Source organism: Cycloclasticus sp. P1 (assembly GCF_000299965.1).
Classification (GTDB): Bacteria; Pseudomonadota; Gammaproteobacteria; order Methylococcales; family Cycloclasticaceae; genus Cycloclasticus; species Cycloclasticus pugetii.
Window position 1 is genome coordinate 230,687 of the sequence record NC_018697.1, and the last position, 57,671, is coordinate 288,357.

At 43.6% G+C, this 57,671-nt stretch carries 52 protein-coding genes, 2 tRNA genes and 3 rRNA genes (2 of these 57 running past the window's edge); 27 read left to right on the forward strand and 30 right to left on the reverse strand.

The genetic code is table 11. The features are described from left to right. On the reverse strand, window positions 1-153 hold the beginning of the coding sequence (locus Q91_RS01140) for a bile acid:sodium symporter family protein (RefSeq protein ID WP_015005040.1). It extends 753 nt beyond the left edge of the window; the window shows 153 of its 906 coding nt (coding positions 1-153); its start codon is at window positions 151-153; its stop codon lies beyond the left edge, outside the window. Window positions 154-164: 11 nt separating this feature from the next. Continuing rightward, complete coding sequence (gene uvrA / locus Q91_RS01145) at window positions 165-3,005, reverse strand: excinuclease ABC subunit UvrA (RefSeq protein WP_015005041.1); 2,841 nt, start codon at window positions 3,003-3,005, stop codon at window positions 165-167. Between the two features lie 68 nt (window positions 3,006-3,073). Here uvrA and Q91_RS01150 point away from each other — a divergent pair, with 68 nt between their 5' ends. Beyond that, window positions 3,074-4,471 carry an MFS transporter gene (locus Q91_RS01150; protein ID WP_015005042.1) on the forward strand — a complete coding sequence of 466 codons (1,398 nt, stop codon included), beginning with the start codon at window positions 3,074-3,076 and terminating at the stop codon, window positions 4,469-4,471. A gap of 50 nt (window positions 4,472-4,521) precedes the next feature. Then, window positions 4,522-4,986: a single-stranded DNA-binding protein gene (gene ssb, locus Q91_RS01155; protein ID WP_015005043.1), complete on the forward strand. Its 465-nt coding sequence runs from the start codon at window positions 4,522-4,524 to the stop codon at window positions 4,984-4,986. A gap of 191 nt (window positions 4,987-5,177) precedes the next feature. On the opposite strand, the gene Q91_RS01160 is transcribed toward ssb, so the two are convergent. Both Q91_RS01160 and Q91_RS01165 read right to left on the reverse strand, forming a co-directional pair. Then, a complete protein-coding gene (locus tag Q91_RS01160; RefSeq protein ID WP_015005044.1) occupies window positions 5,178-5,981 on the reverse strand; it encodes an SDR family oxidoreductase in 804 nt (267 codons plus the stop codon). Window positions 5,982-6,361: 380 nt separating this feature from the next. Next, window positions 6,362-6,778 (reverse strand): hypothetical protein, encoded by a 417-nt coding sequence (locus tag Q91_RS01165; protein WP_015005045.1) that lies wholly within the window; start codon window positions 6,776-6,778, stop codon window positions 6,362-6,364. A 151-nt stretch (window positions 6,779-6,929) separates the two neighbouring features. Between Q91_RS01165 and Q91_RS01170 the strand changes: the two genes are divergently transcribed. The 3 genes from Q91_RS01170 to Q91_RS01180 are packed head-to-tail and all read left to right on the forward strand — an operon-like array spanning window position 6,930 to window position 10,046. Then, entirely contained in the window at window positions 6,930-7,418 is a 489-nt protein-coding gene (locus Q91_RS01170) for a hypothetical protein (protein WP_015005046.1), read from the forward strand. Next, entirely contained in the window at window positions 7,411-8,016 is a 606-nt protein-coding gene (locus tag Q91_RS01175; protein ID WP_238538344.1) for a hypothetical protein, read from the forward strand. The genes Q91_RS01170 and Q91_RS01175 overlap by 8 nt, the downstream gene beginning before the upstream one ends. A 50-nt stretch (window positions 8,017-8,066) precedes the next feature. Continuing rightward, window positions 8,067-10,046, forward strand: coding sequence for a LysM peptidoglycan-binding domain-containing protein (locus Q91_RS01180; RefSeq protein ID WP_015005048.1), 1,980 nt, complete (start codon window positions 8,067-8,069; stop codon window positions 10,044-10,046). A gap of 6 nt (window positions 10,047-10,052) precedes the next feature. Here the strand turns inward: Q91_RS01180 and rnd are convergent, their stop codons facing one another. Then, window positions 10,053-11,204 (reverse strand): ribonuclease D, encoded by a 1,152-nt coding sequence (gene rnd / locus Q91_RS01185; protein WP_015005049.1) that lies wholly within the window; start codon window positions 11,202-11,204, stop codon window positions 10,053-10,055. 38 nt (window positions 11,205-11,242) lie between these two features. On the opposite strand from rnd, the gene Q91_RS01190 reads away from it, so the two are divergent. The 4 genes from Q91_RS01190 to Q91_RS01205 all read left to right on the forward strand — a co-directional run bounded on the left by Q91_RS01190 (window position 11,243) and on the right by Q91_RS01205 (window position 13,139). Beyond that, a complete protein-coding gene (locus Q91_RS01190; protein ID WP_015005050.1) occupies window positions 11,243-11,563 on the forward strand; it encodes a DUF2007 domain-containing protein in 321 nt (106 codons plus the stop codon). 12 nt (window positions 11,564-11,575) lie between these two features. After that, the gene (locus Q91_RS01195) at window positions 11,576-11,761 is read left to right on the forward strand and encodes a hypothetical protein (RefSeq protein WP_015005051.1); all 186 of its coding nucleotides are present in this window, start codon (window positions 11,576-11,578) and stop codon (window positions 11,759-11,761) included. Between the two features lie 215 nt (window positions 11,762-11,976). Continuing rightward, on the forward strand, window positions 11,977-12,483 hold the full coding sequence (gene yjgA, locus Q91_RS01200) for a ribosome biogenesis factor YjgA (RefSeq protein WP_015005052.1): 507 nt from the start codon (window positions 11,977-11,979) through the stop codon (window positions 12,481-12,483). A 59-nt stretch (window positions 12,484-12,542) separates the two neighbouring features. Beyond that, the gene (locus tag Q91_RS01205) at window positions 12,543-13,139 is read left to right on the forward strand and encodes a hypothetical protein (RefSeq protein WP_015005053.1); all 597 of its coding nucleotides are present in this window, start codon (window positions 12,543-12,545) and stop codon (window positions 13,137-13,139) included. 26 nt (window positions 13,140-13,165) lie between these two features. On the opposite strand, the gene Q91_RS01210 is transcribed toward Q91_RS01205, so the two are convergent. Together Q91_RS01210 and Q91_RS01215 are read right to left on the reverse strand one after the other, a co-directional pair. Beyond that, the gene (locus tag Q91_RS01210) at window positions 13,166-14,944 is read right to left on the reverse strand and encodes an SLC13 family permease (RefSeq protein WP_015005054.1); all 1,779 of its coding nucleotides are present in this window, start codon (window positions 14,942-14,944) and stop codon (window positions 13,166-13,168) included. Continuing rightward, window positions 14,934-15,422 carry a DnaJ domain-containing protein gene (locus Q91_RS01215; RefSeq protein WP_015005055.1) on the reverse strand — a complete coding sequence of 163 codons (489 nt, stop codon included), beginning with the start codon at window positions 15,420-15,422 and terminating at the stop codon, window positions 14,934-14,936. Before Q91_RS01215 ends, Q91_RS01210 begins: the two co-directional genes overlap by 11 nt. 75 nt (window positions 15,423-15,497) lie before the next feature. Here Q91_RS01215 and Q91_RS01220 point away from each other — a divergent pair, with 75 nt between their 5' ends. Beyond that, window positions 15,498-16,001, forward strand: a complete 504-nt coding sequence (locus tag Q91_RS01220) for a DUF5063 domain-containing protein (RefSeq protein ID WP_015005056.1) — start codon at window positions 15,498-15,500, stop codon at window positions 15,999-16,001. A 41-nt stretch (window positions 16,002-16,042) separates the two neighbouring features. Here Q91_RS01220 and Q91_RS01225 read toward each other — a convergent pair whose 3' ends face one another. Genes Q91_RS01225 through Q91_RS01235 form a run of 3 tightly spaced genes read right to left on the reverse strand, consistent with a single transcriptional unit; the run spans window position 16,043 to window position 18,581 of the window. Continuing rightward, window positions 16,043-16,810, reverse strand: coding sequence for a PepSY domain-containing protein (locus Q91_RS01225; RefSeq protein WP_015005057.1), 768 nt, complete (start codon window positions 16,808-16,810; stop codon window positions 16,043-16,045). Between the two features lie 3 nt (window positions 16,811-16,813). Next, window positions 16,814-17,317 carry an FMN-binding protein gene (locus Q91_RS01230; protein ID WP_015005058.1) on the reverse strand — a complete coding sequence of 168 codons (504 nt, stop codon included), beginning with the start codon at window positions 17,315-17,317 and terminating at the stop codon, window positions 16,814-16,816. Window positions 17,318-17,336: 19 nt separating this feature from the next. Beyond that, window positions 17,337-18,581: a porin gene (locus Q91_RS01235; protein WP_015005059.1), complete on the reverse strand. Its 1,245-nt coding sequence runs from the start codon at window positions 18,579-18,581 to the stop codon at window positions 17,337-17,339. Window positions 18,582-18,746: 165 nt separating this feature from the next. Here Q91_RS01235 and Q91_RS01240 point away from each other — a divergent pair, with 165 nt between their 5' ends. Beyond that, the gene (locus tag Q91_RS01240) at window positions 18,747-19,136 is read left to right on the forward strand and encodes an iron-sulfur cluster assembly accessory protein (protein ID WP_015005060.1); all 390 of its coding nucleotides are present in this window, start codon (window positions 18,747-18,749) and stop codon (window positions 19,134-19,136) included. Between the two features lie 272 nt (window positions 19,137-19,408). Here the strand turns inward: Q91_RS01240 and Q91_RS01245 are convergent, their stop codons facing one another. Genes Q91_RS01245 through Q91_RS01260 form a run of 4 tightly spaced genes read right to left on the reverse strand, consistent with a single transcriptional unit; the run spans window position 19,409 to window position 21,970 of the window. Continuing rightward, window positions 19,409-19,702 carry an oxidative damage protection protein gene (locus Q91_RS01245; protein WP_015005061.1) on the reverse strand — a complete coding sequence of 98 codons (294 nt, stop codon included), beginning with the start codon at window positions 19,700-19,702 and terminating at the stop codon, window positions 19,409-19,411. Between the two features lie 60 nt (window positions 19,703-19,762). After that, window positions 19,763-20,185 carry a protoporphyrinogen oxidase HemJ gene (hemJ, locus tag Q91_RS01250; RefSeq protein ID WP_016390441.1) on the reverse strand — a complete coding sequence of 141 codons (423 nt, stop codon included), beginning with the start codon at window positions 20,183-20,185 and terminating at the stop codon, window positions 19,763-19,765. Next, a complete protein-coding gene (locus Q91_RS01255; protein ID WP_020933160.1) occupies window positions 20,185-20,691 on the reverse strand; it encodes a TlpA disulfide reductase family protein in 507 nt (168 codons plus the stop codon). Before Q91_RS01255 ends, hemJ begins: the two co-directional genes overlap by 1 nt. Continuing rightward, the gene (locus tag Q91_RS01260) at window positions 20,678-21,970 is read right to left on the reverse strand and encodes a chloride channel protein (RefSeq protein WP_015005064.1); all 1,293 of its coding nucleotides are present in this window, start codon (window positions 21,968-21,970) and stop codon (window positions 20,678-20,680) included. The genes Q91_RS01255 and Q91_RS01260 overlap by 14 nt, the downstream gene beginning before the upstream one ends. Window positions 21,971-22,042: 72 nt before the next feature. On the opposite strand from Q91_RS01260, the gene argC reads away from it, so the two are divergent. The 4 genes from argC to erpA all read left to right on the forward strand — a co-directional run bounded on the left by argC (window position 22,043) and on the right by erpA (window position 24,730). After that, window positions 22,043-23,074 (forward strand): N-acetyl-gamma-glutamyl-phosphate reductase, encoded by a 1,032-nt coding sequence (gene argC, locus Q91_RS01265; protein WP_015005065.1) that lies wholly within the window; start codon window positions 22,043-22,045, stop codon window positions 23,072-23,074. A gap of 19 nt (window positions 23,075-23,093) precedes the next feature. Then, complete coding sequence (locus Q91_RS01270) at window positions 23,094-23,813, forward strand: DUF6776 family protein (RefSeq protein WP_015005066.1); 720 nt, start codon at window positions 23,094-23,096, stop codon at window positions 23,811-23,813. Window positions 23,814-23,893: 80 nt separating this feature from the next. Next, window positions 23,894-24,328: a polymer-forming cytoskeletal protein gene (locus Q91_RS01275; RefSeq protein ID WP_015005067.1), complete on the forward strand. Its 435-nt coding sequence runs from the start codon at window positions 23,894-23,896 to the stop codon at window positions 24,326-24,328. A gap of 54 nt (window positions 24,329-24,382) precedes the next feature. Continuing rightward, window positions 24,383-24,730, forward strand: coding sequence for an iron-sulfur cluster insertion protein ErpA (gene erpA / locus Q91_RS01280; protein WP_015005068.1), 348 nt, complete (start codon window positions 24,383-24,385; stop codon window positions 24,728-24,730). A gap of 36 nt (window positions 24,731-24,766) precedes the next feature. On the opposite strand, the gene Q91_RS01285 is transcribed toward erpA, so the two are convergent. Next, window positions 24,767-25,867: an anhydro-N-acetylmuramic acid kinase gene (locus Q91_RS01285; RefSeq protein WP_015005069.1), complete on the reverse strand. Its 1,101-nt coding sequence runs from the start codon at window positions 25,865-25,867 to the stop codon at window positions 24,767-24,769. Between the two features lie 6 nt (window positions 25,868-25,873). Further along, a complete protein-coding gene (locus tag Q91_RS01290) occupies window positions 25,874-27,292 on the reverse strand; it encodes an OapA family protein (RefSeq protein WP_015005070.1) in 1,419 nt (472 codons plus the stop codon). Window positions 27,293-27,537: 245 nt separating this feature from the next. On the opposite strand from Q91_RS01290, the gene tyrS reads away from it, so the two are divergent. From tyrS to rrf, 6 genes are all read left to right on the forward strand, one after another. Then, window positions 27,538-28,740 (forward strand): tyrosine--tRNA ligase, encoded by a 1,203-nt coding sequence (tyrS, locus tag Q91_RS01295; protein ID WP_015005071.1) that lies wholly within the window; start codon window positions 27,538-27,540, stop codon window positions 28,738-28,740. 380 nt (window positions 28,741-29,120) lie between these two features. Next, window positions 29,121-30,658: ribosomal RNA gene (locus Q91_RS01300) — 16S ribosomal RNA — on the forward strand. 58 nt (window positions 30,659-30,716) lie between these two features. After that, window positions 30,717-30,793 (forward strand) — tRNA-Ile (locus tag Q91_RS01305). 17 nt (window positions 30,794-30,810) lie between these two features. After that, window positions 30,811-30,886 (forward strand) — tRNA-Ala (locus Q91_RS01310). Between the two features lie 208 nt (window positions 30,887-31,094). Next, window positions 31,095-33,984: ribosomal RNA gene (locus Q91_RS01315) — 23S ribosomal RNA — on the forward strand. A 96-nt stretch (window positions 33,985-34,080) separates the two neighbouring features. After that, window positions 34,081-34,195 (forward strand): 5S ribosomal RNA (rrf, locus tag Q91_RS01320). The 16S, 23S and 5S rRNA genes sit together here with 2 tRNA genes alongside, the layout of an rRNA operon. A gap of 462 nt (window positions 34,196-34,657) precedes the next feature. Here rrf and prpF read toward each other — a convergent pair. From prpF to Q91_RS01350, 6 genes are all read right to left on the reverse strand, one after another. Beyond that, window positions 34,658-35,836, reverse strand: coding sequence for a 2-methylaconitate cis-trans isomerase PrpF (gene prpF / locus Q91_RS01325; protein ID WP_015005072.1), 1,179 nt, complete (start codon window positions 35,834-35,836; stop codon window positions 34,658-34,660). A 13-nt stretch (window positions 35,837-35,849) separates the two neighbouring features. Beyond that, window positions 35,850-38,444: a Fe/S-dependent 2-methylisocitrate dehydratase AcnD gene (gene acnD, locus Q91_RS01330; RefSeq protein WP_190274371.1), complete on the reverse strand. Its 2,595-nt coding sequence runs from the start codon at window positions 38,442-38,444 to the stop codon at window positions 35,850-35,852. Window positions 38,445-38,519: 75 nt separating this feature from the next. Beyond that, a complete protein-coding gene (prpC, locus tag Q91_RS01335) occupies window positions 38,520-39,647 on the reverse strand; it encodes a 2-methylcitrate synthase (protein WP_015005074.1) in 1,128 nt (375 codons plus the stop codon). Beyond that, on the reverse strand, window positions 39,647-40,531 hold the full coding sequence (gene prpB / locus Q91_RS01340; protein WP_015005075.1) for a methylisocitrate lyase: 885 nt from the start codon (window positions 40,529-40,531) through the stop codon (window positions 39,647-39,649). The genes prpC and prpB overlap by 1 nt, the downstream gene beginning before the upstream one ends. A gap of 30 nt (window positions 40,532-40,561) precedes the next feature. Continuing rightward, entirely contained in the window at window positions 40,562-42,460 is a 1,899-nt protein-coding gene (locus Q91_RS01345) for a propionyl-CoA synthetase (protein WP_015005076.1), read from the reverse strand. Between the two features lie 77 nt (window positions 42,461-42,537). Continuing rightward, window positions 42,538-43,479: an MBL fold metallo-hydrolase gene (locus Q91_RS01350; RefSeq protein ID WP_015005077.1), complete on the reverse strand. Its 942-nt coding sequence runs from the start codon at window positions 43,477-43,479 to the stop codon at window positions 42,538-42,540. Window positions 43,480-43,777: 298 nt separating this feature from the next. Between Q91_RS01350 and Q91_RS01355 the strand changes: the two genes are divergently transcribed. From Q91_RS01355 to Q91_RS01375, 5 genes are all read left to right on the forward strand, one after another. Continuing rightward, window positions 43,778-45,547, forward strand: coding sequence for an acyl-CoA dehydrogenase C-terminal domain-containing protein (locus tag Q91_RS01355; protein ID WP_015005078.1), 1,770 nt, complete (start codon window positions 43,778-43,780; stop codon window positions 45,545-45,547). Between the two features lie 111 nt (window positions 45,548-45,658). Then, entirely contained in the window at window positions 45,659-47,284 is a 1,626-nt protein-coding gene (locus tag Q91_RS01360) for an acyl-CoA synthetase (protein ID WP_015005079.1), read from the forward strand. A gap of 109 nt (window positions 47,285-47,393) precedes the next feature. After that, on the forward strand, window positions 47,394-47,579 hold the full coding sequence (locus Q91_RS01365; RefSeq protein WP_015005080.1) for a hypothetical protein: 186 nt from the start codon (window positions 47,394-47,396) through the stop codon (window positions 47,577-47,579). 84 nt (window positions 47,580-47,663) lie between these two features. Next, window positions 47,664-48,431, forward strand: a complete 768-nt coding sequence (locus Q91_RS01370; protein ID WP_015005081.1) for an OmpA family protein — start codon at window positions 47,664-47,666, stop codon at window positions 48,429-48,431. A gap of 163 nt (window positions 48,432-48,594) precedes the next feature. After that, a complete protein-coding gene (locus tag Q91_RS01375) occupies window positions 48,595-49,350 on the forward strand; it encodes an OmpA family protein (RefSeq protein ID WP_015005082.1) in 756 nt (251 codons plus the stop codon). Between the two features lie 310 nt (window positions 49,351-49,660). On the opposite strand, the gene Q91_RS01380 is transcribed toward Q91_RS01375, so the two are convergent. From Q91_RS01380 to Q91_RS01400, 5 genes are read right to left on the reverse strand one after another with little or no spacing between them, the layout of a single operon-like run. After that, window positions 49,661-50,632: a WD40 repeat domain-containing protein gene (locus Q91_RS01380; RefSeq protein ID WP_015005083.1), complete on the reverse strand. Its 972-nt coding sequence runs from the start codon at window positions 50,630-50,632 to the stop codon at window positions 49,661-49,663. Window positions 50,633-50,651: 19 nt separating this feature from the next. Continuing rightward, window positions 50,652-51,551, reverse strand: a complete 900-nt coding sequence (locus tag Q91_RS01385; protein WP_015005084.1) for an alpha/beta fold hydrolase — start codon at window positions 51,549-51,551, stop codon at window positions 50,652-50,654. A 4-nt stretch (window positions 51,552-51,555) separates the two neighbouring features. Then, window positions 51,556-52,935, reverse strand: a complete 1,380-nt coding sequence (gene cysG, locus Q91_RS01390) for a siroheme synthase CysG (protein ID WP_015005085.1) — start codon at window positions 52,933-52,935, stop codon at window positions 51,556-51,558. 3 nt (window positions 52,936-52,938) lie between these two features. Continuing rightward, complete coding sequence (locus tag Q91_RS01395) at window positions 52,939-53,505, reverse strand: DNA-3-methyladenine glycosylase I (protein ID WP_015005086.1); 567 nt, start codon at window positions 53,503-53,505, stop codon at window positions 52,939-52,941. Window positions 53,506-53,508: 3 nt separating this feature from the next. Further along, window positions 53,509-54,162 (reverse strand): HAD family phosphatase, encoded by a 654-nt coding sequence (locus Q91_RS01400; RefSeq protein WP_015005087.1) that lies wholly within the window; start codon window positions 54,160-54,162, stop codon window positions 53,509-53,511. Window positions 54,163-54,356: 194 nt separating this feature from the next. On the opposite strand from Q91_RS01400, the gene Q91_RS01405 reads away from it, so the two are divergent. Continuing rightward, a complete protein-coding gene (locus tag Q91_RS01405) occupies window positions 54,357-54,857 on the forward strand; it encodes an RNA pyrophosphohydrolase (protein ID WP_015005088.1) in 501 nt (166 codons plus the stop codon). Here the strand turns inward: Q91_RS01405 and Q91_RS01410 are convergent, their stop codons facing one another. The 3 genes from Q91_RS01410 to argE all read right to left on the reverse strand — a co-directional run. Beyond that, a complete protein-coding gene (locus Q91_RS01410) occupies window positions 54,858-55,616 on the reverse strand; it encodes a metallophosphoesterase (RefSeq protein WP_015005089.1) in 759 nt (252 codons plus the stop codon). A gap of 148 nt (window positions 55,617-55,764) precedes the next feature. After that, the gene (gene argA / locus Q91_RS01415; RefSeq protein ID WP_015005090.1) at window positions 55,765-57,318 is read right to left on the reverse strand and encodes an amino-acid N-acetyltransferase; all 1,554 of its coding nucleotides are present in this window, start codon (window positions 57,316-57,318) and stop codon (window positions 55,765-55,767) included. A 63-nt stretch (window positions 57,319-57,381) separates the two neighbouring features. Next, window positions 57,382-57,671, reverse strand: partial view of an acetylornithine deacetylase gene (gene argE / locus Q91_RS01420; protein ID WP_041230472.1) — the 3' end only. It continues 856 nt past the right edge of the window; 290 of the gene's 1,146 nt are visible here — the last part of the coding sequence; the start codon falls outside the window, past its right edge; its stop codon occupies window positions 57,382-57,384.

Sequence of the window (57,671 nt, forward strand, 5' to 3'; positions counted from 1 at the left end):
TGCTCTTAAGCTAATACCCATGCCAAACATTACCAAACCTAATAAGAAAAAGAGACTAGGTTTAAGGGGTATAAATAAGCTAGGGATTGCGTAGGCGACAATTGATAAAAGTATTGCCCAAACGGGGAAAAGCTTAGTGGCTTTGTTAATCAAGGTAATTCCTTCTAAGCCGATAGGCTATCGTTAGTCTTGTTTAGGAAATCTTTTAGGTAGTACCCTGTATGAGACTCATTACATTGAGTGACCGCTTCAGGTGTGCCTTGTGCAATCACTTGTCCGCCACCATCTCCCCCTTCAGGGCCGATATCAATGATCCAATCGGCTGTTTTTATAACATCTAGATTGTGTTCGATAACCACAAGGGTATTGCCGTGATCACGAAGCGTATGCAAAACGCTAAGTAACTGCTGTATATCAGCAAAGTGCAAACCGGTAGTCGGTTCGTCAAGAATGTAGAGAGTTTTTCCGGTATCACGTTTTGATAGTTCACGTGATAGTTTGACGCGTTGAGCCTCACCACCCGATAAAGTGACAGCGTTTTGCCCCAAGGTAATATAGCCAAGCCCGACATCCATCAACGTGCGGAGTTTTTTTGATACAACTGGAATCGCATCAAAAAAGCCACAAGCATCTTCCACCGTCATTGATAGCACCTCATGGATTGTTTTACCCTTGTAGCGTATTTCAAGCGTTTCTCGACCGTATCGCTGACCTTTACAGCTCTCACAATTGACGTAAACATCCGCAAGAAAGTGCATTTCTACTTTAATAACGCCATCGCCTTTGCAGGTCTCGCAGCGCCCACCTTTTACGTTAAAGCTAAATCGTCCAGGCGTATAGCCGCGTGACCGCGCCTCTGGGGTTGCTGCAAACAGTTCACGAATGGGGGTGAAGAGCCCAGTGTAGGTAGCCGGGTTTGAACGTGGTGTTCGCCCTATAGGGCTTTGATCGATATCAACGACCTTATCAATATGTTCTAGGCCATCAACACCGTCATTAGCGGCGATAGGTAAGGATGATTTATTCAGTACTTTTGCAACCGTTGGGTACAAGGTTTCGTTAATAAGCGTTGATTTACCCGAACCAGATACGCCAGTAACACAGGTAAATAAACCGATGGGAATATCAACACTGATGTTTTTTAGGTTATTAGCGCGTGCATTATTAATGCGCAGTGTTTTACTGGCATCCACGGGGTGACGTTGTTGGGGCACAGCGATATATTGCGCGCCTGATAAATATTGCCCGGTGATGGAAAGAGGGTCGTTGATGATTTCCTCAGGCGTGCCTTGAGCGATAACGTTACCACCATGAATACCTGCTTTAGGACCAATATCAACCACATGATCAGCTGCCAAAACGGCGTCTTCATCATGTTCAACTACAATCACGGTATTGCCTATATCACGCAAGTGAAATAGGGTGTTAATGAGACGTTGATTATCACGCTGGTGCAAACCAATGGATGGTTCGTCTAATACATACATAACGCCAACAAGCCCAGCACCAATTTGACTGGCTAGGCGTATTCGTTGGGCTTCACCACCCGATAAGGTGTCTGCGCTTCGGTCTAATGATAAGTAATCTAAACCGACATTAATTAAGAAATCGAGACGCGCCTTAATTTCTTTGACGATTTTTTTAGCAATTTCGCCACGGTGTCCAGCCAATTCTAAAGAGGAAAATAAGGCGCTAGATTGGCGAATAGACAGGTTTGTGATTGATGGTAAAGTGTGGGTGTCTACAAAAACATGGCGAGCGGCTTTATTTAAACGTTGGCCCTGACAGTCTGGGCAAGCCTTGCTTGATAAGTATTTGGCCAGTTCATCGCGTACGGTGTTTGAATCGGTTTCACGATAGCGTCGCTCCATACTATGAATGACCCCTTCGAAAGGGTGTGTGCGTTTAATGGATTCGCCTCGGCTGTTCAACGTTGTAAAGTTGATAGGCTCATCGCCACTGCCAAATAAAATGGCATGTTGGGTTTCTTCTGGGTATGAATTAAAGGGCTCTTCTGGATCAAATTGGTAATGCTTGGCTAGCGACATAACCATTTGATAGTAATACATATTGCGCTTGTCCCAGCCACGGATGGCGCCACCGGCAAGGCTAATATGAGGGCTATGTAACACTTGTTGAGCATCAATATATTGCGTAATACCTAAACCATCACAGCTTGAACAAGCCCCCTTTGGACTGTTAAAGGAAAAAGAGCGAGGCTCTAATTCACTAATGCTGTAGCCACAAGTTGGGCAGGCAAAACGCGATGAAAATAAAATTTCTTCATCGTCATCCATGCTGCTGATGACGGCGATACCTTCGGTGAGCTTTAACGCCGTTTCAAAAGATTCTGCCAATCTAACGGACAAATCATCGCGAATTTTAAAGCGGTCAATGATGACCTCAATGGTGTGCTTTTTCTTAAGCTCTAAAGGTGGGGCATCGTCTAATTCAACAATTTCACCATCAATTCTTGCGCGAATAAAACCTTGGTTACGTAGATCATTTAAGGTATTAAAGTGCTCACCCTTACGTTCCTGTACCACCGGTGCTAATAGCATCCAGCGTTTTTCTGGGTCTAAGGCGAGTACAGCATCGACCATTTGCGTGGTGGTTTGCGCTTCTAGTGATGTACCGTGATCGGGACATTGTGGAATACCTGTTCTAGCGAACAATAAGCGCAGGTAATCGTAAATTTCTGTAATGGTGCCGACTGTTGAACGTGGGTTGTGGGAGGTAGATTTTTGTTCAATAGAAATAGCTGGCGATAAGCCTTCAATATGGTCGACATCAGGTTTTTCCATTACCGATAAAAATTGTCGAGCATAAGCGGATAGCGATTCGACGTAACGACGTTGTCCCTCTGCATAAATCGTGTCAAAGGCTAAAGAAGACTTGCCAGAACCAGATAAACCTGTAATAACAATCAGCTTGTCTCGGGGCAGGTCGAGATCAATATCTTTTAAGTTGTGGGTTCTTGCGCCACGAATTTGAATGGTGTCCATTTACGTATCTAATTAAATTACCAAACCTGTTAATATACCCGTCTTTTTAAAGGCTAGGCAAAGTAATTATGGCTGATTCTTCAAGCCAACCATCAGTAATGAGTGAACAAGAGAAAAGAGCAAGCTTAGGATTGGCGGGCATTTTTTCAATGCGCATGCTCGGCTTGTTTATGATTTTACCTGTAATGTCCCTGTATACCGAGCACCTTAATGGAATAACACCGGTGCTATTGGGCTTGTCGATTAGTATTTATGGTTTAACGCAGGCGTTATTGCAAATTCCATTTGGCTTGATGTCTGACCGCTTTGGGCGTAAAAAAATTATTACGATTGGCTTATTACTGTTTGTAGCTGGTAGCGTTGTCGCTGCCTTATCAACAACGATATACGGCATTATTCTTGGCCGGGCTTTGCAGGGAAGTGGCGCTGTTGCTGCGGCAATTATGGCGTTGGCGGCCGATTTAACGTTGGAGCAAAATCGGACAAAAATAATGGCAACGATAGGCATCAGCATTGGTATCTCATTTGGTATTGCGATGGTACTGGGGCCATTGTTAGCATCGGTTGTTGGCTTGCAGGGTATTTTCTGGTTTACAGCGATTTTGGCCACGGTGGGTATATTTATCCTGCATAACGTTGTGCCAGACGCGAAAAAATTATCGGTGCATAAAGATGCAGAGCCTATTCCTGCTTTGATGGGTAAGGTGTTAAAAGATACGCAGCTATTACGTCTTGATTTTGGTATTTTTTGCTTACATTTAGTGATGACCGCTATGTTTGTTGTGCTTCCACTGGTTTTACGAGGGAAGCTGGGCATCGCTGCGGATCACCACTGGATGGTTTACTTGCCTGTGTTGGGGTTATCGGTAGTGGCAATGCTACCCTTTATTATCCTCGCAGAAAAAAAGCGTAAGATGAAAGTCGTTTTCGTTAGCGCTGTAGCGGCCTTGTCATTGGCTAGCCTCGGGTTGTATTTGTTCAGTGGTCATCTTTGGGGCATGCTGGGTTCTTTATTTGTATTTTTTACAGCATTTAATTTGTTAGAGGCGAGTTTGCCGTCATTGATTTCTAAAATAGCGTTTGCTGGCGGAAAAGGAACCGCGATGGGCGTTTATTCCAGCTCGCAATTTTTTGGCGCTTTTTGTGGTGGTTTAATGGGCGGGCTAGTATGGAATAATTATGGTTTAGCCTCCGTGTTTTTAGCCTGTGGCGGTATTTTATTTATTTGGTTTATAGTGGCGCTAAGCATGAAGGCCCCACGTCATATGAGTAGTTTGTTGAAACACGTGGAGATCGAAACGAGCGAGCAGGCACGGCAAATAACTGATAAGCTATTAGCGGTAAAAGGGGTGCTAGATGTTGGTATTTCAGTTGATGATTCAACGGCTTATTTAAAGGTCGATAATGAATTATTAGATGAGCTGGCACTAGAAGCAATCATCCCAACTAATCAAGCAACAGGCTGAGATTAAACTTTAAACCCGCCCCATTGAGGGCAAGAATAACGGAGCACAACATGGCAAGCAGAGGCGTAAATAAAGTAATTTTGGTGGGTAACTTGGGTAAAGACCCTGAGATTCGTTATATGCCGAGTGGTGGTGCGGTAGCCAATGTTACCGTGGCAACATCAGAATCATGGAAAGATAAAAATACAGGTGAACAAAAAGAACAAACAGAGTGGCATAGAGTAGTGTTTTTTAATCGTTTAGCTGAGGTGGTTGGTGAGTACCTTAAGAAGGGCTCAAAAATTTATGTAGAAGGTGCTTTGCAAACACGTAAATGGCAAGATCAAAGCGGACAAGACCGTTACACTACAGAAATTAAAGCCAGCACAATGCAAATGTTGGACAGCCGAGGCGGTGGTTCGGCTGAATTTTCGCCAGCAGGTGCAGCGCCGGCCTCGAAACCGAGTAATTTTGCATCAGCACCGGCACAACCTACAGCACCGATGGATGATTTTGATGATGACATTCCATTTTAGAGACCATCGAAGACTGCTTTGTACATAATAAATAAAAAAGCCCATAGTTAATGGGCTTTTTTATTGGCTGTTGTAAACAGCGGATTCGTTACTACAACATATACAATGGTTTTATGTTGTAGGTTTGAGCCTTGTCTGTTGTTACCGCGCTTTAGGTGAAAAATACCTAAAGCTAAGGGGAGCTGGAAAACTTAGCCCTTGTCGTTATCCGCTTGGGGTAAACAATCCATAATGGCTTGATGTTGCCCAGCAAGTGCCTTATCAATTAATCCAGGGAATAACCCATTCAAGCGGCCAAATAAGCGTTCTTGCCAACCCACAAAATGCCTAGCCTTACTGCTTTGTAGAAAGTCGGCAAACTCTGTTGCTACTTTTTCAGGTGTATCTATATTTGCCTTGATAGCCACATTAAGCGCTTGGGTGTTCTCGTCGTTGAACGGTGTATCAGTTCCGCGTGGTGCGAAATAGCGCACATCAACCGTGCCACCGTGAAGTTCTCGTCGGAGGGCTTCGGTAAAACCTTTTAGGCCGTATTTGCTGGCGCTGTATACAGTAAAGCCTGCAAAGGCCAAACTAGCAAAAGCAGAGCCGATATTAACAATTTGCGCAGACGGTTTAGCTTTTAATAACGGCAATAGCTGCTGTGTTAATAAAATAGTGCTGGTTAAGTTAATATGAATAACAGAAGAAATTTTTTCTTCGCTCATGGTTTCAAAGCCTGTAAATGCACTGATACCAGCATTATTAATCAGTATGTCAATACCACCTGCTCGTTGCTCACAATGTTCTTTAATGGCCTGTCGGCCTTCAGAAGATGAAATGTCAGCCGCCAAGACATCGTGTTGGCCTGATAGATTTTGTTTGACGGTTTCAAGCTTATCTTGATTTCGGCCTACTAAAATAAGTTGTGCGCCTAATTCGGATAATTCTTTGGCGATTGCTGCACCAATACCACTGCCAGCACCGGTTAATAAAATGACTTTATTGTTGTACACTTAGTTCTCCTTTTGTTCGGTTTTTAACGCAACGAAAAGATAATAAAAATTATTACGCCGTTAAGTAAGTATACCTTGATTTTTAAGGTGTGGTTGAACTGAGCAAGTCAAAATAGATAGACTTTGGAAGTAAGATGTCTGAGTGTTTTAAGTTGCTTTGTGCTATTTTGGAAATTAGCAATTATCGTGTGATAGAGGCGTTTTGCCGCTGATGCCAAAAACTCAGTAAGCGTAGACAGGGGGAAGTGTTAATTAAAAAGTGGAGTATTTGCTTGTTGTCTTTTATTTTCATAACAATAAAAAAGCCCCTATTAAGGGGCTTTTTTAATTAGCTAGGCCGTTATTAAGCCAGCTAATTTAGCTTTTCCAAGAAGGTTTGCTTATTCTTCAGCTGCGGCATCCGTCTTAGTTGCTTCATTTGCTTGAGACATTGCATCATTTGCCATTTCTTTAGCAGCGTCTACAGCATCAGTTGTTGTTTCTTTAACAGCATCAAGCATATCAGCGCCTGCTTCCTTCGTTGCATCCATTGCGTTTTCGGCACCTTCAGTTACATCAGTAGCTACTTCTTTTGCACTTTCCATTGCGCTAGATGTGGTCTCTTTAGTTGCATCAATGGCTGAGCCAGCGGCCTCTGATGTAGCATCTGCCGCATCTTTTGCCATATCACCTGCAGACTCAACGGCACTACTAGCGGCATCTTTTGCGCTGGAGGCGGCTTTTTCGGCTTCTTCACAACCGGTTAAGAATAAAAGGCTTGAAATCAGTGCGGCGATCAGTAAAGTTGAGTGTTTCATTGTTGTTCCTTCAGTTTGTTGAGGTAGTTAATGTCGTTCGACTAGATTATATAGTAACCAGTCAGTCATAATAAAGCTAGCAAGTGAGACAAACAGAGCGAAAAGCTTGTGTTTAAGAGCAGCAATAATTTAAAGGCGTTGAGTAAAGTATATGAATAAGAAACAGCCAGAGTGGCTAAGTCCAGAAGAGTATCAAATGATTGTCGGCCCCTCATTGAAGGTGGCGGCAGAGTTGGCAGCTAGTAGAGGCGATCCAACGCTTTTTAAAGATTTACCTTGTATGCTGGGTTTAATGCATTTGGTCAACCAGTTAAAAAATTACTATATAGATGAATGGGCTGTGTTGAGCGGGGTGTCGAGTGAAACGTCCTTGCAAAAGGCCCCAGAAGCTGCTTGTATGATGGTGTTAACAGAAGGCAATGTTGCAAAGGCTGAATTGAATATGATGATCAGCTCGCTTAATAGGGCGTACCAACAAGTGCTAGATGCGCAAATAATGGAGCAGGCAGATATGGATATAAAGCGGGCTTGGGAAGCGATAAAAACCAGTCAGCATGAGCAGTTTTTGGCCTTATTGGAACAAGCAGCAAAGAAATTTGTTATCGCACTAGATAGCTGGGAAAAAGTGAGGCGTGGTTAAACCGTTCTTAATGCTACTGCTGCCACTGGTACTGTTTGGTTGTGCCTCTACACCACCTAAGAACCAAGCAAACCTGTGTGCTATTTTCTATGAAAAAGATGATTGGTACCCGGCAACCTTAGCGGCACAAAAAAAATGGGGCACACCAATAGCTGTGCAAATGGCGATTATTCATCAAGAGTCTCGCTTTCAATCGAATGTTAAGCCTCCAAGAGATTGGTTTTTGGGTGTTGTTCCTTTACCTCGTTCATCCAGTGCGTATGGTTATGGTCAGGCGCAGGATTCAACTTGGGAGTGGTATATGAAGTCGACAGATAGTTACGGTGCAGACCGTGACGACTTTGCCGATGTCGCCGATTTTATTGGCTGGTACACCAATGTGTCGCAACGAAAGTTGGGGATATCAAAATGGGATGCCGAAAAACAATATCTTGCTTACCATGAAGGCCACGGCGGATACAGTCGTGGCACATATTTAGCAAAGGGGTGGTTGCGACGTGTTGCGAAAAAAGTGGGTGCTCAGGCGAAACGTTATTCAGTACAGTTAAAAGGCTGTGAGTCGACATTAGATTCTGGTTGGTCAATATGGCCGTTTTAAACATATCGAAAAGCCAAAGGGTGCGTCGCCTACTCGTAGTCGCAGGTCTTATGGCGGGGCTATTATCTAATACGTCATTGGCAAGAGACCAAGAGGCATTTCCATTACCGCATGTGCTAAAGCCAGATGTTAATTTTTGGTTAAAAGTTTACACAGAAGTGACGACTGATGAAGGTTTTATCCATGACAATCAGCGGTTGAATATCATTTATGAACGCTTATCTTTTACACCGGGCACAAGCTATAAAGAACGTCAACAATCCATTAAACAAAAGAAAAAGTACTACCAAGACATTTTACTCTACCTTGCGGCTAACCCAAGTAAACGACTAGATCAGGCGCGATATAGGCATATTAAAGCCTTGTGGCCAACAGGTACTACCGGCGAAGAGTTTAAAGAAGCGGCAAACCGGTTACGCTTTCAACTCGGGCAAGCAGATCGGTTTAAGCAGGGGTTGGTGAGGGCAGGGCGTTGGCAGCCGTATATTAAGGAAGAATTTCAAAAGCTTGATTTGCCGGATGAGTTGGCCGCTTTGCCGCATGTTGAGTCATCATTTCGTTCTGATGCTAGATCGCATGCTGGAGCTGCTGGTTTGTGGCAATTTACGCGTTCGACGGGGCGTCGGTTTATGCGTATTGATCACGTCGTTGATGAACGATTAGACCCCTTTCTGGCAACAAGGGCAGCGGGCTTGTTGTTAAAAGATAACCATAAAATTACGGGAACCTGGCCGCTAGCATTAACCGCTTATAACCACGGCGCTGCGGGTATGAGGCGCGCAGTGTCAGCGACGGGGGGAACTGATATTGCCAAAATAGTGCGTGAATATAAGGGCCGTACGTTTGGGTTTGCCTCACGAAATTTTTATAATGCGTTTGTCGCTGCACACGATATTGACCAGCAACCGTCAAAATATTTTGGGCAAGTGCAACGAGACCCCCCGATGGTGATTCAAGAGGTTAAGTTGCCATCCTATTACTCGGCGCAAGGCTTAATGACGGCATTTGGGATTAACAATAATATTTTTAAATCGTTGAACCCAGCGTTACAACCGACCGTTTGGTCAAACAATAAATATATTCCAAAGGGCTACAAGCTTCGGGTGCCGGTAGAGACGGGTGCTGCGTCGATTAAAGGGTTAATGGCCAGAATTCCTCCTAACGAGCAATCAATGAAACAAAAACCTGATGTTTCATATCGGGTGAAACGAGGTGATTCGCTCTCTAAAATTGCTGAACGCTTTAAGGTAAAAACCAGTCAGTTAGTGGCGATAAATGGGCTAAAGAGTCAACATAAGATTCGTGTTGGTCAGCTACTAAAGTTACCTAATATAGCGAAAAACCAATTAAAGGGCGCACACCCAGTAGCGCAGGATGCTATTTTTTATACCGTCAGAAAGGGTGATCGTTTATCAGCTATTGCAAGTAGGGTAGGCGTGTCTGAGGCGAATATTGTGTCTTTAAATAAATTAAAAAATAAGCATTATTTATATGTAGGACAAAAACTGCGGATACGAGCAAACCCAGATGTATTGTCAGTCGCTGCGAGTGCAAAGGCCCTTAACCCTAAAAACCATGTAGAAGAAAACAGTTTAAAAGCGGACCCGAGTAATTATCGAGTGGCCGATGATGGGTCTGTCGAAGTTCAAAGTAATGAGACGCTTGGGCATTTTTCCGAATGGTTGTCGTTAAAAACGACGGTCTTGAGAAAGCTTAATAAGATGAGTGCTCAATCTCGGCTAAGGATGGGCGATCGACTTAAGCTTGATTTCTCGCATGTAGACAGGCGTCAATTAGAAAGCAAGCGCTTGGCTTTTCATAAAAAAATACAGGATGACTTTTTTAAGCGGTTTAGCGTTGTTGAAACAGAAACATTACGGCTCAAAAACGGCAGTTCTGTTTGGTTATTAGCGCAACAACAAAATGTGCCGTTATGGTTGTTAAGGCAATACAATACGAAGGTCGACCTTAATCGTGTTAGCACTGGGACACGATTAACCATTCCTAAGGTTAAGAAAAAGCCAAAATAGTAGACCTTATGTTGAAGGTGAAATAACGAGTTCACCTGAAGTGACACTAAAGTTGTTATCGCCTTCCAGCGTAGCAAGGAGATCTTGGCCAACCATCTCATTGCGCCAATCACTCAATAACTCAAGATCGCGTTGACCATGGATCAACTGTAATAATTCTTTACGATTGGTGAGAGACGTGGCGTTGACGTTCGCGGCGGCGGCTTTCAATCTTACTTGAGCCATTAATAGATCGGCTAAGGCTTCTTGTTTTTCGGTGACTTTCTTAGGTTTTTGTTGAGCCGCAGTAGAGGCTGGTTTTTTGTCAATGGCATTGGCAATAATGTCGATAATTGCGCGCCCAAATTTATCGGTGAATTTGTCTGAAATGCCGCGAATAGACGATAGAGTGTGGAGATTGGTTGGCTTGAGTTTGGCCACCTCTATTAAAATATCATCTTTAATTATCCAGCCACGAGGGATGTCTTTTTGTTGTGCAAGGTCTTCACGCCATTCGGCTAATTTTTGTAACGCAGATAAGGCGCCACCTTTTAAACGTTTGGCTGCTCGGATCCTTTTCCATGCAAGTTCTGGTGGGTTGGAATACAGTGAAGGTTTGCATAAATCGGCAAAGGCTGGCGCCAACCAATTAAGTCGGTCTTTTTCCTTTAGTTGGTTTTCTAATAACGGGTATAGCTTGGCTAGATAAATCACATCGTCAGCTGCATAGGTGATTTGTTCTTCGCTTAACGGTCTACGTAGCCAGTCTGTACGTGAATGAGCTTTGCTTAATTGCACACCCAAAATATCATCCACTAATCGTGCATAGCCGGCTTGTTCTGGGTGGCCTAAAATGGGCGCGGCAATTTGAGTATCAAAAACAGGCGCTAATGGCTTGCCGCGTAAATCGTAGAAAATTTCTTGATCTTGACGTGCGGCATGGAAGACTTTGAGTATATTTTGGTTGTATAAAATATCCAATAAGGGCTTGATGTCACAGGCTATTGGGTCGATGATAGCGACTATATCGGCAGTGGCAATTTGAATTAACGCCAGTATTGAACGGTAGGTTTTTTCCCGTTGAAACTCAGTATCTATCGCCAACCAAGGTTCGTTTTTTATCGTGTTACAAAACTCAGAAAGCTGTTCATTGGTGTCGATATAGTGAGGTTTCGTCATAACAGTAAAGCGTGTAAAAAGAAGAGGCAGTGTAAACGATGATTAAAGTTTTTACAGCGCAAAATTTTATCGAGGTTGCTTTTTGGAGAAACTACCTCGAACAACACGGGATTGCCTGCCAAATCAAAAATGAGTTTTTAGGGGCCGCTGCCGGAGAGTTACCACCGACAGAGTGTTGGCCAGAGCTTTGGATAAATGATGAACGTGACGAACAATTAGCGCAAAAGTATTTGGCCAGTGATCCACTGGGTGAGCAAGATTTACCTGCATGGAGATGTTCGTTTTGTGGAGAAGAAAGTGACGGACAGTTTTCACATTGTTGGAATTGTGAGAAAGAAAAACCTATCGAGACAAATTAAGGCGGTTAAAAGATGAATATGGCATTGTGGGAGCAATTAGCGTTGGGCGCGGTAGCGTTATTGGTTATTTTTTGGTTTAGACCGGGTATTAAAGCGGCGCTTAAACAAAGTGAAGAGGCGGAAAAGGACTGGGCTGGTATTTTGTTACCCATAGCGGCTGTTATTTTATTTGTTATTTTTTTAGTGCTGACCAGCTAAGGGTGAAAATGTTCGATGTTTGATCGAGTAGTTAGCCGTTATTAGGTCTGTTAAGGGACATGCAGATGGCTTTGTATATAACAAGGCATAAGTAGATGCCTCAAATAAGAATAGGTTTTTATGCTTGGCTTGAACACAATAAAACCGAGTGTATTAAACCAATACACGGTTAATTTGTTAGCATGTCGTTATTATTAGATCAGGTTATATAGTTAATGAATCAAGAAGAAGCAAGAGCAGCAGAACTCATCAGTAAAACTCAAATTAAACGAGAAGCGGATGATTTGGTGGCGCTAGGGAAAAGGATTGCGGATTTGTCGCAAGATCAATTCGATGGCATGCCATTAACGGATGACTTAAGACAAGCCATTGTTGTGGCCAGAAAATTATCTAAAGGCGGGGCGATAAAACGGCAATTTAAGTATATTGGAAAATTGTTACGCAGTACCGATGTTGAAGGGATTAACCAAGCCATTGAACGACAGCTCGATAAAGACAGAGCGGCGACAGCTCGCTTACATATGATGGAGCAATGGCGAGATAAGTTAGTCGAGCAAGGAGATGCAGCGTTGAGCGAATTCTTAGTGAATTACCCACAGGCGGATCGCCAACACATTAGGCAGCTTCAACGAAAAGCGAATCAAGAATTGGAAAAACAAAAGCCGCCAGCTGCTGCACGGAAAATATTTCAATATATAAAGGAACTGTCGGTTAATGATTAAGAAGCTGTTCAGTTAAGTTCGCTTATAGTGTCCAGATGTTTATAAATAAGGAGAGGGTTATGTTAACTAAAAGATCAACAATGGGTGTTTTGGTGTTGCTTTTTTTATTCTCGATTACAGCCGTGCATGCGGCTAAACCAGAGGGCGAGTTTGTAGGCAAGGCCGAACACAGTGAATCCTTTTGGGAGCGCTGGTTTGGTCGCTCTGAGAAGCTGGATAAAAAGGAGCTCGACGACACGCTAGGCAGTAAAAAAGAAAAACAGAAGCAAAATAAAGATAAAGAAAAAACGAAACATTATTTTACTGAGTCAGAACGTTCTTATATAAAAGATTATTATCGCCGTGATGGTGATGATAAAGCCGATAAAAAGTATAAAAAAAATAAGGACAAACAGGTACCTTATGGTTTGCAAAAGAAATTAGATCGTGGTGGTCAGTTGCCTCCAGGTTGGGAGGCAAAAGTAGCCCGCGGAGAAGTGTTGGATAGCGATATTTTACGATACTCAGAACGTATCCCGCATGAGTTGGCCAGACGACTGCCTACGATACGTGATGGTGAAGAAGTCCGTCGAGTAGGTAATAAAGTGGTACGGGTTTTAGAAGGAAACGGTACAGTTATTGACGTGATTGATCTAGCAGACGTTCTGCTTCGTTAATAAATATTTCTAGTGTCTGGTCGTTATTACAACGGCCAGACGATTAGAATAAGGGGGACAGAGATCAGCGTGATAATAATTTCCAAGGGTAGTCCCATTCGCCAATAATCCCCAAATTGATAACCGCCGGGCCCCATTACAAGTGTATTGGATTGATGCCCAATAGGTGTTAAAAAAGCGCAAGAGGCACCAATGGCAACGGCCATTAGAAAGGGGTCTATATTCACGCCAAGTTGATTTGCAATGCCAACAGAAATAGGGGCCATTACTAGCGCAGTGGCAGCATTGTTGATAATGTCGGATAAAAACATTGTGGTTACTAGAATCAGCGTTAAAACCATGTAGATGGGTAACCCTTCAGTGATACTAACGATGCTACTGGCAACCAGCTCGGTAGCGCCTGTGCTTTCTAAGGCGCGACCAACCGGAATCATGCCACCAAGTAAAATAATAATTGGCCAATCGACATCGCGATAAACGTCTTTGCCAGGCAAAAACCCCATGATGGAATATACAAGAATGGCTAAGATAAAGGCTCCTGCCATTGGCAAAATATTGATTGCACCGAGAATAATCGCGCCAATAAAAATTGCCAAAGCTATCAAAACCCGGCGGTGTTGCCCAATTTGAATGCCACGTTCGGCGAGCGGTAATAGATTGAGCCCTGTGAGCATGTCGTTAATTAAACCTTTTTGGTATTGTAGCAATAGGACGTCACCGGCCTGAAAGGTATTGTTGCGTAGGCGTTTGCGAACCACAGATCCTTCTTGAGCAAGGCCGATAACAGCAACTGAATTAGCGGTTCGGCGACGTAAATAAGAAACATCTCGGCCAACCAGCGGAGAAGTAGCGGTAATAACACACTCGGTTAATGCGAGGTCACCCTCGGTTAAATTATCAAATGTTTTTCCAGTGGCTGTTTGAAATTCTAAGTGTGAATCAGCAAATTTGCTCTGCAAGGTTAACGGGTCGCCTCGAAGGATTAAGATATCGTTTTCTTTAAGCTTATAATTTGGGTTTGTATTAAGTGCAAAATAGTGACCACGAGCAACGCCAACAATGCCAATATCGTTAATTTGAAGGTCTTCAACTTCATTAACAGCAAGGCCAATTAAGGGGCTTTCTGGCATCACCTTCGCTTCGGTTAAGTAACTACTGACTTCAAATAGCTTTTCGGGCTGATTTTCTTCAAATCGTTTTTTTGGTATTAACCGCCAGCCAATTAAGGTAATAAAGGTGACGCCAATGACAGCGATAACGGAGCCAATCGGTGAGAAATCAAACATACTAAAAGCGGTTCCAGTAATGTCAGCACGATAATTTGCAATGATAATATTGGGTGGCGTACCAATCATCGTACTCATGCCGCCTAAAATACTACCAAACGCCAAGGGCATTAAAACCATCGCGGGTGATCGGCCGTGCTCTTTAGCGGTGGCAATGGCAACTGGTAGTAATAAAGCAAGCGCGCCAACATTATTCATAAAGGCAGAAAAAAAGGTGACAAGAGCCGTTAATAAGGCAATATGAATGATGGCGTTACCAGTGTGGGGTAATAAGTAGGAGGCCACAACATCAACAACGCCGGCATTCTTGAGTGCTTGGCTGATAATCAACACAGCGGCAACGGTAATAACAGCTGTGTGCCCAAAGCCTGCAAACGCCTCATTAGGGGTAACAAGGCCAAATAATAGAACAGCAGTCATGGCTGTTAACGCAACAATGTCATATCGCCATCGTCCCCAAGCGAATAAAGCAAGGGTTACCGTTAAGATGGCGAATATTATGCTTTGATCATGGTTCATATTCTTTTAAAAGTAAGTTTTTGGCTTGGTTGATTTGACTCGCTAAGGTTTCGGAACCGCCTTTGTCGGGGTGTACTTTCTGCATGAGTCGTTTATGTGCTGCAATAATGTCTTTTCTTGAAGCGCCGGGCTTTAAGCCCAGCATAGTGAGGGCTTGTTGTTGATTCATTGCTTGCGCTGAAGGCGGTGGGGTGTTGCCCTGAGCTTTGCTTTTGGTGGATTTTATTATTTTAGCCATACCAAGCAGGCGTAAAATATTGGGCAGCTGCTTTGCAATAAGTGGAATGGCGGAGCCAATAAAGGCAAAGATAATATTTAGTTTGCCGGTGACAGCAAGAAAGATAAGCCCGAGACCTAACAACAACCAAAGTGATTTTCGAATAGTGGCAGCAACGGTTTCAGCGGGGGTGTTGAGGAACCATCGGACGAGATAGATGGCACCTAAAGCAACGGCAATAACTAAGAGCAGGCGAATCATACGAGCGGTAAATTTATTTGTAGCATTATTTTATTAATTCACGGTATTTCTTCTAATTTTGTCTAAGCTTACTGTGTGCGAAACGAAAATAGAAATAAAATCTCAAAACAAATCCAAGAACTGCCGGAGGATGCAAGACGGTTTTGTTTTCTAATTGAAAATATAGATGAGTTTGAGGCGCAAAACTGGCTGACTCAAATTAGTTTGGTTTTGCCAAGAATTCACGCCGTTATGGAAGTAATCGATCATGCAAATAATAGGGCGGAATGCTTTTTTGCATTATCTGATATTGATGAGCGCTTTGAGCTTTTCTGCCACCTTAAAAAATCATTAGGCGAGAAAGACGGTTATGAAGTAGGTGAGGAGTTAATCCATAACGAACTGTATGGAAGCCTATCTGAAGACTTGGCCGACCTTTACTTCGAGATTAAACGGGGCTTAGATATTATTAATTGCGGCCAAGAGAACTTATCTGTTGCTTTGAACCTATGGCGTGATGGGTTCTTTCTTCATTGGGGGCAGCATTTGATCGATGCTGAGCGGCATTTGTATCATTTACGCGTCCACCATCAAATATAAAGCTGTTGGATGGGTTAGTTGTAGTAAGTGCTTGCTTACTTTTAGTCACGTTGGCGGTGTTTTAGAGATTGTCGTATCCAAATAATAACCCCGGTAAAAGCTAAAAATATAAGAATAACTGCGATTAAATCAAAAAATAAAACCCCGTAGGCTCCAAAAAAACGGCCACTATGTATGTCTAGCATAAAGGTTTCCAGTGAAATAATGTTTGATTTATAGCGTTGGTTGATGGCCTTAAGTGCAGTCTTTGATAAAGGTTCTTGGCTGGCCCAGTGTAGCTGTTCGTTAACGGTAGTTTTTTGAAAACTCAATGCCTCAGTGAGTCGATAAATTTGATCGTTTGCAAGCAAGTGTATTTGCTGATCACTAGTAGACCCTATGCGATTAATATTAGCGGGGACTCCGTTGAGAGTGCCCAATGTTTCAACGAGCTGGTTGTCTGCGTCAATCAGCAGTACCGTATTGGTTAATGCAATAAGTAAAAAATCATTAAATTCAACGGCACCAGCTAACATGCTGTCTATTGCCATAGCCTCATTCGAATTGATGAATAATAAATCATCGGCCTGTGTGACGGTATATTGCTTTGTTTTGAATTGTCGGGTCCAAGTAGGCGCTTGGATGTTGTAACTGTCTAATAGAAAATTAGAGCTAAGGTGTTTTTTTTTTAGCGCCAAATCATCGGTGTGGTTTAACGCAATACCGCTGAGGCTAATAAAGATGACAAACACAGCAGCTAAGAGCCCCGTGTAGCGATGCCAAAGGTATAAGGAACTAAATTTTTTTCGGCGATACCTTTTGTTGCCCATGATTTAAAGTTGTTGTTCGAGGTAAAGGGCTATTCTAGCGACTTTTTTTAGGGCTCGTACGGATAAAGTGGCACCAGAGATGCCATCGATATGTTTATCAAGTTGTTGATCTTGGTTGATGCCAACATTATCGAATTGGCGAGTAAAGAACGTGTGTTTAACTTCCCAGCCTCGTGATTCTCTAAAGGTTAATACTTTGAGTTGTTGTATTTTTCCACTCTCAATGACGACGCCGATAGTAATGGGTTTTTCTTTGCCAACTTCGTCAAGTATCCACGCTGTTTTTTCGCCATCTTGCCAATATTTTACGCGGATAAACGAAGGCTTATGTTGCAAAAACTGAGTGATGACTTCTTTCTTATCTTTCGTTAGCCAAACCGATGATAAAGGGGGGGTGTTGCCTTCAAACACTTGATTGAGGAAAGCCTCAGGGGTCTGATAGACCCCTTTGGCGATGGCTGCTTGAAAGAAAAAAGCAGCGGCAAATAATAAGGCAATCCTTTTCATGGGTTTTTAAGTAGACCGATTAAAACTGATAGCCGATGCCGAGGTTAAGTCCATTTTGCTCTTTACCATCATCATTATTTTGGTATTGATAGTCGGCTTTAATGACAACATCTTCATGTGGCCAGTAGTTTATACCAACGTCCCATTGTTCCTTTTCAGTATCTTTAGCGGTGCCAGAGTTGCTACCTGCATAATTATCCCATTGGTTGAATCGAGCAAATATACCAAATTTTTCAGATAAACGGAGAGATGGCTCAACGTAGAAACCTTCTTGTTTGTCAGCGCCGACTGCTTCAACAGCGTAACCATCAATATCCCAAGCAGCATATAGAGCCTTGACAGTGAAGGGGCCAGTAGACCAAATAGCATGGGTTTCAATTAAGTTACCGCTTTCTAGGCCTGCTACTAAGCCTTGACCCATGTTTTGTTGGTGTTGAGCTGATACTGCAAGTTCAAGACCTGGGATGCCAGTGTACTTAATACGTGCGGTAGCAGCCGGATCATTCGCTTTTGCTTTGCTAACTTTTTGACGACCGCTGCGGATACTGAAACCATTATCAACATTAAGGCCAGAATGGATATAAGCGTCATAGCTAAAGCCTGCGCCTAGTTCACCATGAGCACCTGCACCTGCTGCCCACCAAGTTGCTGGGATAATGTTTTTTTCGATGGGGTTACGTTCTGTGCCGTAAAAAGTAGGTGGCTCATGAGTTTCGTTGATAATACCGACAGGTAGTAAAAATAAACCGGCACGTGCGGTGTGGTTATCATTGAGGTCGAAGTCTATATACGCTTGTTCTAGTTCAACTTCACCGTCTTTGCCGTCTCCTGAAAGGCTATGTTCAAGCTCTAATTCTGAGAAAAAACGAATATCATCGGTAAACTCATGGCCAAAAAATAGAACAAAACGGTGGAAGTCAATTTCATCTTTATCACTAGCACCACCTTTGCCTGAAAGGTTGTTGTAATGTAATTCACCATAACCGCCAATGCTGGTTTTGTCTGCCCAATCAGCTAGTTTTTGGATACCACTGGCACTGTCAGCAATAGATTCTGTCGCGATAACAGCAGCTTCTACCTTGTCGTTGGTTGTGGCAACAGCATCTCGCAATTGGGAGTTTTCTTGTTCTAATTGTTTATTTTTTGCTTCCAGTGCATCGAGCCTCTTAGCAAGGTCTTCAAGCGTTAATGCCGATGCCTGTGGGGCAGCAAGAACCCCCAACAAAAGCGCTAAGCTACCTGACTTTTTAATACTGTTTTTCATGATAATCTTTTCTCTTAGAAAGTTAAAAATTAGGGTGAGAGGGAATCTTAATACGAATCATTCTCATTAGCAACCAAATAATTCTCTGCTTTAATAATTAACAGGCGGTTTGATGTCATTTCTCGTATAATGATGGGGTATAAATATATTTATAAGGAGTTAACGATGGGTGCAGCAGGTTCATTTAATTCAGTTTTATCGGCAGCGGATATCAATATTAGCGAGGCAGCTGGTGAAAAGCTTTCCGAGTTATTCGCAGAGGTGGGTGATGAAATGGATGCCATTCGTATTTTCGTATCAGGTGGTGGTTGTAGTGGCATGTCATATGGCATGACATTTTCTGATGAAAAAACACCTTATGATAGCGTATTAGATTCGGGTGATTATAAGGTGTATGTGGATTCAGTGGCCTTGAATTATATGCGTGGCGTTGAGATTGATTTTATTGATAAAGGCATGGGCGAAGCGAGTTTTGTTTTCAACAATGTGTTTGCGGCAACAGGCGGTTCAGGCGGCTGTGGTTCATGCGGCTCTTCTAGTGGCGGTTGCAGCTAAAAAACAGTCGGTCGTTTAAAGCTTAGAGGTGCCGCTTAGTTTTTAACGTTGTATCTGTTTTTTTATAAAGCGGCGCTGATTCTTATTAAAAAACCTAAAGCTAGGCTTTAGGTTTTTTTTATGTTGGCTTCGAACTCGCTGCAACTTGTACGTTGGGCGGCTGGTTTTTACTGAGGGGTATCAAGGCTATAGGTTGTTTAATGCAGCCTATAGAAAGTTAGATAACGATATAAAAAATAGCCATTTCTCAGTCTCGGGGTTAAGAGTGAATCTTATGAGTTTTTAGGCGGTGTCGTAGCCTCATGAAAACCAGCTGGAACATGCCCCATTTCACCTTCATTGAAGAAAAAGCCTTTCATGTGTTTCTCAATCACTTGAATGCTTTCCACATCCGCGGTACTTAAACCATTTTCATTGATAATCATTGATAAGCGCTCGAGCCATAATGCCCAGCCTTCTTTGGATACGTTTGCCAGAATGCGTTCACCTAGCTCACCTGGATGGGGAGCACTGTCTAAGGCTTCGGATTCGGTTTTAAGGACGACACATTGAACGGTGTTAGTCATAAATAGGCTCTGGAGTTAATTTGAAAAAGATTATACAAGGCTTAATACGGAAGTGCAGGTCTAAAAAGGTTTAACTGTCGCCAAAATTACAATGCCAACCAAAAATAACACGGGTAATTCATTCATCCAACGAAAGTACACGTGGCCATGTTTATTACGATCGTGCTTAAAATCAAGTAGCCACTTGCCACAATAAACATGGTAAATACACAGTAATGCAATTAATGTTAATTTTACATGCAGCCAACCCGATTGGCCAAACGCAGCCCAGGCATAGTCTGTCAGCATTAAGATGCCAAAAAGCAGGGTAAGGACCAGCCCCGGTGTCATGATGCCAAAGTATAATTTTCGTTCCATCAGTTTGAAACGCTTGTTGCTGGTCTCATCATCGCTCATGGCGTGATAGACAAATAAGCGAGGCAGGTAGAATAGGCCAGCAAACCAGGTGACCATGAATATCATATGTAGCGCTTTGTACCACATTAGCTTTTAGCCAATAATTTATCGAGCTGTTTTCGCATCTTTTCCTCATCGAACAGCCCAAGCTTGTGTAAGGCGATAGTTGAATCGGGTGCGACTAAAAAGGTAGTCGGTGTTAAACGAACATTACCAAAAGCTTTCGCGACATCGCCTTTCGGGTCTAAAGCAATAGTGTATGGAAGAGACTTCGCCTGTGTCATCGCGATAACATGCTCTGGGCGATCATGCTTCATAGCAATAGCGATAATAGACACACCTTTATCAGCATAATCTGCATGGATCGCTTTTAAATGAGGTATTTCTTTAATACAGCTAGGGCAATCGGTGGCCCAAAACGTGATTAAAGCAGGTTTGCCATGGAGTGAGGTGGTGGCAATTTCTTCTCCGTTTATGGTGCTTATTGAAATGTCAGGAACCTGATTGATGGCGCCGCTATTGAAATACACCAAACCGGCAAAACCAATCAGTAACATGGCTAATATAAATTGGAAGGATTTATTTTTGTTCATTGGGTTTTGCACTAAGGTAGTTTTGAGTTAACCCTTGATATAAGGCTATAGGGCAAATTAGTTTAGATGTTCCGTTGGCAATAAAGGCTGTAGCCATCATTGGCAATAATAAATCATGTGAGTTAGTCATCTCCATAATAATGACAAAGGATGTTAACGGTGCTTGTAACATGCCTGAAAAATAACCTGTCATGCCTAAAAGAATGACAACTGAGACAGGGGCAATTGGCAGCCACTCAGCTAGGTTGGCTCCAATGCCTGCGCCAACCGAGAGGGATGGTACAAAAATACCAGCAGGAATGCCAATAAAAAAGGTGGCTATACTGGCGAGCATTCGCATCAAAGGGTATTCAGATGACATGCTTTGCGCATTGAATAGATAGTTTTTAGTTTCTTGGTAGCCCGTCCCTGCAGTTGCACCCTCAGACAGGTAGTTAAGAATAGAAATAATGATGCCGCAAATAAAGGCAATTTTAAGGGGTGATAAGTAGTTTATAGATTTTAAAAAAGGCCCGCCTTTAAGAAGGATTAAACTAAAAAGGCCGCCCATAAACCCAGTAGCAATACCGCAGACAGGAATGATGAGCCAAGCTTTTCCCCAAGGAAAGGATGTTGGATAGTTGTCCAAAAACACATATTGCCCATGGAGAATTAAGGCCGTAGCACCGGCAAAAATAACGGCAGTGATAATGAGCCCACTGGTTTTCTCCTCAAGTGAGCGCCCCATTTCTTCGATGGCAAATACAATGCCAGCCAATGGGACACTAAAAAGTGCTGCAAAACCGGCGGAGCTGCCAGCTAAAATGAGTCCGCGTTCTAAATAATGAGGTCCAAAGTTAGCAAACCGCCCAAAGTAAGTCATCAAGGCGGCGCCAATGTGTATAGCTGGCCCACCTAAACCAACAGAAGCGCCGGCAAAAATACCGCCAATACTAAGGAATAGTTTACCAACAAGGATTCGAAAGCTAAGTAGTGGTTTGTTAAGGCCGGCTTCTGAAGGTTCAAGCGCTGCTTTAACTTGCGGGACACCGCTACGTTCTGAGCCAGGAAAAAAAGTAAAGGTGACCCAAGCAAGAAAAGTAAGGAGGATAGGTGTAAATAAAAAGCTGTAGATCAAGTATTTTTGATGCAGCTCTCTAAATAATGTGCTGACCAATTCACTTCCGAAAGTTAAAGCGACCGATGACAAGCCTACAAAAATAGCGCCTAACCAGAAAACAAGGTGAGTTTTCCAAGCAGAGAAAAGCGTAAAAATTTGCTGAACGTTGGGGTTTGCCATTCGACTAATTATATCAGACGATGCTAGTGTAAAATGTGCTGATAATAAGGATTAATATAAAGAGGCAGAAGTGTGATAAAAGCAGGTATTGTAGGTGGAACGGGTTATACCGGTGTGGAGTTGCTCCGGTTGCTAGCGATGCATCCACAGGTGGATGTCCAGGTAGTAACATCGCGGGCCGAAAAGGGTTTGCGTGTTGATGCTGTGTACCCAAATTTACGCGGGTTTAATGATTTATGCTTTGTTGCCCCGGTTGTTGAAAATTTAACAGCATGCGATGTTGTGTTTTTTGCAACACCTAATGCGACAGCTATGACGATGGCGAAAGAGTTATTGGCTGCTGATGTCAAACTAATAGATTTATCAGCTGATTTTAGGTTGAAAGATGTTACGGTTTGGGAAAAGTGGTATGGCGCTAAACATGCTTGCCCAGAACTACTTGAGCAGGCAGTGTATGGCTTGCCTGAAACAAATCGAGAGTTGATTAAACATGCAGATTTGGTAGCTAACCCTGGCTGCTATCCAACGGCTACGCAGTTAGGTTTTTTACCGCTTCTTAAGGCAAATGTTATTGAAAGCTCAATGTTGATTGCCGATGCGAAATCAGGCGTGAGTGGAGCTGGTCGTTCTGCCAGTGTTGTCGGTTTAATGAGTGAAAGTGGTGAAAGTTTTAAAGCATACGGTGTTCCGGGGCACCGACATTTACCTGAAATTTCTCAAGAATTGAGTCAGCTGTCTGCATCACCGGTTTCGCTAACATTTACACCTCATTTAGTGCCAATGATTCGAGGGATACATGCCACGTTGTATGCGCCGCTAAAAGAAACGGGGATTAACTTGCAAGATTTGTTTGAGACGTTTTATGCTGATGAGCCCTTTGTCGATGTATTACCTAGTGGTGCGCATCCGGATACAGGTGATGTCCGTGGCACAAACCGTTGTCAAATCGCTGTACATCAGCCTCAAGGTGGGCAGGTTGTTACCGTATTGTCGGTGATTGATAATTTAGTGAAAGGGGCTTCAGGGCAAGCTGTTCATAATATGAACATTATGTTTGGCTTGGATGAAAAAACGGGCCTAGATCAAGTAGGTTTATACCCCTAATATAGTATAGGTGCTTTTAATGGTTCGTCACCAATGTCCACACCCGTATCATCAAACGCAGCGCAGGCGGTTAATCGAAAAAACGGCGTTGTTTATTGTTATTGTGCTGCTGGTATTGTTTTTTGTTTTAGGGCGACTATCGGTTAAAGATGTTAAACAATATCAAGCCGATAATGCTCGATTAAAAGAATCTGTTGTTAAGTTAACGAAGGCAAACAAAGCTCTTGTGAAACGGCTCGACTTTATTGAAAGCTCGAAGGTAATCGATGCGCAGTCTCAAAAAGATGCAAGAAAATCATTGGTTAAGCTGCACGAAGAATTAAGCGATACAAAGGAGCAGTTGGCTTTTTATCAGCGGGTTGTGGCACCAGAAACGTTAATTAAGGGGCTATATATTGATAGTTTTGATATCAGGCCGCTCGATGAAAAAGGTGGTTATGACTATGAACTAGTGTTGGCCCAAGGCACGAGCCAGAAACAAGTGATTAAAGGCCAATATACGTTTTCAATAGTAGGTGACTGGCAGGGGGAAGAAAAGGAGTTCCTGCTAGAGGACTTGTCTATAGAAGGATTGAAATCTGGTAATTTTTCTTTTAGGTATTATGAGTTGCTAACGGGTGAAATTAAGTTGCCGATTGGATTTATACCTAAGACAGTAAGCATGATTATTAACCGCTCGAAAAAAGGCTCCAAGCCAATGCAAGAGCAGTGGCTTTGGCAAGAGGTCGTTAGTGGCTAAAGGTTGAGAATTAGGAGCTAACGCCTATCTGGGATAGACTAGTATGCTAAATTAAAGAAATAAAGTTAGAGGTTGAAAGAATGTTTTCTTCAAATACAAAAAAACTGAAAGAGATTAATACCACTAATGTATCCACTATTATTGGGGAGGGTACGGTTGTTCAAGGAGATATTATTTACACTGGTGGGCTGCATATTGATGGTCGCGTTGTCGGAAATGTATCGGCGGAAAACGGTTCAACTGCAACGCTTACGTTGAGTAAGCTGGGTGCTATACATGGGAATGTTAATGTTCCTATAGTCGTTCTTGATGGAGAGGTTCGAGGTGATGTGATAGCGTCCGAAAGGGTGCAAATGATTGCTAATTCTCGAGTGACAGGCAATGTTCAATATAACTTAATTGAAATGGAAGTAGGGGCAGAGGTGAATGGTCAACTCGTGCGCCAGCAAGATGCGGCTTCCAATATAACAGCTATCGGTTTGCAAGAAGAACCTGTGCAAGACGAACTTTCTTAATAGAAAGTGTACTAACCGTATAGTGAATAAATTTTAAATAAAGAGGCTCTAAATATGACAACATTTGTTGCAGAAGCGGATATTAATTTCACAGACAGTGCGGCACAAAAAGTGGCTGAGCTGATTAAAGAAGAAGGTAACCCCGAGTTGAAACTTCGGGTATATATTTCTGGTGGTGGTTGCTCGGGTTTTCAATACGGTTTCACCTTTGATGAAACCATGGCTGAAGATGACTTTGGCATAGAAAAAGATGGTGTCGTTGTAGTGATAGACCCAATGAGTTACCAGTACCTTGAAAAAGCAGAAGTTGATTATAAAGAAGACCTACAAGGTTCGCAGTTTGTTATTCGTAACCCAAATGCAACAACAACTTGTGGTTGCGGCTCATCATTTGCAGCATAGAAACCAGTTGCTTTATTAGTTACTAAGTTATTCAGTTTAAGCGGGGTAAATAGAGCCCAAAATAACGGCTTTATCGGCCCCGGTAACCGATGGCAGGTTACCAGTTTTCCCCTCAAGCGCCCGTTTAGCAAGCCATGCAAAGGCACTGGCCTCTACCCAATCAGGGTGAAGGCCGTGAGCCTCCGTTGAATCAATAGGTAGCTCAATTAAATGGCGAAGCCTTGTCATTAAATAGTCATTATGTACGCCGCCGCCGCAAACTAAGACGTTATCAACGCCTGGGAGTTGCGTTAGGCTTTTTGCAATGCACTGGGCCGTTAATTCGCATAAGGACGTCAGCGTGTCGATCGTACTGCCGGGGTGTCGCTCTAAGTGTGAAGCCAGCCAGTTAAGGTTGAAATATTCAGGCCCTGTGCTTTTAGGGTAAGGTCTTGCGAAGTATGGGTCGTCCATCATGCTGTTGAGAAGGGGGGTATTAATACGTCCAGCTTTGGATAACTGTCCGCAATGGTCATAGGGTCTTTCAAAGTGCTGCTGACACCATTGGTTCATTAGTGTGTTTCCAGGGCCGCAATCAAATCCAATAATAATGTTAGTTTGGTCTTTATTAAGATAGCTGACGTTCGAAATACCACCAATATTGATAATCGCTTGATTATCGTGCGCTGATTGAAAAATAGCTTGGTGAAAAGTAGGCACTAACGGAGCGCCCTGACCACCTGCTGCAATATCGCGTCGTCTAAAGTCTGCCACAACAGTAATTCCAGTTTCTTCAGCAATACGGTTGGCATCACCAATTTGCAGAGTAAAAGGCGGGGTGCTATTAGGGCTATGGTGTATCGTCTGCCCGTGTGAGCCAATAGCAACGATGTCGTGAGGGCTTAGGCTTGTATTGTGTAGCGTGTCTTGCACGCATTGAGCGTAGAATTTGCCAAGCTGGGCATCTAATGTCCCGAGTGCCTCATAAGAGATGTGAGTTTGCCCGCAGGCGGCTGTTATATCGGCTAATAATACAGCTGGGTATGGCTTATAGTAACTTGAGAAAAGACTTGGCTTGTCATTGCTAAAATCAACAATAGCAATGTCGACACCATCTAAACTGGTGCCTGACATGATGCCGATATACAGTTGTTTCACGCTGTTTTATTTAAGTGCTAACTGAGTCTTTTTTGCGAGCGCTAATTGCGCTAAAAGAGGAGATGTCTGATTTTTGAATTCAGCCAGCAAGTTTTTATTGATTGGTTCAGCCGCGGGGAATTTAGTAGTTAAAGGATTCCGGTGAACGCCATTAACTCTAAGCTCATAATGCAGGTGTGGTCCGGTTACTAACCCTGACATTCCAACATAACCGACGATTTGCCCTTGTTTGATGTGTGAGCCTTTTTTGTAACGACCATATTTAGACATATGTGCATAAAGTGAGCTGTATTTTTGTCCATGTTGAACGATTACGACGCGGCCATAACCGCCCTTTATACCACGGAAGATGATTTTGCCGTCCCCAGTAGAACGGATAGGTGTGCCTGTGGAGGCCGCGTAGTCAACACCCTTATGTGCGCGAATCCTATTTAAAACGGGGTGTTTTCTACGCAAATTGAAATGTGAGCTAACTCTTGCAAAATCGATAGGGTTGCGCAAAAAGGTTTTACGCATGCTCTTTCCGTCAGGAGAAAAATATTCAGTATTGCCGTCTTTATCAGTAAAGCGAACAGCTTGATATTTGTTACCGCGGTTTATAAATTCAGCAGCTAAGATAGGGCCATTCTCAATACGCTTCCCATTGATGGATTTGGATTCATATAGCAGGCTGAATGAATCTCCTTGTCTTAAGCCTTGAGTGAAATCAATGTCCCACCCGAAAATATTAGCAAGCTCCATGATTGTTTTATCAGACACCCCAACTTGTTTGGCATCATAAAAAAGTGAGTTATTGATATCTGCGGATGCTACAGCGTGAGAAACTTCCACTGGTTTTTCAATAACCGTTGCAGCAAAGTCATTATCAATGGTTTCAATGCGAAGGGTTTTTATTTGGTCGAGGTCGTATTCCAAAGAAACGCACTCGCCATCTGCATTTTGTGCGAAACGTAGTGTTTGCCCCGGTCGAATCTTTTTTAAAGCCTGTGTTTGTTCGCCAAGCTGAATAATATTATGTAGCGTGGTGGCTGAGTAATTCAGGTGGTTAAATATTTTAGCCAAACTGTCGCCGGGCTTAATGGTGTACTCTTTCCATGAGATTTTTTCTGAAGAGCCTGTAATTTTGGCAGTGTTTGTTGGCGCAGTTAACGGCGCGGTTTTATGCTTAACAATTGATAAAGTAGGCGCAGAAAAATCGTCTGATGATCTCTCTGGTAAATCAATAGAGACTACATGTTGATTGTTAGTTGGCTTGGTAGATAAGCTGGCCTGATTGGGATCAGTAGCATTTTTGAAATAAAGCGCAATGCCCAGCATAACTATTGTAGTCAGCAGCATGGTGATAAGACGTGCTTTTTTGCTGTTATAGCGACGAGGGCTTATCGGTGTTTTAAAATCACGATTTATTAAGCTAGATTTCATCATAAAAAGGTTAGTGTTAAGGGTTATGTAAAAACAAAAAAAGCTATAAAAAGCGTAAGCTTAGACATTGTATAGCAAGTAAAGTGAAAAGTATAAAGCCCAATTGTGACACGAGTAACCCTTTCATTGAAAGTAATGAAATTGTGACCGGAAAGAACGTCCTACAGAGTCAGTCTGGGTGAGAAAAAGTTGATTTATATTTGATATGCAGTATCTTGCGCCTTTTATACTATATATAGGGAAGATGTGTGAGTGAAGCTATAAAATTGCAATTAGCGCAGCTAAAGCGCGGATCTGATGAAATATTGGTAGAGTCAGATTTTGATAAAAAAGTAGCCTCGGGCAAAAAGTTAAGAATAAAAGCTGGTTTTGACCCTACGGCCCCAGACCTGCATTTGGGCCACACGGTACTTATTAATAAGCTAAAACAGTTTCAAGATGCTGGGCATCATATATTGTTTCTTATTGGCGATTTTACTGGCATGATTGGCGACCCAACGGGGAAGTCAGCAACGCGGCCGCCGTTGACCAAAGAAGAAGTCATACAAAATGCGGCTTCCTATACCGAGCAAGTTTTCAAGATTCTAGATCCTGACAAAACCGAGGTAGTGTTTAACTCAACATGGATGTCAGAATTTAATGCAGTAGATTTAATTCAATTAGCAGCCAAACATACTGTCGCGAGAATGCTAGAGCGAGATGATTTTAATAAACGCTATACCGGTGGTAAGCCTATTGCTATACACGAATTTATATACCCATTAATACAAGGGTATGACTCAGTAGCATTAAAATCGGATGTTGAACTCGGTGGAACAGACCAAAAATTTAACTTATTAGTGGGTCGCCAGCTGCAAGAAACATATGGTCAATCGCCACAAGTGGTGATGACAATGCCAATCTTAGAAGGATTGGACGGCGTACAAAAGATGTCAAAATCACTGGGTAACTATATAGGCATCAATGAGGCGCCGAACGATATGTTCGGCAAGATCATGTCCATTTCTGACAGTTTGATGTGGCGTTATTTCGAATTGCTTAGTTTTAGGGAGATGGATGAAATTAATGAATGGAAAGCCCAGTGCGAAGCGGGTAAAGAAAATCCAAAAAACATAAAAGTTAAATTGGCGTTAGAAATAGTTGAGCGTTTTAACGATGAATCATTAGCAAAAAGCGCACAACAAGAGTTTGAATCTCGATTTAAACATGGCCAGCTTCCAGAAGACATAGAAAGGATAACTATAACAAGTGCAGGCGAGCTATTATTGGCTAATGTTATGAAGGATGCAGGGCTAACAAAAAGCACATCGGAGTCCTACCGCATGATAAAGCAGGGGGCAGTAAGAGTTAACGAGCAGAAGATTAATGATAAAGGTACGATGCTTGGGTTGGGAGAGGAGCACTTAGTGCAGGTAGGGAAAAGGAAATTCGCAAAGATAACAATAGCTTAGTAAATAAAGTTGAAATAAGCGTTGACCAATGAAATTAGGTCCCTATAATACGCAGCTCTTCTAGCAAAGCAGCCGAATCATTAAGCTGAAAAGCAAAGAAGAACAGTAAAAAGATCCAGATATTTATTAACGAAAAAGGTTAACAAATAATTTGCAAAACGAAAGCAAATGGATATAATAGCTGGCCCGGTTCAGACCAAGTTTGAATCAGCTCTTTAAAAATTTATCAAGTAATTTGTGTGGACACTTGTGTTGATTGTTTAAGTTATTTAAAAAATAATCAATATAGGTTGAACACACTTAAGTTTTAAAATTTAAGTAATACGTTTAATTCTATATTGAGCAAGATCTAGACCTCCTTTTAAGAGGTCGAAAAATATAAACTGAAGAGTTTGATCATGGCTCAGATTGAACGCTGGCGGCATGCCTAACACATGCAAGTCGAACGGAAACGATGCTAGCTTGCTAGCAGGCGTCGAGTGGCGGACGGGTGAGTAATGCATAGGAATCTACCTAATAGTGGGGGACAACCTGGTGAAAACCAGGCTAATACCGCATAATCCCTACGGGGCAAAGCAGGGGACCTTCGGGCCTTGCGCTAATAGATGAGCCTATGTCGGATTAGCTAGTTGGTGAGGTAATGGCTCACCAAGGCAACGATCCGTAGCTGGTTTGAGAGGATGATCAGCCACACTGGGACTGAGACACGGCCCAGACTCCTACGGGAGGCAGCAGTGGGGAATATTGCACAATGGAGGAAACTCTGATGCAGCAATGCCGCGTGTGTGAAGAAGGCCTTAGGGTTGTAAAGCACTTTCAGTAGGGAGGAAAAGTTTAAGGTTAATAACCTTAGGCCCTGACGTTACCTACAGAAGAAGCACCGGCTAACTCCGTGCCAGCAGCCGCGGTAATACGGAGGGTGCAAGCGTTAATCGGAATTACTGGGCGTAAAGCGCGCGTAGGCGGTTAAACAAGTCAGATGTGAAAGCCCCGGGCTCAACCTGGGAACTGCATTTGAAACTGTTTAGCTAGAGTGTGGTAGAGGAGAGTGGAATTTCAGGTGTAGCGGTGAAATGCGTAGATATCTGAAGGAACACCAGTGGCGAAGGCGGCTCTCTGGACCAACACTGACGCTGAGGTGCGAAAGCGTGGGTAGCAAACGGGATTAGATACCCCGGTAGTCCACGCCGTAAACGATGTCAACTAACTGTTGGGCGGGTTTCCGCTTAGTGGTGCAGCTAACGCAATAAGTTGACCGCCTGGGGAGTACGGCCGCAAGGCTAAAACTCAAATGAATTGACGGGGGCCCGCACAAGCGGTGGAGCATGTGGTTTAATTCGATGCAACGCGAAGAACCTTACCTACCCTTGACATACAGAGAACTTTCTAGAGATAGATTGGTGCCTTCGGGAACTCTGATACAGGTGCTGCATGGCTGTCGTCAGCTCGTGTCGTGAGATGTTGGGTTAAGTCCCGTAACGAGCGCAACCCTTATCCTTAGTTGCTACCATTTAGTTGGGCACTCTAAGGAGACTGCCGGTGATAAACCGGAGGAAGGTGGGGACGACGTCAAGTCATCATGGCCCTTATGGGTAGGGCTACACACGTGCTACAATGGCCGGTACAGAGGGCCGCAAACTCGCGAGAGTAAGCTAATCCCTTAAAGCCGGTCCTAGTCCGGATTGCAGTCTGCAACTCGACTGCATGAAGCTGGAATCGCTAGTAATCGCGGATCAGAATGCCGCGGTGAATTCGTTCCCGGGCCTTGTACACACCGCCCGTCACACCATGGGAGTGGGTTGCAAAAGAAGTGGGTAGGCTAACCTTCGGGAGGCCGCTCACCACTTTGTGATTCATGACTGGGGTGAAGTCGTAACAAGGTAGCCCTAGGGGAACCTGGGGCTGGATCACCTCCTTTCTATAACATGAACGTTGCATAAGTGTTCACACAAATTACTTGATATACACCCGAGCTAGGGTCTGTAGCTCAGTTGGTTAGAGCGCACCCCTGATAAGGGTGAGGTCGGTGGTTCAAATCCACCCAGACCCACCACGCTCATAATACTATTTGGGGCCATAGCTCAGCTGGGAGAGCACCTGCTTTGCAAGCAGGGGGTCGACGGTTCGATCCCGTCTGGCTCCACCAATTCAATAAGCCTTCAAAGAGGGTTTATTGAATTGGCATTAGTGTTGATAGCTCTTTAACAATTTAGAAAGTTGTACATGTATTTTTTAGTCCCTAGTTGGCTAGAAAATATATAAGAAGTATAAAACGTGATATCGCATGTTTTATACTGCTTAAGTAATTCATAATGAACGTTATTTACAGATATATAGCCTTTTTGGGGTTATATGGTCAAGTGAATAAGTGCATACGGTGGATGCCTAGGCGACAAGAGGCGATGAAGGACGTTGTAGCTTGCGATAAGCTTCGGGGAGGTAGCAAACAACCTTTGATCCGAAGATTTCCGAATGGGGAAACCCGGCCATTTTTAATGGTCACCTTATACTGAATACATAGGTATAAGGAGCGAACCTGGGGAACTGAAACATCTAAGTACCCAGAGGAAAAGAAATCAACCGAGATTCCCTTAGTAGCGGCGAGCGAACGGGGACCAGCCCTTAAGCTCTATTTGTGTTAGTGGAACATACTGGAAAGTTTGGCCATAGTGGGTGATAGCCCCGTACACGAAAATGCATTTAGAGTGAAATCGAGTAGATCGGGACACGTGATATCCTGATTGAATATGGGGGGACCATCCTCCAAGGCTAAATACTACTTGTCGACCGATAGTGAACCAGTACCGTGAGGGAAAGGCGAAAAGAACCCCTGTTAGGGGAGTGAAATAGATCCTGAAACCGTATGCATACAAGCAGTGGGAGCACCTTCGTGGTGTGACTGCGTACCTTTTGTATAATGGGTCAGCGACTTACTTTCAGTGGCAAGCTTAACCGTTAGGGGAGGCGTAGGGAAACCGAGTCTTAATAGGGCGTCATAGTCGCTGGGAGTAGACCCGAAACCGGGCGATCTATCCATGGCCAGGGTGAAGGTGAGGTAAAACTTACTGGAGGCCCGAACCCACTTATGTTGAAAAATGAGGGGATGAGCTGTGGATCGGAGTGAAAGGCTAAACAAGCCCGGAGATAGCTGGTTCTCCTCGAAATCTATTTAGGTAGAGCCTCGCATATCACTGTTGGGGGTAGAGCACTGTTACGGCTAGGGGGTCATCCCGACTTACCAACCCGTTGCAAACTCCGAATACCAACAAGTGCAATTGCGGGAGACACACGGCGGGTGATAAGGTCCGTTGTGGAAAGGGAAACAGCCCAGACCGTCAGCTAAGGTCCCAAAATGATACTCAGTGGAAAACGATGTGAAAAGGCACAGACAGCCAGGAGGTTGGCTTAGAAGCAGCCATCCTTTAAAGAAAGCGTAATAGCTCACTGGTCAAGTCGGTTTGCGCGGAAGATTTATCGGGGCTTAAGTATCATACCGAAGCTACGGATGCGTGTTTACACGCATGGTAGAGGAGCGTTCTGTACGCCTGTGAAGGTGAATCGAGAGGTTTGCTGGAGGTATCAGAAGTGCGAATGCTGACATGAGTAACGATAATGGGGGTGAAAAACCCCCACGCCGAAAACCCAAGGTTTCCTGCGCAATGCTAATCAGCGCAGGGTTAGTCGGAACCTAAGGCGAGGCCGAAAGGCGTAGTCGATGGACAACAGGTTAATATTCCTGTACCGCGTATAACTGCGATGGGGAGACGGAGAAGGCTAGATCAGCATACTGTTGGATATGTATGTTTAAGCATGTAGGGCGAGTTCTTAGGTAAATCCGGGAACTCATTAAACCTGAGATGTGATGTCGAGGACTCTACGGAGTCCGGAGTGATTGATGCCATGCTTCCAAGAAAATCCTCTAAGCTTCAGGTTATAGGCGTCCGTACCCCAAACCGACACAGGTGGGTGGGATGAGAATTCTAAGGCGCTTGAGAGAACTCTGGTGAAGGAACTAGGCAAAATGGTACCGTAACTTCGGGAGAAGGTACGCCCTCTAGGTGACGCGACTTGCTCGTTGAGCTCAAGAGGGTTGCAATAAAATGGTGGCTGCGACTGTTTACTAAAAACATAGCACTCTGCAAACTCGTAAGAGGAAGTATAGGGTGTGACGCCTGCCCGGTGCCGGAAGGTTAATTGATGGGGTTATCTTCGGAGAAGCTCTTGATCGAAGCCCCGGTAAACGGCGGCCGTAACTATAACGGTCCTAAGGTAGCGAAATTCCTTGTCGGGTAAGTTCCGACCTGCACGAATGGCGTAACGACGGCCACACTGTCTCCACCAGAGACTCAGTGAAATTGAAATAGCTGTTAAGATGCAGTTTACCCGCGGCTAGACGGAAAGACCCCGTGAACCTTTACTATAGCTTTGCACTGAACTTTGAACCTATTTGTGTAGGATAGGTGGGAGACTTTGAAGCAGGAACGCCAGTTCTTGTGGAGTCATCCTTGAAATACCACCCTGGTATGTTTGGAGTTCTAACCCAGGTCCGTTATCCGGATCGGGGACAGTGTATGGTGGGTAGTTTGACTGGGGCGGTCTCCTCCCAAAGAGTAACGGAGGAGCACGAAGGTACCCTAAGGACGGTCGGAAATCGTCCGCTTAGTGCAATGGCATAAGGGTGCTTGACTGCGAGATAGACACATCGAGCAGGTACGAAAGTAGGTCATAGTGATCCGGTGGTTCTGTATGGAAGGGCCATCGCTCAACGGATAAAAGGTACTCCGGGGATAACAGGCTGATACCGCCCAAGAGTTCATATCGACGGCGGTGTTTGGCACCTCGATGTCGGCTCATCACATCCTGGGGCTGTAGCCGGTCCCAAGGGTATGGCTGTTCGCCATTTAAAGTGGTACGCGAGCTGGGTTTAGAACGTCGTGAGACAGTTCGGTCCCTATCTGCCGTGGGCGTTTGAGAATTGAGGAAAGCTGCTTCTAGTACGAGAGGACCGAAGTGGACGAACCTCTGGTGTTCCGGTTGTCACGCCAGTGGCATTGCCGGGTAGCTACGTTCGGACGGGATAAGCGCTGAAAGCATCTAAGCGCGAAGCCTCTTCCAAGATTAATTCTCACTGATTCTTTAAGAATCCTGAAGGGCCCTTGAAGACTACAAGGTTGATAGGCATGGTGTGGAAGCGCAGTAATGTGTGAAGCTAACATGTACTAATTGCCCGTGAGGCTTGACCATATAACACCCAAAAGGGTTGTTATTTAAATAACTAACATTATGAATTGATGTACAACTTTCTAAATTATTGCAGAGAATATCTCTGATGCCGATTTGCCTGGTGGCAATAGCGAGCGTGTACCACCCGATCCCATTCCGACCTCGGAAGTGAAACCGCTTAGCGCCGATGATAGTGTGGCAGTAGCCATGTGAAAGTAGGGAACTGCCAGGCTTTTACACAAAAACCCGCCTCTTGGCGGGTTTTTTTTGCTCTATGGTTTTTGCTTTTTTTAGGGTGTAAATCTATACGTTGGCTCTAAAGATGTAGCTACTTATCAGTTTTGTACGTCAATATGGGCACCCTAGTTAGCTAATGATGGATGAGTTAGCATTTGTGGTTTGGTGCCTTGTTTATTTGTTTGTTGGGCTTCTGTCGGACGCTATAGCTCTAACGAATACTGTTACAACGATACCTATTTTTAGCATTAGTACCGATAAGATTTGTATGTTTCAATTTTGTTTTGTTTGATTTTGATCGTTAGTTTATATAGTTGCTATTGACAGAAATACAGGCATAAAAAAAGCGGATAATTTATATCCGCTTTTTTTATAAACCGTATGTTATTAGTTACTTTGATTTAAACAATTGAGTGTTCAAAGCACTCCCTTTTTAGAGGTTACTATTTTGTTGTGGTTAAAAACAATCGCCAGGTATGCTAACAGTGCCTTCCATTAATACTCGTGCACTTCGGCTCATGGTTACTTTATTGACGCTCCACTGTCCATTGATATTACTTACTTCTGCACCAACCTTCAATGTACCTGAGGGGTGCCCAAAGGTAACAATGTTTTTTTCACCACCTCCTGCTGCAAGGTTGACTAATGTTCCGGGTATGGCAGATGCAGTGCCAATGGCAACCGCTGCTGTCCCCATCATCGCATGATGAAGTTTACCCATTGATAATGCACGTACATTTAGGTCTATACTTTGAGCATCAATATTTTTCCCACTTGAAGATACATAGGATTCTGGTTCGGAGACAAAGGCTACCTTTGGTGTGTGTTGGCGGGCAGCCGCTTCTGAAATATCGTTAATCAGGCCCATTTTAATAGCGCCGTACGCTCGTATCGTTTCAAAGCGCTCTAAGGCGTCAGCATTACTATTAATAGCTTCTTGTAACTCAGTGCCTGTATAACCTATATCTTTAGCATTTAAGAATACCGTTGGTATTCCCGCATTAATCATGCTGGCTTTGAAAGTGCCTATGCCAGGTACACTAAGGTCATCAACTACATTGCCTGTTGGAAACATTGCTTCTGAAGGATCGACAGGGCTGACAAAATCAACTTTAACTTCAGCAGCTGGGAAAGTGACCCCATCGAGTTCAAAGTTACCTGTTTCTTGTACTTGACCGTTTGTTATGGGGATATGTGCGATGATCGTCTTGTTGATATTTTTTTGCCAAATTCGTACTACAGCTATGCCATTATCTGGCACACGTTTTTTATCAACGAGGCCACATGTGATTGCAAATGAACCTACTGCTGCAGTTAAATTACCGCAGTTACCGCTCCAATCGACAAAAGATTTATCAATAGCGACCTGTCCAAATAAATAATCGACGTCATGATCGGCTTGATCACTTTTGGCCAAAATAACTGTTTTGCTGGTGCTGGATGTTGCACCTCCCATTCCATCCGTTTGTTTGCCGTATGGGTCTGGGCTACCTATGACGCGTAATAATATGTTATCACGTGCCTCGCCGGCTACTTGGGCCTCTTTGGGCAGGTCAGTTAAGTTAAAGAACACACCTTTGCTTGTGCCGCCACGCATGTAGGTGGCGGGAATTTTTATTTGTGGCACGTATGTCATTCTAAATCCTGTATTAAGCAGCTGATGATGACTCTAAGAAGTCTTGGGCAAAGCGTTGTAATACACCGCCGGCTTCATAGACGAGAACTTCATCTGCGGTGTCTAGGCGACATGTTACGGGGACATCAATGGTCTCGCCGTTTTTACGTGTAATTGTCAATGTAAGGGTGGCACGTGGTGTTATATCGCCTGTTACCGTATATGTTTCTGTACCGTCTATGTTGTAAGTATGACGATTTTCACCGGCTTTAAATTCAACTGGTAATACACCCATGCCAACTAAGTTAGTACGGTGAATACGTTCAAAGCCTTCGGCTACGATTACTTCAACACCAGCAAGCCTTACGCCTTTTGCCGCCCAGTCACGAGATGATCCTTGGCCGTAATCGGCGCCCGCTATAATAATAAGTGGTTGTTTACGGTCCATGTATGTTTCGATTGCTTCCCACATGCGGCTGATGGTTCCTTCTGGCTCAATTCTAGCTAGCGAACCTTGTTTGACTTCGCCGTTTTCTTTAACCATTTCATTTAATAGTTTTGGGTTTGCAAATGTCGCACGCTGGGCCGTTAAATGGTCACCACGGTGTGTTGCATATGAATTGAAATCAACTTCAGGTAGGCCCATTTTATGCAGGTATGCGCCAGCAGCGCTATCTAACATAATCGCATTAGAGGGTGACAAGTGATCGGTTGTGATGTTATCACCTAGTACAGCTAGTGGACGTAAATTTTTAAGCGTACGTTCACCTGCTAAAGCACCTTCCCAATAAGGAGGGCGACGAATATACGTTGTTTGTGGACGCCAATCATATAGGGGGCTGACTTGTTCTTGTTGAATATCTGATTCAGGGAACATCGGGATGTAAATTTCGCGGAATTGTTCGGGCTTAACATACTGCTTAACAATTTCGTCAATCTCTTCATCGCTAGGCCAGATATCTTTTAAGGTGACTGGATTGCCTTCTTGATCATTACCTAGGATGTCTTTTTCAATATCAAAACGAATAGTACCTGCAATCGCATAAGCAACAACTAATGGTGGTGACGCCAAGAAAGCTTGTTTTGCATATGGGTGAATTCGTCCATCGAAGTTGCGGTTGCCAGATAATACAGCAGTGGTATATAGGTCTCGCTCAACCACTTCTTTTTGAATAACGGGGTCCAGTGCGCCGCTCATACCATTACAGGTTGTGCAAGCAAAGCCGACGATACCAAAACCCATTTCTTCGAGTTCAGGTAATAGGTTTGCTTCTTCTAAGTAAAGCTGTGCTACTTTTGAACCTGGTGCGAAGGATGATTTTACCCACGGTTTGCGGGTTAGGCCTAGTTCGTTAGCTTTCTTAGCAACAAGACCGGCAGCAATAACATTACGTGGATTACTAGTGTTAGTACAGCTAGTGATGGCGGCAATGATAACTGCACCGTCGGGCATTAAGCCTTCTTCGTTTTCTACGGTGCCTGAAATACCACGTTTAGCTAATTCTGATGTTGGTACACGGCGGTGAGGGTTTGATGGGCCAGCAATATTACGTACGACGGTTGATAAGTCGAATGTTAATACGCGTTCGTATTCAGCTGTTTTAAGGTCATCGGCCCATAGGCCTGTTTCTTTGGCGTAGTTTTCTACCAATTTAACTTGTTCGGCATCTCTGCCGGTTAGTTTTAGATATTCGATGGTTTGCTCATCAATAAAAAATAAGCCTGCGGACGCACCAAATTCAGGTGTCATATTTGAAATGGTGGCACGGTCACCGAGTGTTAGGTCGGCAGCGCCTTCGCCAAAGAACTCAAGGTAGGAAGAGACAACTTTAGCATTACGCAGGAATTCGGTAATAGCCAGTACGATATCAGTGGCTGTAATACCAGGTTGTCGTTTGCCAGTGAGTTCAACACCAATGATATTAGGTAAGCGCATGTATGACGGGCGACCCAACATGACTGTTTCTGCTTCTAGGCCACCAACGCCAATTGCAATAACTCCTAAGGCATCAACATGTGGTGTATGGCTATCTGTTCCGACGAGTGTATCAGGGAATGCAACGCCGTCACGAGCATGTATAACCGGAGACATTTTTTCTAAGTTGATTTGATGCATGATGCCATTACCAGGCTGAATCACATCTACGTTTTTAAAGGCTTTTTTAGTCCAATTAATGAAGTGAAAGCGATCATCATTACGACGGTCTTCAATTTCACGGTTCTTTTCAAAAGCGTCTTTTTCAAAACCAGCATGTTCTACGGCCAGCGAGTGATCCACGATCAATTGTGTAGGGACAACTGGGTTTACTTTAGACGGGTCGCCACCTTTTTCTGCAATAGCATCACGTAAGCCAGCTAGGTCGACAAGTGCTGTTTGACCAAGAATGTCATGACATACAACACGTGCTGGGTACCATGGAAAGTCTAGGTCTTGTTTGCGTTCTATTAATTGTTTGAGAGAGTCAGTTAATGAAGCTGGATCACAGCGTCGAACTAAGTTTTCTGCGTGTACGCGAGAGGTGTACGGTAGCTTTGCATAAGCGCCTGGTTCTATTGCGTCAACAGCGGCACGTGTGTCGTAATAGTCTAAGTCAGTGCCTGGTAGTTTTTTGCGGTAATCTGTATTCATTTTTTTACTCATATATATTTAGATAAAAAAGCCAGCCGTGAAATGCAGGCTGGCTTATATGTTATCACGCTGTGTTTAGTCGCGATCTTCTATCGGTGGTACTGGACGTGGGTCTGGGCCTACGTAGTCCGCATTCGGTCTAATAATGCGGTTGTTTGAGCGTTGTTCCATAATATGCGCCGTCCAACCAGTGACCCGAGACATAACAAAGATCGGGGTAAATAACTTGGTTGGGATGCCCATGAAATGATAAGCAGAAGCATGGAAGAAATCAGCATTACAGAATAATTTCTTTTCACGCCACATGACTTCTTCACAGCGTACAGACACTGGGTAAAGTGTTGTGTCGCCAACATCAGCTGCTAACTTTTCAGACCATTTTTTAATGACAGCGTTACGCGGATCACTGACCGTATAGACAGCGTGTCCAAAGCCCATGATCTTTTCTTTGCGTTTTAGCATTTCCATCATTTTTTCTTCAGCTTCATCAGGTGATTTCCAATCTTGAATCATCTCCATTGCAGCTTCATTAGCGCCGCCGTGTAATGGGCCACGTAATGTGCCAATTGCGCCGGTCACGCATGAGTGGATGTCTGATAATGTAGAAGCACAAACACGTGCAGCAAATGTAGAGGCGTTGAACTCATGCTCTGCGTAAAGAATAAGAGAGGCGCTCATAACAGCAGTATGTACGTCGTTTGGTTTTTCGCCACGTAACATGTGTAAAAAGTGTCCGCCAACAGAATCATCATCGGTTGCTGTTTCAATGCGAACACCTTCATGACTGAATTTGTACCAGTAGCAAATGATGGATGGGAAGACAGCAACCATACGATCGATTTTATCTGTTTGTTCAGAGAAATCTTTCTCTTCTTCAAGGTTTCCCAGCATAGAGCAACCTGTGCGAATTACATCCATTGGATGAGCATCTGCAGGAATATTTTCCAGAACCGTTTTTAATGCGTCTGGTAAGCCTCGTAGAGACTTAATTTTAGCAATGTACTGATCTAGCTCTGCTTGGTTTGGTAGTTTGTTGTAAGCTAATAAATAGGCTACCTCTTCAAATTTTGCGTTTTCCGCAAGTTCGGTCATGTCATAACCGCGATAAGTTAAACCTGTGCCGGATTTACCAACGGTACATAAGGCGGTTTCGCCTGCTGATTGTCCGCGAAGCCCAGCTCCGCCTACTTTCTTTTCAGCCATTATTTTTTCTCCTTTGAAAATAGAGCATCTAATTTTTGTTCATATTCGTGGTAGCCCAATACATCGTATAGTTCCATACGTGTTTGCATGGTATCGATAACATTAACTTGAGTACCTTCTTTGCGAATGGTTTCGTAGACGTTCAATGCTGCATTACTCATTGCACGAAATGCTGACAATGGGTAGAGCACCATGCTCGCACCAGCTTCGCCAAGTTCTGTGGTAGTGAAGTAGGGTGTTTTGCCGAACTCTGTAATATTTGCTAAAACAGGTACGTCTACTGCCGCAGTAAAGGCACGGTAATCGTCTAGTTCGTAAACAGCTTCTGCAAAAATCATGTCCGCGCCAGCTTCAACGTAGGCACATGCACGGTCGATAGCAGCTTGTTGGCCTTCGCTGTTATAGGCATCTGTACGTGCCATTAAGACAAAGTCAGGGTCTGTTTTTGCGTCAGCAGCGGCTTTAACGCGATCAACCATTTCTTCTTTGGTGACAAGTTCTTTGTTTGGGCGATGTCCGCAACGTTTTGCAGCCACCTGGTCTTCAATATGAACCGCAGCAACACCGGCACGTTCAAATTCTTTGATAGTACGTGCAATGCTAAACGCGCTGCCCCAGCCTGTGTCGATATCAACCAATAAAGGGACGTCGGTTGCTGCCGTAATTCGGCTGGCATCTGTTAGAACGTCATTTAAGGTGGTAACACCAAGGTCTGGAAGTCCAAATGATGTGTTGGCAACACCGCCACCTGAAAGATAAATAGCTTTATAGCCTGTTTTTTCGGCCAATAAAGCGGCATAAGCATTGATGGTGCCCATTATTTGTAATGGTTTTTCCTGTGCCATGGCTTCACGGAAGCGTCGGCCTGCTGATTGAATGGTCATCTAAAATAAATCTCCTTAACTAAGTGTTATTTAAACGCTTTTTGGATAACCAAGCGTTTTAAGGTTGTCGGCAATTTCGCCTAAAGATGCGGGGTCGTCAATGGTGGCTGGTACCTTATGTTCTTGGCCATCGGCCATGCTTCGCATAGTGCCGCGTAATATTTTACCAGAGCGTGTTTTTGGTAATCGTTTAACGATTGTAGCCATTTTAAATGCTGCGACAGGACCAATTTTTTCACGAATTAAGGCAATTAGCTCTTCTTTAACCTCTTCTTCGTTACGGTTGGCACCTGATTGTAAAACAGCAAAACCCATTGGCGATTGTCCTTTGATGTTATCAGCGACACCAATGACGGCGCATTCAGCCACGTCTGGGTGCGATGCAAGGACTTCTTCCATTGCGCCGGTTGATAAACGATGCCCTGCTACGTTTATGACATCATCGGTACGGCCCATGATGTAGACATAACCCTCTTCATCTTGATAGCCAGCATCGCCTGTTTCGTAATAGCCCGGGAAGGTTTCCAAATATGAGCTAAAGAATCGCTCTTCATTTTGCCATAGTGTTGGAAAGGTGCCTGGCGGTAGTGGTAGTTTAATGGCAATGGCGCCCATTTCAGCGTTTGCAACAGCTTGCCCCGATTCATCTAAGAACTGGACATCATAGCCGGGGACGGGTTTGGTTGGTGATCCTGCTTTAACGGGAAATGCTTCAAGGCCTAAACAATTTGCAGCAATAGCCCAGCCTGTTTCTGTTTGCCACCAGTGGTCAATAACAGGGACGTGAATTTTATTTTCTGCCCACGTTAGTGTATCTGGGTCGCAACGTTCGCCAGCAAGAAATAAAGCCCGCATACATGAGATATCGTACTTTTTAAGGTAATCGCACTGAGGGTCTTCTTTTCTAATAGCCCGTAATGCAGTAGGGGCGGTAAATAATGACGCTACTTTGTATTCAGAAATAACACGCCAAAAAGCCCCCGGGTCAGGCGTGCCGATGGGTTTGCCTTCAAACATAACCGTGGTAGAGCCATTTAATAAAGGCCCATAACAAATATAAGAATGACCAACTACCCAACCAATATCTGAGGCTGCCCAGAAGACTTCGCCGGGTTTGATGTTATAAAGGTGCTCCATGGTCCACATCATGGCGACTGCGTGGCCTCCATTGTCGCGAACGACACCTTTCGGCTGGCCAGTGGTGCCAGAGGTGTAAAGAATATAAAGTGGGTCAGTTGCTTCTAGCGAAACACAATCGACAGGTGATGCACTATTAATAGCGCTGGCCCAATCAATATCTCGGCCTTCTTTCATAGAGGCAGTTGCTTGCGGGCGTTGTAAAATAACCGTGTTAGCAGGCTTGTGCTCGGATACGTTAATCGCTTCATCGAGCAACGGCTTATATTCAATAATGCGACTGCCTTCAATGCCACAAGATGTTGATAAAATAACGCTGGGTTTTGCGTCGTTAATACGCGTGGCGAGCTCGTTTGCGGCAAAGCCGCCAAACACAACGGAGTGAACTGCGCCGATCCTAGCGCAGGCTAGCATTGACATCACGCCTTCTGGAATCATCGGCATGTAGATCAGCACTCGGTCTCCTTTTGTGACACCAAGGTTGGTTAAAACGCCGGCTAACCTTGATACTTCATCAAGAAGCTCTTGGTAACTGTAAGTTTTTTTAGTGTTTGTAAGGGGGCTGTCGTAAATTAGTGCGGCTTGTTTTGCAAGACCATTTGAGACATGGCGATCGAGAGCGTTGTAGCAGGTGTTTAACTTGGCGCCGGCAAACCATCGATAATAAGGGGCTTTTGAGTCATCCAGTACGCGATCCCATTTTTGGTCCCAATCAATCGTCTTCGCAGCGGTTGCCCAAAAAGCTTCGGGCTGTTCAAGGGATTGCCTATATTGATCTAAATACTGCCCCATCTTTTTCTCCAAGAAGTGAATGCTAGTGACTATTTTTCATTTGTTACGTTTTATAGTTTGAACAGCCGGTCATAATACTATTTTGAGGTGTTTTTTTCAACCCAAACCCTTAAGCCTTGGATGATTAGACTTATATCTAACATTAGAATTTTAAACAGGTTTTCTTGGCTGATTTGGCAGCCTGTCGCACGAATTTCTTCCACAAAATAGTTTTTTATTTTATCACCCAAGTCCTTGTCAGATGTTGTCTGCAAGGCAAGGTCGGCAAATATTTTTATGCGTTGACGAAGTGATTCTGCGAGTGGGTTTAAATTATCTACCATGCAAAAGTGCGTAAGGTAGGCACGATCACACTGGGTGTTCATAAGTTTATCAATAGATTCTAGCCAGTCAGCAGGGTCAAAATCTACCGGTGAAGATGGCGGGAATATAAACGGTTGACCGCTAACAGTCAGTTTTGGATAGGCGACACCAAAGGTATCTCCAGTAAACATGCCGTTGCTGGTTTTGTCGATAATACACACGTGGTGCTTTGCGTGGCCTGGTGTATCAATAAATTCAAGTAGCCTATTTTGAAAGTTTAACCTAAGCCCATCATTAGCTTCTGTGACGCGTTGTTGATCGATTGGGACCAAATTGCCGTATTGTTTTTTGAATTCTGCCTCACCATATACAGACGAAGCGCTTGCTTGGAGCCTGCTTGGGTCGATCATGTGTCGAGCGCCTCGTGGGTGAATAATAAGTTGAGCATTAGGGCATTGTTGCATGAGGCTGCCGGCACCACCTGCATGATCTAGGTGAACATGTGTGGGGATAATGAAGTCAACATTATCAACAGGAATGTTTTTGATTTTAAGAAGTTCTAGTAATAGAGGGGTTGTGAAATTGGTGCCAGTATCAATAAACGCAGCATGATTGTTTTGCTCAATGAGGTAGCAACTGGCTAAACCAGGCCGAATATATTGCGTGTCGATGCAACTAATGCCATGCCCTAACGATTTATAGGTTGGTTTTTCCATGTGTTTGCCTGTTGGGTTTGTTTTTAGTTAAGTAAGGGGCTGATATTTCAAACTAAAGACTACTGTATTGGAGCGTGTAAGCAAACTTTTTATATGAGGCTAGTGCCGAGAAAATACTGATGTTACACAGTGGTTTGAACTGTTGGGTTAAGACGTTACGGCAGGGGGGGGTATGTTTTGTAACAGTAAATATAGTGAGTTTATGTAAAAAGGCGAGGCTTTATTTCCCCATGCTTAGAGGGAGTATAAAGTTTGATATACTGAATCTATAATTTTAATGAAAAATAAAGGAGCGAGCGTGGCAACGTATAAATCCCCAGTGCAAGATATGGAGTTTGTTTTAAATGAAATTATCAATGTTGGTTCTTTAACCGAGATTGAAAAGTTTGAAGATGCAACGGAAGACATCATTACGGGTGTACTTGATGAGGCCGCTAAGCAAATTGATAATACTATTGGCGTTCTAAACGAGTCTGGTGATGCCGAGGGTGCTTCGTTAAACAACGGTGAGGTAACCACCCCTGAGGGATTTAAAGAAGCCTATGCATCTTATGCAGAAAGTGGCTGGATTGGGCTAGATAAAGACATTGAGTTCGATGGCCAAGGGCTACCTTATGTTCTAGCGACAGCGGTTACCGATATGCTATCAGGAGCGAACGCTGCATTTTCTTTGTACCCAGGCCTAAGCAATGGGGCGTATGAGGCATTAAAAGCGCACGGAACACAAGCGCAAAAAGAAACCTATATGAGCCATTTAAGCCTCGGTGATTGGAGTGGCACAATGTGTCTGACAGAGCCCGGTGCTGGTAGTGACCTTGGACAAGTGCGAACAAAAGCTGTGCCACAAGAAGATGGCAGTTATTTGATTGAAGGTAATAAAATTTTTATTACAGCAGGCGAGCATGATCTAACCGACAATATTATTCACTTGGTATTAGCAAGAACACCCGGTGCACCGGAAGGTATTCGTGGTATCAGTATGTTTGTTGTGCCTAAATTTTTGATTAATGAGGATGGCTCATTAGGTGAACGGAACGCAGCAGAGTGCGCCAATATTGAAGAGAAAATGGGTATTCATGGCTCCAGCACTTGTGTAATGAATTTTACTGATGCAAAAGGTTATTTAGTGGGTGAGCTCAATAAAGGCATTCAAAATATGTTTGTGATGATGAATGCAGCTCGCTTAATGGTCGGTTTGCAGGGGCTTGGCGTTGCTGAGCGTGCAACACAAAATGCGATAACGTATGCAAAAGAACGTAAACAAGGGCGTCCACTGACCCGTAAGGCCGAGTCTTCATTTGATAGTGATACTATTATTGTTCACCCGGATGTGCGCCGTATGTTGTTCACCATGAAAGCATTAACAGAAGGCTGCAGAATGATGGCGTACGACACCGCTAAACATGTTGATTTATCCGAAAACCACCCTGATGAGGCAGTACGAAATGCTTCAAAGGCTCGGGTAGATTTGATGACGCCGGTGTGTAAGGCGTTTATTACTGACGTGGGTGTGGAAGTGTCAGGCCTAGGTGTGCAAGTGTATGGTGGTCATGGTTATATCAAAGAACATGGTATGGAGCAGAATATGCGTGACAGTAAGATATTCTGTATTTATGAAGGGACGAATGGAATTCAAGCGATGGACTTGGTTGGCCGCAAGCTTTCAATGAATGATGGTCAGTTACCGATTGATTTTTTTGCTGAGGTAAAAAGCGAGCTCGCCTCGGCGAGTGCTGAGATGGCATTTGTTACGCAGCCATTAACATCTGCCCTAAGTGCCCTAGAAGAAGTGACGGCTTGGTTGATTAAATCGAAAGAAGAGGATCTAAATGATTCCGCGGCAGCGGCGGTAGATTATCTACAGATGTTTGGCTTAGTTTCATTAGGGTATTATTGGCTACGAGCCGCTAAGGTTGCCAGTGGAAAAGAAGGCGTGTTCTACCAAGGCAAGTTAGCGACAGCTAATTTCTTTGCAACAAAGCTTTTGCCGCGTGTTCATGGTTTGGCTCCTGTGGTTATGTCGGGAAGCCGCTGTGTTATGGAGCCAAGTGAAGAGTTGATCGTTTAGCTTTAAACGATTTAAATTAAAAAGATAAGGCCCAGCTGTCTTCACGGGCTTTGTTTTTTCGAAGACAGTTCACAGGTTATTATTTATAAATAAAAAAAACAGGTTTCTTGTATGAATCTTTTTGATATGTCGTTGGATAAAAATCCAGCCAATTATGTCTCACTTTCGCCACTTACTTTTTTAAAGAGGGCGGCAGATGTTTATCCAAATAAAATAGCATGTATCCATGGTGAGCAGAAAATAACTTGGGCTGAGACGTATCTTCGTTGCGTTAAGTTAGCCTCGGCGCTTGCGAGCAGAGGGGTAAAAAAAGGAGATACCGTTTCAACGATGTTGCCAAATATTCCAGCGATGTTTGAATTACACTTTGCTGTGCCAATGTTGGGCGCAGTATTACACTCAATTAATACACGTTTAGATGTTAAATCAGTTGCTTTTCAGTTGGACCATGCTGAAAGCAAAGCGGTCTTTATTGATGCTGAGTTTGCTGATGTTATGGCGACGGCAGTAAAGGAAGCCGAGGTATCCCCGCTAGTAATTGATGTGGAAGATGCAACATTTGGCTCGAGGCAGGCCATTGGCGAGGTTGAATATGAAATGCTCGTTGCTGAAGGTAATGAGACATTTCAATGGAGTTTGCCAGAAGATGAGTGGCAGTCGATTACATTGAACTATACCTCTGGAACCACGGGTAATCCAAAGGGAGTTGTTTATCATCATCGCGGGGCTTACCTAAACGCACTTAATAATATAGTGACCTGGGATATGGGCAATCACCCTATTTATCTTTGGACGCTTCCAATGTTTCATTGTAATGGCTGGTGTTTCCCTTGGAGTCTTGCTGCTTCTGCGGGCACAAATGTTTGTTTGCGTAGTGTGTTACCGAAAACGATTTTTAAGCTTATTAAGTCTGAAAAAATAGATCATTTTTGTGGTGCACCGACGGTTCTCACCATGCTGATCAATACGCCAGAGAAGCATCAACAAGGCATTGAGCACGAAGTGAAAGTTATGACGGCTGGCGCAGCGCCGCCGGCAGCGGTTATTCAGAAAATGGAAGAAATGAGTTTTAGTGTGACACATGTTTATGGATTAACTGAAACTTATGGCCCTTGTACAGTATGTGCTTGGCATGATGAATGGGATGAGTTGCCGTCTGATGAACAAGCAGCGCTTCGAGCTCGACAAGGGGTTAGGAGCGCAATGCTGGAAGATTTAATGGTGGCGGATCCAGAAACACTCGAACCGATGCCTAAAGATGGCGTGAGTATGGGCGAGGTATTTATGCGTGGGAATAATGTGATGAAGGGATATTTAAAAAACCCGTCAGCATCTGACGAAGCATTTAAAGGCGGTTGGTTTCACTCGGGGGATTTAGCTGTGTGGCATGAAGATGGCTATATAGACATCAAAGACCGATCAAAAGACATCATCATTTCAGGTGGTGAAAACATATCCACATTAGAAGTTGAATCTGTTTTGTACCGTCATCCAGCTATTTTAGAGGCAGCTGTTGTTGCTAAATATGATGATGTATGGGGTGAGAAGCCATGTGCTTTTGTGACCTTGAAAGAAGGTGAAAACGCCACAGAAAAAGAAATCATATCGTTTTGTAGGAAAAACTTGGCGCACTATAAAGCGCCGAAATATGTTGTATTTGGTGGCTTGCCAAAAACATCGACTGGGAAAATTCAGAAATTCACATTAAGAGAACAGGCAAACGAGATAAAGCACTAATTCGCTACCATGTTTGGAGTAATGATCAATACCAGAGAGCCCTTTAGTCTTTGGATGCTCAAGTAAGGTTGGTATGAAAATAACCTCGAGCGGCCAATAAATTACAACCATGGCTAAAATAATACCATTTAAGAAGAAAACGCTGTCTGAAAAGCATAAAGGGGGGACGCTATGTCGAAATGGCCATCATGCATGGGCGATCGATAAAGACCAGCAATTTGATGTTAAACAAGGTAAATTGGTGACTTTATACCGTTGTCGGCGGTGTAAGGTAAGTAAACAAAAGCTGATTTAACGCAGTTCTATGCTCGTTTTTTTGTGCGGTATCTGGAAAATGGGCTACAATGACTGTGAAGTATTTACTAATATGGAGTAAGAAATGAAGATATTCAAAAACTTAGCGGCTGTTTTGGTCGTCGCATTATTTGTATCGGGCTGTGCCTCAGTTAAGACTGACAAGTGGCAAAATTGTGCTATGGCAGGTGCTGCAATTGGTGGCGCAGCAGGCGGTTTAGGTGATGATCATGATAGGTCTGATTTAATCGTTAGTGCGATTGGTGGTGCTGTCATTGGTGGGACTATTTGTGCATTAATGGCAGAAGAAGAAGTCGCGGCTCCGGCTCCAGAAAAAGACACTGATGGTGATGGTGTTGTGGATAGCTTGGACCAATGCCCTAATACGCCAGCGGGTGCAAAAGTAGACAGCAAAGGTTGTGCATTAGATAGTGATGGTGATGGTGTTCCTGATTATAAAGATGAATGTCCAGATTCAGCTCCAGGTGCTGTAGTTAATGAGCTTGGTTGCGCTATACCTCTAGTGCTTAAAGGTGTTAACTTCCATTTTGATTCAGCCGTGTTGACGGACGAAGCAAAGCAGGTTTTAGTGCAAGTTGCTGATAACTATAAAGCATATCATTCACATGTGGCTTTGCTAATTGGTGGTCATACTGATTCTAAAGGACCAGCAGAATATAACTTAAGCTTGTCTCAACGTCGTGCTGAAGCAGTTCGTGCGTTTTTGATTGCTGAAGGTTGCGATGAAAGTAAATTAACAGCAGCAGGTTATGGGGAAGAAAAACCATTTGCTGATAATGCAACAAAAGAAGGGCGTGCACTTAACCGCCGAGTTGAGTTAACAGTAAAGTAAAACAACTTTAAGGTTGTGATAAAAACGGGGCTTTTGCCCCGTTTTTTGTGCATAAGAATAAGTCATAGAGTAGAGTGCAGAGTTGGGATGTTGATCTTTGCTTCGTTTAGGTTAGAATCAACGTCTAGGGATAAATTAATTGTAAAATTAAATGGAGAGAATAATGAGAATTTACAAAAAACTGACAGCATTATTTGCATCAGTAGTGTTAGTCAGTGGCTGTGCAACTGTTGAAACAGAAAGTTGGCAGAATTGTGCCATAGGCGGAGCATTATTAGGCGGTGCGGCTGGCGCATTTGTTGAAGGTGCGACAGAGGTAGGCATTGGGGCCGTAGTGGGTGGTTCCTTAGGTAGTTTAATTTGTGGGGACGAGGCTGAAGCCGTACCAGATGCCGAGCCTGACACAGACGCTGATGGCGTCGTTGACAGTCGTGATGAATGCGTGGGTACGCCAGCAGGGGCAGCTGTTGATAGTAAAGGTTGTAGCACAGATAGTGATAATGATGGGGTTGCTGACTATAAAGATAAGTGCCCCAACTCTGCACCTGGTGCGAAAGTAAATGCATTAGGTTGTGTGGATGCTTTAGTTTTGGAAGGCGTTAACTTTCATACGGCCTCGGCTGAGTTGACTGATTCTGCGAAAGCTATTTTACTACCCATAGCAATGGCTCATCGTAAGCATTATGCGGATGTAAACTTGTTGATAGCTGGTCATACTGACTCACAAGGTACAGATGCGTATAACCAGGGTTTATCTGAAAGGCGTGCAGCATCAGTTCGTGCTTTTATGATTACACATGGTTGTGATGAAAACATGCTCTCAACAATCGGATATGGTGAAAGCAAGCCTGTTGCAGATAATGCTACCTCTGAAGGGCGTGCTAAGAATCGTCGTGTGGAGATGAGCGAAAAGAAATAGTTACTTAATAAATGAAAAAACGGGGCTTTTGCCCCGTTTTTTTTTGTAAAAAATAAACCAATTAGTAAGGCTAGGCGTAATCTTAAAACTCAAAAGTGGCGTTACTGCCAATGAGCTCTATGCCAACGAAGTTAGGTTTATGTGCTTTTCTATGAGCTTGTCTTTGACAGACTGGGCAAGATTAGTACTAGCAGATACACCAAATGAGTTTATTCTGGCGGGAGTCGCTGATATTTTTATTATTTTTTCCGGTTAGGGTTGGGATTGCTTGGCTAATAAAGAACAGCGAGCTGTATGGTCGACAGAAAAATTATTTATTCGTTATTTTCCATTTTTGTGCGATGCCGCTGGACGTTTCGCTATATATATATTGTCCATCAGATGAGAAAGCCAAGGCAATAATAGCGGCGGCCTCATTGCCCCATATAACGTCTTTTTTTGGCATCCATGTGTTAAGCAGGCTGCCTGTTTTAACATCCCATAAGTCAATTCGTTGATTGGGCCTACCTGTAAGTAGGTGCTGGGAGTCGGCTGAGAACTGGCTAGCGGAAACAGTCATATACCTCATAGGAAGCTGGCTTAGTTTATCGCCAGTTTCAGTATCCCATAGTTTGGTTTTTCCTAGGGATGCATTACTCATCGCATAACGACCATCATCAGATAAAGCGACATTAAATATTTTAAAGTTTTGGCGCCATTGTTGGGTCAATTCTCCAGCTTTAAGGTCCCAGAGCTTTGCGTATTGATCATTAGCTCCTGTAATAGCGTAACGTCCGTTGTGTGATAGAGCGACAGTATTAACAAAACCATTGTGCTTGAAGCTGTAAATGATTTTTCCATAATAAAGATCGAAGTAATAGGCTTTGTTCGATTCCATACCGATAAGAGCATGTTGACCATTGCTTGAAATAGCGATATCTGTAATATTAGGAAAGTCCCAATAGCCAATAATTTTGCCACTTTTGACCTCCCATAAAGCAAGGGAGTTACTCTCAGCGGTAATAGCAAACTTATTATTAGCAGATATTGCAGTGGCGATAATGCCTTTATTGTTATCGGTGTGTTGCCAGCGGTGTAGTACGGTGTTGGTAGCTACTTCAATGAGTTGTGCTACACCATTTGTTATAGAGACAAGGGCTAGTGAACCGTCTTTAGATAGGCTTGCATTGAGTAAGCCCGCTTTATCATGCACCCATTGTTGCTCGACATCGGTCTGATATTGACACGCTTGGAGTAAAAAAATAAGGCTAATAAGATAAATGTTTTTTAAAAAAGGACTCATCTTAATAAGGGGCGTCGGGTTATTTGAAAATACGTTTTAGTTTTAATTTTAATTGAGCGAACAAGCTGAGTGGTTTTTTGAAGGACTCCTCCGTTATCGGCTCAATCTTGTGACCTTCCATAAAGGCTGTTAGTACCTTATTAAAAGCCTTTGGTTGTTCTAATTGTGGGCTATGACCAACGCCATGAAAGGTATGAAATCGGCAATTATCAATATGCTGTTGCATATTTTTTAGTGGTTGTAGGGGGATAACGCTATCTAAGTCACCATGCATAATTAAAACAGGGAATTTAAAGTGCTTTAGTAAATGTGTGCCATTCCATTTTTTTAACGTGGACAAAAAACCATTAAATGCTTTTATATCCATTTTAAGAGCATCTTCAACGATCAGGTTGAGATAGAATTTATTGTAGTTGAGCCTCGGCATGGCTTTTTTAAAGCTGGTCATTAACAGCTTTCGTTTTAAACCAATAGTGCCTAGGAAGTGAAAGATATGTTCGGGTGAAAAAAAAGAGCCCTGGTTGGAAATATTTTTTAATGATGCCATGCCTTCAGCAGGGGCAGGAGCAACCAAGGTTAAGGTAATAATTCGATCAGCATTAGTGCCTGCTAACTGTTGGGCGACAGCACCGCCTAATGAATGACCAACAAGGTGAAATTTATCTAGCTTTAGTTGGTCGGCAAACTGCAGAATGTCTTCGCTGAGCGTTTCTATATCGTAGCCACTGCTAGTGACTTCACTGTCACCACAACCCCTGAAATCGGGTGCGTACCCTTGGAAGCCATTAGGCAACTGTTGTAAAAAAGGTTGCCAATAATGCCAACTGCCAAAATTGCCATGTAGCAGGATAATGGGTATATCGCCGTTTGATTGGTGCTCGTAATGGACGTTAAGGTGTTCAAGTTGAATAAAAGGCATAGTGTTAGTGAACCCAGTTCAATTTATTGTGTAAGGAAACAACGGAGCCAATAATAATTAAAGTAGGTGGTTTTGGTTTAAGCTGGTCCACTTTATCGGCGATATGTAATAAATCAGAAATGATGACGCGGTGATCTGCTGTTGTGCCTTTTTGAATGAGGGCGACAGGGGTGCTGCCTGATAATTGTCGTTCAATAAGTTTTTCACTAATTTGCCGAAGTCCAATTAGCCCCATATAAATCACAATAGTTTGGTTGGGTTTGGCCAGTTGGTCCCAGTCTAAATTGACCGTATTGTCTTTTAAATGCCCCGTGACAAACATGCATGATTGCGCGTGATCTCGATGAGTGAGTGGGATGCCTGAGTAACTGGCGCACCCAGATGCAGCTGTGATACCGGGAACCACTTCAAAAGCGATGCCTTCATCGATAAGCGTTTCAATTTCTTCACCACCGCGACCGAACATAAACGGGTCGCCACCCTTTAGTCGTACAACACGGTTGCCTTCTTTGGCCATTTTTATTAATAAGGCGTTTATGCCTTCTTGCGGCACACTATGTTTGCTGCGTTGTTTACCGACGTATATACGCTCAGCATCGCGACGGGATAAGTTTAGGACTTCGTTAGATACAAGACGGTCGTAGATAATGATATCTGCCAATTGAAGTAACCTTAACGCCTTTAATGTCAATAATTCAGGGTCGCCTGGGCCTCCGCCTACAAGATAAACCTTGCCGTTGGTAGCGACATCAGGTGCTTTATGTAGAGCCTGCAGCAAGCCTTTTTTAGCCTCTTCATGCTGCCCTTGGTAACTGAGTTCGGCGACAGGGCCATTGAAAATAGTTTCCCAGAAAATGCGTCGTTGCTTGATGTTGGAGAAATGATCTTTCACAGCCTGACGGCATTCGGCAGCAAGGCTTGCTAATTTCCCTAAAGATTGTGGGAGCAGCGTTTCAAGCTTTGCACGCATTAAGCGAGACAAGACAGGCGCAACACCGCCACTTGAGATGGCGATGGTCATCGGAGAGCGGTCAACAATGGCAGGAAAAATGAAGCTACATAATTGAGGTTGATCTACAACGTTAACGGGAATGTTGTTTGCCCATGCTTCAGAGGAGACTTGAGCATTTGTTTGTTCGTCATTGACGGCGCAGATAACTAGATGAAAGTCGAGGGTGTCAGTTGGTTTAAAAGCTCGGTTAATATGGTGTATTTGCTGATCAGTAGCCAACTGAGATAATTCGTCTGATAGCGTTGGAGCAATAACAGTGACATTGGCGCGAGCCTCTAATAACAGGCGAGCTTTTCGAGTAGCCACTGAGCCCCCGCCAACTAGTAGACAGTTTTGTTTATCAAGTTTATGAAAAAGCGGAAGGTAATCCATGGTCTATTTTAACTCTGAATGTCGAAAACAGGTAGTTAGGTGATCATTAACAAGGCCAGTAGCCTGCATGAGCGAGTAACAAATAGTTGGGCCAACAAAACTAAAGCCCCTTTTTTTTAAATCACGACTTAGTCGACTGGACATGTCTGTTTCGTTCGGCACTTGTTCGGGTCGCTCCCATTGGTTGATAAGTGGCTGATGGTTTACATACTGCCATAAGTAATTAGAAAAGCTACCAAACTCTTTTTGTGTCTTTATAAAAGCAATAGCATTTTTGACACTGGCTTTTATTTTAAGTTTATTACGTATGAGTCGTTCGTCTTGTAGTAGGTGATTTACTTTTTTGTCGCTATACTTCGCGACGATAGCTGGGTCAAAATGATCATACAGCTCACGGTAAGCTTCACGTCGTTGTAGCACTGTTGACCAACTAAGGCCTGCTTGAGCGCCTTCAAGAATCAGGTATTCAAATAATTTGTGTTCGTCTGTTAAGGGTACGCCCCATTCTTGATCGTGATACAGAATATCGAGTGGTTTTTGGGCCCAAGGGCAACGTGTCTTATCACCCATGGGTTATCGCAAGGTAATAATTGGCCAATCGTTTTTAATGGCGTGATGCTTCAGTTGTTCATCTGGGTCAACAGCCACGGGGTGGGTGACTTTTTCCAATAGGGGAATGTCATTATGTGAATCGCTGTAAAAAGTGCTATTACTGAGGTCGGCCTGATTATCAGCAAGCCATTGTGTTAACCGGGATACTTTCCCATCTTGATAGCAAGGAGTGTCAACATATTCTCCAGTATATCGACCATCAACGAACTCGGGCTCTGTTGCCAATACTGTTGGGATGCCGAAAAGCTTCACAATAGGTTCGGTAACAAAACGATTGGTGGCGGTAATTACCATTAAGGTATCGCCTTTATTACGGTGTTCTTCAACTAGGTCCTGCGCTGCGGTTAGTATCAAAGGGCGAATTTTTTCATCAATAAACTGCTCGCGCCACTGATGCAGCTTTTCAACGGGGTGATCGGCAAGAAATGATAATGCAAAACTCAGGTACTCATCGATATCCAGCTTACCTTGACAGTAATCGTTGTAGAACTGGGTGTTTGCTTTTGCGTAATCATCGCCATCGACGAGTTTTTTCTCAACAAGAAACTCGCCCCAAAGGTGGTCACTGTCGTCACTAATTAAGGTATTGTCGAGGTCAAAGATGGCAAGGCTCATGGGCGTATTATGTTTACAAGTAGGTTATGAGGGGTACATCAATGTTGCTAGAGGCGCTAGCCCCCATTAATGTGATTTAACTGTAAGTCTGACATAAATATTGGTGATTCCCAATCATTTTGTTATGGATGGTCGCACTGTGTCTAAACGTGGCTATAATAATCAATATTAAATTTTAGTTTAACAAATGAATCATGATTGATGACGATGGCTACCGACATAATGTTGGCATCATTTTATGTAGCCAACACAATAAATTGTTTTGGGCACGGCGTGCGAATCAAAGTGGTTGGCAATTTCCTCAAGGCGGCATGAATGAGGGTGAAACTCATGAAGAGGCGATGTATCGTGAGTTGTATGAGGAGATTGGTTTAAAACCCGAGCATGTTGAAGTTGTTGGAAAAACAAGAGAGTGGGTTTATTACGACTTACCTAAACGTTATGTTCGTAGGGATCGTTCACCAGTGTGTAGAGGTCAAAAGCAGATTTGGTTTATGTTAAGGCTGGTGGGTGAAGAAAAACATATTACATTTGATAAAACGGAGACACCAGAATTTGATAGCTGGCGCTGGGCTGATTATTGGGAGCCGGCTTTCGATGTTGTGTATTTCAAGCGTAATGTGTATTTAAGTGCATTAACCGAAATGTGGTCTTTTTTATTCCCGGGGATTACGCCTAATATTTTTAAAAAATAACTAATACCCAGCAGAGTTTTGATCGAGGTTATTGGGGGTGGTTGCTAGTCTGATAACATCCGTGTGTATCCCGCCACTGGTTGTTAAGCTCAGCCAACGATAACCAGGTGCTATATTGTCTATAGCAAACTCTTGGCTAAAAGGCTTAAATTGGAAGCAGGTCGATGGTGTTGAGTAGACGGGACTACCCGCAATGGTACTGCTGAACGATTGGTGGACGTGCCCATGAATAATGCCTTGCACGCTTGGGTTGTTCTCGATTAAATAAAGAAGAGACGCTGGGTTTGCAACGCACATACTATCTAGCCATTGGCTGCCGACAGGCTTTAATTGATGATGCAAACAGATGAGCACATGCTTAGCGGGATGAGCATCGATTTCTTGCTGGAGGTTGGCTACCTCCTGCTCGTCTAGAGTCCCGCCTTCTTCACCGGGTGTTTCAGAGTTGAGAAATGCAAAGAGCCATTGTTTATGATGTAAAAAAGGCTGGTACATCACGGGTGGTGTTGAAAACAGGCTGGTTAAGGTGCTGGAAGTGTCATGATTACCAGGAAGCACGTAACACGGGATGCCGAGCTTTTTTAAATGCTCAATCAGGCGTTGGTAAGACTGAATGGAGCCGTCTTGGCTTAGGTCGCCAGTGAGAAAAATAAGGTCGGGTGGCCAGCTTTGTTGTTGTGCTAGGCTTAAAATGGACAGAAAGCTCTCTTCAGTGTTAACTCCTACCAATTGATCATCAACAGACGCCATCAGGTGCATATCAGTCAGTTGGAGAACTTTTATGCTCGAAGGTTCGCAATGAGCAGGTGAGAAAACGTTAGCTTTTTTCAAGAATCTTTTGGAACAATTTAAAGTTTCTCTAAGTATAGCCGCTGATTTTAAAATTGCGCTGAGAAAGAATAGATCCTTAAGCGATTTTTTTAATCATCACCATTGAGCGGCGAGTTTGGTTGTAACGGAGGCGTTTCTCAGCTGGTAAATCATTCAGGGTGGCGGGAGAAAACCCTTTTTCTGCGAACCAATGGCTGCTTTGTGTTGTGAGAACAAACAAGTGGGTTAACCCATGGCTGCGAGCTTTATTCTCTATCATGCTCAATAAATATTCGCCCCGTTCCCCAGTGCGGTAATCGGGGTGAACAGCTACGCAAGCTAACTCGCCCATCAGCTCATCGGGGTATTCGTACAGGGCTGCGCAAGTTGTTATTAAGCCATCTTGTTCAATCACATGAAATTTATTAATATCCATTTCAATGGCTTCACTAGGGCGGTAGGCAAGAAGGCCTTTTTCTTCTAAGGGCCGAATAAGTTCGATAATGCCATGGAGGTCATTAATGGTAGCGGGGCGTGCGTCTTCAAAGGGCTGAATGCTGATCAGTGTGCCTGAGCCTTGCCGAGTAAACAGTTCTAATTGCAGCCCACCATTAATATTTCGGTCAATTAGGTGAATTCGCTTTACACCTAACTGGCTGGCGCGAATGGCTTCTTGCAAGTGCAAGTAAGCATCGTCTTGTTGATTGTCAGAGGACGTTAATAGGGCTTGTGCTTGCTCGGTAGTTAATTGGCGAATGAGTTTGTTTTTCTTGGTGAGAATCTCCGCTCGCTCGGTCATTATGATGAGTTTATCAGCTTTTATTTCGGTCGCTATTTCGGTTGCTATTTCTTCACTACGTAAATTAAAGACCTCACCGGCGGGTGAATACGCCAAGGGTGAAATAAGAACAATTTGGCCTGCATCCAGCGTTTTAGAAATGGTTTCGTTATTAACGCGGCGCACAGCCCCTGTAAACTGGTAGTCAACCCCATTAATAATACCGAGTGGTTTTGCAACGATAAAATTCCCAGAAGCAATATTAATGGTCGAGCCAGAAGAGGCGAGATTGGCTAGACGAGTTGATAGCTTAGCTTCAATATTAGTATGTGTTGTTCCTGCGGCCTCTTTTGCTAATTCAAGGGTTAGCTTATCTGTGACTCTAAGGTGTTGAAAAACACGGCTAGGGTGCTGGTGTTCATGTAGTTTCTTCTCTAGCTGGGTGCGGATACCGTGAACTAGGATAAGACGAATACCTAAGCTATGAAGTAACGCAATATCCTCCATTAATGTTGAGAATAATGTGTCATCGATAGCATCACCGCTAAAGTTTATGACAAATGTTTTCTCCCGATGGGCATGAATATAAGGGGCCGTATTCCTAAACCAATTAATAAATTGATGAGGGGCTATCGGCTCACCTTTGCCAAACCGAGGGAGGGGATTATGTTTACCTTGCTCGAGGGATATATTCAGTTCGTTGGCTGCGTCGATAATGCTCTTCATGGCAGAAGAGGGCACTCGCCCATCGGTACCATGCTTGCTTTTTGGGTAGGTCCAACGGTAAATAGTGGCGGGGTCTTTATTAATGGCCTTAGCTAGCTGCTTTACGCCTCCAAACTGCCGAATAATAAAATTTGCATCATCTTCCATGCGGGAATATTATATTTTTATTGCATTAATTGCAAAAAATATTAATTTTTTGCAATTAAAAGCCTATTTTATGCAAATATTAGAGATTATTTTTTGCATAAAGTTGCAATAAGGCGTTATTTGATCCGCAGGAATGTATTCATTGGCTTGGTGAGCCTGGTCAATGTTCCCCGGTCCGACGACGAGGGTCTCAAGGCCGAGCCTATTAAGAAAAGGTGCTTCTGTGCCAAAGGCAACTGCTTCGGCTTTTTTGCCAGTCAGAGACTCGACCATTTGAGTCAGTTTTGCATTAGCGGCTGTTTCAAAGGCCGGTACGCCAGCAAAAATAGGGCGATGAGCTATCGTCAGTTTAC

What these genes read in the sequence shown, in the direction of transcription:
- Q91_RS01205 (WP_015005053.1), top strand. Translation starts at nt 12,543, where the DNA reads ATGTTAACTAAAAGATCAACAATGGGTGTTTTGGTGTTGCTTTTTTTA.
- Q91_RS01225 (WP_015005057.1), bottom strand. Translation starts at nt 16,810, where the DNA reads ATGGGCAACAAAAGGTATCGCCGAAAAAAATTTAGTTCCTTATACCTT.
- hemJ (WP_016390441.1), bottom strand. Translation starts at nt 20,185, where the DNA reads ATGTGGTACAAAGCGCTACATATGATATTCATGGTCACCTGGTTTGCT.
- rnd (WP_015005049.1), bottom strand. Translation starts at nt 11,204, where the DNA reads ATGACGAAACCTCACTATATCGACACCAATGAACAGCTTTCTGAGTTT.
- prpC (WP_015005074.1), bottom strand. Translation starts at nt 39,647, where the DNA reads ATGGCTGAAAAGAAAGTAGGCGGAGCTGGGCTTCGCGGACAATCAGCA.
- Q91_RS01370 (WP_015005081.1), top strand. Translation starts at nt 47,664, where the DNA reads ATGAAGATATTCAAAAACTTAGCGGCTGTTTTGGTCGTCGCATTATTT.
- Q91_RS01165 (WP_015005045.1), bottom strand. Translation starts at nt 6,778, where the DNA reads ATGAAACACTCAACTTTACTGATCGCCGCACTGATTTCAAGCCTTTTA.
- Q91_RS01260 (WP_015005064.1), bottom strand. Translation starts at nt 21,970, where the DNA reads ATGGCAAACCCCAACGTTCAGCAAATTTTTACGCTTTTCTCTGCTTGG.
- Q91_RS01400 (WP_015005087.1), bottom strand. Translation starts at nt 54,162, where the DNA reads ATGAGCCTTGCCATCTTTGACCTCGACAATACCTTAATTAGTGACGAC.
- Q91_RS01245 (WP_015005061.1), bottom strand. Translation starts at nt 19,702, where the DNA reads ATGACTAACACCGTTCAATGTGTCGTCCTTAAAACCGAATCCGAAGCC.
- Q91_RS01385 (WP_015005084.1), bottom strand. Translation starts at nt 51,551, where the DNA reads ATGCCTTTTATTCAACTTGAACACCTTAACGTCCATTACGAGCACCAA.
- Q91_RS01150 (WP_015005042.1), top strand. Translation starts at nt 3,074, where the DNA reads ATGGCTGATTCTTCAAGCCAACCATCAGTAATGAGTGAACAAGAGAAA.
- Q91_RS01275 (WP_015005067.1), top strand. Translation starts at nt 23,894, where the DNA reads ATGTTTTCTTCAAATACAAAAAAACTGAAAGAGATTAATACCACTAAT.
- Q91_RS01215 (WP_015005055.1), bottom strand. Translation starts at nt 15,422, where the DNA reads ATGATTCGCCTGCTCTTAGTTATTGCCGTTGCTTTAGGTGCCATCTAT.
- Q91_RS01395 (WP_015005086.1), bottom strand. Translation starts at nt 53,505, where the DNA reads ATGGGTGATAAGACACGTTGCCCTTGGGCCCAAAAACCACTCGATATT.
- Q91_RS01190 (WP_015005050.1), top strand. Translation starts at nt 11,243, where the DNA reads ATGATTAAAGTTTTTACAGCGCAAAATTTTATCGAGGTTGCTTTTTGG.
- erpA (WP_015005068.1), top strand. Translation starts at nt 24,383, where the DNA reads ATGACAACATTTGTTGCAGAAGCGGATATTAATTTCACAGACAGTGCG.
- Q91_RS01210 (WP_015005054.1), bottom strand. Translation starts at nt 14,944, where the DNA reads ATGAACCATGATCAAAGCATAATATTCGCCATCTTAACGGTAACCCTT.
- uvrA (WP_015005041.1), bottom strand. Translation starts at nt 3,005, where the DNA reads ATGGACACCATTCAAATTCGTGGCGCAAGAACCCACAACTTAAAAGAT.
- Q91_RS01380 (WP_015005083.1), bottom strand. Translation starts at nt 50,632, where the DNA reads ATGAGTCCTTTTTTAAAAAACATTTATCTTATTAGCCTTATTTTTTTA.
- Q91_RS01350 (WP_015005077.1), bottom strand. Translation starts at nt 43,479, where the DNA reads ATGGAAAAACCAACCTATAAATCGTTAGGGCATGGCATTAGTTGCATC.
- Q91_RS01170 (WP_015005046.1), top strand. Translation starts at nt 6,930, where the DNA reads ATGAATAAGAAACAGCCAGAGTGGCTAAGTCCAGAAGAGTATCAAATG.
- Q91_RS01180 (WP_015005048.1), top strand. Translation starts at nt 8,067, where the DNA reads ATGGCGGGGCTATTATCTAATACGTCATTGGCAAGAGACCAAGAGGCA.
- Q91_RS01375 (WP_015005082.1), top strand. Translation starts at nt 48,595, where the DNA reads ATGAGAATTTACAAAAAACTGACAGCATTATTTGCATCAGTAGTGTTA.
- prpF (WP_015005072.1), bottom strand. Translation starts at nt 35,836, where the DNA reads ATGACATACGTGCCACAAATAAAAATTCCCGCCACCTACATGCGTGGC.
- Q91_RS01360 (WP_015005079.1), top strand. Translation starts at nt 45,659, where the DNA reads ATGAATCTTTTTGATATGTCGTTGGATAAAAATCCAGCCAATTATGTC.
- prpB (WP_015005075.1), bottom strand. Translation starts at nt 40,531, where the DNA reads ATGACCATTCAATCAGCAGGCCGACGCTTCCGTGAAGCCATGGCACAG.
- Q91_RS01270 (WP_015005066.1), top strand. Translation starts at nt 23,094, where the DNA reads ATGGTTCGTCACCAATGTCCACACCCGTATCATCAAACGCAGCGCAGG.
- argA (WP_015005090.1), bottom strand. Translation starts at nt 57,318, where the DNA reads ATGGAAGATGATGCAAATTTTATTATTCGGCAGTTTGGAGGCGTAAAG.
- Q91_RS01345 (WP_015005076.1), bottom strand. Translation starts at nt 42,460, where the DNA reads ATGGGGCAGTATTTAGATCAATATAGGCAATCCCTTGAACAGCCCGAA.
- Q91_RS01240 (WP_015005060.1), top strand. Translation starts at nt 18,747, where the DNA reads ATGGGTGCAGCAGGTTCATTTAATTCAGTTTTATCGGCAGCGGATATC.
- acnD (WP_190274371.1), bottom strand. Translation starts at nt 38,444, where the DNA reads ATGAATACAGATTACCGCAAAAAACTACCAGGCACTGACTTAGACTAT.
- Q91_RS01230 (WP_015005058.1), bottom strand. Translation starts at nt 17,317, where the DNA reads ATGAAAAGGATTGCCTTATTATTTGCCGCTGCTTTTTTCTTTCAAGCA.
- ssb (WP_015005043.1), top strand. Translation starts at nt 4,522, where the DNA reads ATGGCAAGCAGAGGCGTAAATAAAGTAATTTTGGTGGGTAACTTGGGT.
- cysG (WP_015005085.1), bottom strand. Translation starts at nt 52,935, where the DNA reads ATGGATTACCTTCCGCTTTTTCATAAACTTGATAAACAAAACTGTCTA.
- Q91_RS01235 (WP_015005059.1), bottom strand. Translation starts at nt 18,581, where the DNA reads ATGAAAAACAGTATTAAAAAGTCAGGTAGCTTAGCGCTTTTGTTGGGG.
- Q91_RS01365 (WP_015005080.1), top strand. Translation starts at nt 47,394, where the DNA reads ATGGCTAAAATAATACCATTTAAGAAGAAAACGCTGTCTGAAAAGCAT.
- yjgA (WP_015005052.1), top strand. Translation starts at nt 11,977, where the DNA reads ATGAATCAAGAAGAAGCAAGAGCAGCAGAACTCATCAGTAAAACTCAA.
- Q91_RS01195 (WP_015005051.1), top strand. Translation starts at nt 11,576, where the DNA reads ATGAATATGGCATTGTGGGAGCAATTAGCGTTGGGCGCGGTAGCGTTA.
- Q91_RS01410 (WP_015005089.1), bottom strand. Translation starts at nt 55,616, where the DNA reads ATGCACCTGATGGCGTCTGTTGATGATCAATTGGTAGGAGTTAACACT.
- Q91_RS01405 (WP_015005088.1), top strand. Translation starts at nt 54,357, where the DNA reads ATGATTGATGACGATGGCTACCGACATAATGTTGGCATCATTTTATGT.
- Q91_RS01290 (WP_015005070.1), bottom strand. Translation starts at nt 27,292, where the DNA reads ATGATGAAATCTAGCTTAATAAATCGTGATTTTAAAACACCGATAAGC.
- Q91_RS01255 (WP_020933160.1), bottom strand. Translation starts at nt 20,691, where the DNA reads ATGAACAAAAATAAATCCTTCCAATTTATATTAGCCATGTTACTGATT.